55 protein-coding genes and 1 pseudogene (2 of these 56 running past the window's edge) are annotated in these 57,671 nt (G+C 41.8%); 45 read left to right on the top strand and 11 right to left on the bottom strand.

Annotated elements, in window-relative coordinates; translation table 11 throughout:
• The 16 genes and pseudogenes from pepF to K5Q22_RS02980 all read left to right on the top strand — a co-directional run.
• Positions 1 to 1,594, top strand: partial view of an oligoendopeptidase F gene (gene pepF, locus K5Q22_RS02905; RefSeq protein ID WP_205013511.1) — the 3' portion only. The gene continues 209 nt to the left of window position 1, outside the view; 1,594 of the gene's 1,803 nt are visible here — the last part of the coding sequence; its start codon lies beyond the left edge, outside the window; its stop codon occupies positions 1,592 to 1,594.
• Position 1,595: 1 nt separating this feature from the next.
• A pseudogene (locus tag K5Q22_RS02910) lies at positions 1,596 to 2,037 on the top strand (hypothetical protein).
• Between the two features lie 10 nt (positions 2,038 to 2,047).
• On the top strand, positions 2,048 to 2,596 hold the full coding sequence (locus K5Q22_RS02915; RefSeq protein WP_024384845.1) for a DUF6630 family protein: 549 nt from the start codon (positions 2,048 to 2,050) through the stop codon (positions 2,594 to 2,596).
• Between the two features lie 74 nt (positions 2,597 to 2,670).
• A complete protein-coding gene (locus K5Q22_RS02920) occupies positions 2,671 to 3,390 on the top strand; it encodes an O-methyltransferase (protein WP_043034995.1) in 720 nt (239 codons plus the stop codon).
• Between the two features lie 61 nt (positions 3,391 to 3,451).
• Complete coding sequence (prsA, locus tag K5Q22_RS02925) at positions 3,452 to 4,453, top strand: peptidylprolyl isomerase PrsA (protein ID WP_105116601.1); 1,002 nt, start codon at positions 3,452 to 3,454, stop codon at positions 4,451 to 4,453.
• Between the two features lie 209 nt (positions 4,454 to 4,662).
• Positions 4,663 to 5,148 (top strand): LURP-one-related/scramblase family protein, encoded by a 486-nt coding sequence (locus tag K5Q22_RS02930; RefSeq protein WP_029171358.1) that lies wholly within the window; start codon positions 4,663 to 4,665, stop codon positions 5,146 to 5,148.
• A gap of 482 nt (positions 5,149 to 5,630) precedes the next feature.
• On the top strand, positions 5,631 to 8,249 hold the full coding sequence (gene alaS, locus K5Q22_RS02935) for an alanine--tRNA ligase (protein WP_205013512.1): 2,619 nt from the start codon (positions 5,631 to 5,633) through the stop codon (positions 8,247 to 8,249).
• A 188-nt stretch (positions 8,250 to 8,437) separates the two neighbouring features.
• On the top strand, positions 8,438 to 8,635 hold the full coding sequence (locus tag K5Q22_RS02940; protein ID WP_105134197.1) for a hypothetical protein: 198 nt from the start codon (positions 8,438 to 8,440) through the stop codon (positions 8,633 to 8,635).
• A gap of 146 nt (positions 8,636 to 8,781) precedes the next feature.
• Entirely contained in the window at positions 8,782 to 9,348 is a 567-nt protein-coding gene (locus tag K5Q22_RS02945) for a DUF3267 domain-containing protein (RefSeq protein ID WP_105134198.1), read from the top strand.
• 12 nt (positions 9,349 to 9,360) lie between these two features.
• The gene (locus K5Q22_RS02950) at positions 9,361 to 9,576 is read left to right on the top strand and encodes a helix-turn-helix transcriptional regulator (RefSeq protein WP_105134199.1); all 216 of its coding nucleotides are present in this window, start codon (positions 9,361 to 9,363) and stop codon (positions 9,574 to 9,576) included.
• 35 nt (positions 9,577 to 9,611) lie between these two features.
• A complete protein-coding gene (locus K5Q22_RS02955; RefSeq protein WP_239514836.1) occupies positions 9,612 to 10,331 on the top strand; it encodes a DUF3169 family protein in 720 nt (239 codons plus the stop codon).
• A 31-nt stretch (positions 10,332 to 10,362) separates the two neighbouring features.
• Positions 10,363 to 10,872: a DUF3278 domain-containing protein gene (locus K5Q22_RS02960; protein WP_205013514.1), complete on the top strand. Its 510-nt coding sequence runs from the start codon at positions 10,363 to 10,365 to the stop codon at positions 10,870 to 10,872.
• Positions 10,873 to 10,890: 18 nt separating this feature from the next.
• On the top strand, positions 10,891 to 11,094 hold the full coding sequence (locus K5Q22_RS02965; protein WP_205013515.1) for a hypothetical protein: 204 nt from the start codon (positions 10,891 to 10,893) through the stop codon (positions 11,092 to 11,094).
• Positions 11,095 to 11,195: 101 nt separating this feature from the next.
• On the top strand, positions 11,196 to 11,885 hold the full coding sequence (locus K5Q22_RS02970; protein ID WP_205013516.1) for a CPBP family intramembrane glutamic endopeptidase: 690 nt from the start codon (positions 11,196 to 11,198) through the stop codon (positions 11,883 to 11,885).
• A gap of 9 nt (positions 11,886 to 11,894) precedes the next feature.
• On the top strand, positions 11,895 to 12,212 hold the full coding sequence (locus K5Q22_RS09840) for a hypothetical protein (RefSeq protein ID WP_205013517.1): 318 nt from the start codon (positions 11,895 to 11,897) through the stop codon (positions 12,210 to 12,212).
• Positions 12,213 to 12,221: 9 nt separating this feature from the next.
• Positions 12,222 to 12,896 (top strand): CPBP family intramembrane glutamic endopeptidase, encoded by a 675-nt coding sequence (locus K5Q22_RS02980; RefSeq protein WP_205013518.1) that lies wholly within the window; start codon positions 12,222 to 12,224, stop codon positions 12,894 to 12,896.
• A 35-nt stretch (positions 12,897 to 12,931) separates the two neighbouring features.
• On the opposite strand, the gene nrdF is transcribed toward K5Q22_RS02980, so the two are convergent.
• From nrdF to nrdH, 3 genes are all read right to left on the bottom strand, one after another.
• Positions 12,932 to 13,891, bottom strand: coding sequence for a class 1b ribonucleoside-diphosphate reductase subunit beta (gene nrdF / locus K5Q22_RS02985; protein ID WP_004299066.1), 960 nt, complete (start codon positions 13,889 to 13,891; stop codon positions 12,932 to 12,934).
• 724 nt (positions 13,892 to 14,615) lie between these two features.
• A complete protein-coding gene (gene nrdE / locus K5Q22_RS02990) occupies positions 14,616 to 16,775 on the bottom strand; it encodes a class 1b ribonucleoside-diphosphate reductase subunit alpha (RefSeq protein WP_024384832.1) in 2,160 nt (719 codons plus the stop codon).
• Positions 16,776 to 16,807: 32 nt separating this feature from the next.
• Positions 16,808 to 17,026, bottom strand: a complete 219-nt coding sequence (gene nrdH, locus K5Q22_RS02995; protein ID WP_004299071.1) for a glutaredoxin-like protein NrdH — start codon at positions 17,024 to 17,026, stop codon at positions 16,808 to 16,810.
• Between the two features lie 386 nt (positions 17,027 to 17,412).
• On the opposite strand from nrdH, the gene acnA reads away from it, so the two are divergent.
• The 5 genes from acnA to ptsP all read left to right on the top strand — a co-directional run bounded on the left by acnA (position 17,413) and on the right by ptsP (position 24,538).
• Complete coding sequence (acnA, locus tag K5Q22_RS03000; protein ID WP_205013519.1) at positions 17,413 to 20,082, top strand: aconitate hydratase AcnA; 2,670 nt, start codon at positions 17,413 to 17,415, stop codon at positions 20,080 to 20,082.
• The gene (locus tag K5Q22_RS03005) at positions 20,079 to 21,197 is read left to right on the top strand and encodes a citrate synthase (protein WP_105119642.1); all 1,119 of its coding nucleotides are present in this window, start codon (positions 20,079 to 20,081) and stop codon (positions 21,195 to 21,197) included. Before acnA ends, K5Q22_RS03005 begins: the two co-directional genes overlap by 4 nt.
• A 2-nt stretch (positions 21,198 to 21,199) precedes the next feature.
• Complete coding sequence (gene icd, locus K5Q22_RS03010) at positions 21,200 to 22,381, top strand: NADP-dependent isocitrate dehydrogenase (RefSeq protein ID WP_205013520.1); 1,182 nt, start codon at positions 21,200 to 21,202, stop codon at positions 22,379 to 22,381.
• A gap of 155 nt (positions 22,382 to 22,536) precedes the next feature.
• Positions 22,537 to 22,800 carry a phosphocarrier protein HPr gene (locus K5Q22_RS03015; protein ID WP_002936050.1) on the top strand — a complete coding sequence of 88 codons (264 nt, stop codon included), beginning with the start codon at positions 22,537 to 22,539 and terminating at the stop codon, positions 22,798 to 22,800.
• Between the two features lie 4 nt (positions 22,801 to 22,804).
• Complete coding sequence (ptsP, locus tag K5Q22_RS03020) at positions 22,805 to 24,538, top strand: phosphoenolpyruvate--protein phosphotransferase (RefSeq protein ID WP_014637790.1); 1,734 nt, start codon at positions 22,805 to 22,807, stop codon at positions 24,536 to 24,538.
• An 81-nt stretch (positions 24,539 to 24,619) separates the two neighbouring features.
• Here the strand turns inward: ptsP and K5Q22_RS03025 are convergent, their stop codons facing one another.
• The gene (locus K5Q22_RS03025; protein WP_205013521.1) at positions 24,620 to 26,107 is read right to left on the bottom strand and encodes a DUF1846 domain-containing protein; all 1,488 of its coding nucleotides are present in this window, start codon (positions 26,105 to 26,107) and stop codon (positions 24,620 to 24,622) included.
• A gap of 271 nt (positions 26,108 to 26,378) precedes the next feature.
• Here K5Q22_RS03025 and K5Q22_RS03030 point away from each other — a divergent pair, with 271 nt between their 5' ends.
• The 3 genes from K5Q22_RS03030 to K5Q22_RS03040 are packed head-to-tail and all read left to right on the top strand — an operon-like array spanning position 26,379 to position 30,002.
• On the top strand, positions 26,379 to 27,647 hold the full coding sequence (locus K5Q22_RS03030; RefSeq protein WP_205013522.1) for an MFS transporter: 1,269 nt from the start codon (positions 26,379 to 26,381) through the stop codon (positions 27,645 to 27,647).
• A 35-nt stretch (positions 27,648 to 27,682) separates the two neighbouring features.
• Positions 27,683 to 28,951: an MFS transporter gene (locus K5Q22_RS03035; RefSeq protein WP_205013523.1), complete on the top strand. Its 1,269-nt coding sequence runs from the start codon at positions 27,683 to 27,685 to the stop codon at positions 28,949 to 28,951.
• A gap of 10 nt (positions 28,952 to 28,961) precedes the next feature.
• A complete protein-coding gene (locus K5Q22_RS03040) occupies positions 28,962 to 30,002 on the top strand; it encodes a helix-turn-helix transcriptional regulator (RefSeq protein ID WP_205013524.1) in 1,041 nt (346 codons plus the stop codon).
• Positions 30,003 to 30,194: 192 nt separating this feature from the next.
• On the opposite strand, the gene K5Q22_RS03045 is transcribed toward K5Q22_RS03040, so the two are convergent.
• The gene (locus tag K5Q22_RS03045) at positions 30,195 to 31,184 is read right to left on the bottom strand and encodes an acyltransferase family protein (RefSeq protein WP_205013525.1); all 990 of its coding nucleotides are present in this window, start codon (positions 31,182 to 31,184) and stop codon (positions 30,195 to 30,197) included.
• Positions 31,185 to 31,372: 188 nt separating this feature from the next.
• Between K5Q22_RS03045 and rnc the strand changes: the two genes are divergently transcribed.
• The 5 genes from rnc to ftsY are packed head-to-tail and all read left to right on the top strand — an operon-like array spanning position 31,373 to position 38,479.
• The gene (rnc, locus tag K5Q22_RS03050; RefSeq protein WP_012028264.1) at positions 31,373 to 32,059 is read left to right on the top strand and encodes a ribonuclease III; all 687 of its coding nucleotides are present in this window, start codon (positions 31,373 to 31,375) and stop codon (positions 32,057 to 32,059) included.
• Positions 32,060 to 32,061: 2 nt separating this feature from the next.
• A complete protein-coding gene (gene smc / locus K5Q22_RS03055) occupies positions 32,062 to 35,595 on the top strand; it encodes a chromosome segregation protein SMC (RefSeq protein ID WP_205013526.1) in 3,534 nt (1,177 codons plus the stop codon).
• A complete protein-coding gene (locus K5Q22_RS03060; RefSeq protein WP_050572883.1) occupies positions 35,592 to 36,401 on the top strand; it encodes a Cof-type HAD-IIB family hydrolase in 810 nt (269 codons plus the stop codon). The genes smc and K5Q22_RS03060 overlap by 4 nt, the downstream gene beginning before the upstream one ends.
• Complete coding sequence (locus K5Q22_RS03065; RefSeq protein ID WP_024399453.1) at positions 36,391 to 37,203, top strand: Cof-type HAD-IIB family hydrolase; 813 nt, start codon at positions 36,391 to 36,393, stop codon at positions 37,201 to 37,203. Before K5Q22_RS03060 ends, K5Q22_RS03065 begins: the two co-directional genes overlap by 11 nt.
• Before the next feature lies 1 nt (position 37,204).
• Positions 37,205 to 38,479 carry a signal recognition particle-docking protein FtsY gene (ftsY, locus tag K5Q22_RS03070; protein WP_205013527.1) on the top strand — a complete coding sequence of 425 codons (1,275 nt, stop codon included), beginning with the start codon at positions 37,205 to 37,207 and terminating at the stop codon, positions 38,477 to 38,479.
• Between the two features lie 25 nt (positions 38,480 to 38,504).
• Here ftsY and K5Q22_RS03075 read toward each other — a convergent pair whose 3' ends face one another.
• From K5Q22_RS03075 to K5Q22_RS03100, 6 genes are all read right to left on the bottom strand, one after another.
• Positions 38,505 to 39,062, bottom strand: coding sequence for a GNAT family N-acetyltransferase (locus tag K5Q22_RS03075; protein ID WP_205013528.1), 558 nt, complete (start codon positions 39,060 to 39,062; stop codon positions 38,505 to 38,507).
• Between the two features lies 1 nt (position 39,063).
• Positions 39,064 to 39,738: a DNA alkylation repair protein gene (locus tag K5Q22_RS03080; RefSeq protein WP_205013529.1), complete on the bottom strand. Its 675-nt coding sequence runs from the start codon at positions 39,736 to 39,738 to the stop codon at positions 39,064 to 39,066.
• A 141-nt stretch (positions 39,739 to 39,879) separates the two neighbouring features.
• A complete protein-coding gene (gene zwf / locus K5Q22_RS03085) occupies positions 39,880 to 41,367 on the bottom strand; it encodes a glucose-6-phosphate dehydrogenase (RefSeq protein ID WP_044668739.1) in 1,488 nt (495 codons plus the stop codon).
• 78 nt (positions 41,368 to 41,445) lie between these two features.
• The gene (locus K5Q22_RS03090) at positions 41,446 to 42,261 is read right to left on the bottom strand and encodes a TIGR03943 family putative permease subunit (protein WP_044761575.1); all 816 of its coding nucleotides are present in this window, start codon (positions 42,259 to 42,261) and stop codon (positions 41,446 to 41,448) included.
• Positions 42,258 to 43,163 carry a permease gene (locus K5Q22_RS03095; RefSeq protein WP_136628367.1) on the bottom strand — a complete coding sequence of 302 codons (906 nt, stop codon included), beginning with the start codon at positions 43,161 to 43,163 and terminating at the stop codon, positions 42,258 to 42,260. The genes K5Q22_RS03090 and K5Q22_RS03095 overlap by 4 nt, the downstream gene beginning before the upstream one ends.
• A gap of 1 nt (position 43,164) precedes the next feature.
• The gene (locus tag K5Q22_RS03100; RefSeq protein ID WP_002936026.1) at positions 43,165 to 43,311 is read right to left on the bottom strand and encodes an SPJ_0845 family protein; all 147 of its coding nucleotides are present in this window, start codon (positions 43,309 to 43,311) and stop codon (positions 43,165 to 43,167) included.
• A 122-nt stretch (positions 43,312 to 43,433) separates the two neighbouring features.
• Between K5Q22_RS03100 and ligA the strand changes: the two genes are divergently transcribed.
• The 16 genes from ligA to K5Q22_RS03180 form a co-directional block, all read left to right on the top strand.
• Positions 43,434 to 45,392 carry an NAD-dependent DNA ligase LigA gene (gene ligA, locus K5Q22_RS03105; protein ID WP_105151818.1) on the top strand — a complete coding sequence of 653 codons (1,959 nt, stop codon included), beginning with the start codon at positions 43,434 to 43,436 and terminating at the stop codon, positions 45,390 to 45,392.
• Between the two features lie 10 nt (positions 45,393 to 45,402).
• Positions 45,403 to 46,446, top strand: coding sequence for a diacylglycerol kinase family lipid kinase (locus K5Q22_RS03110; protein WP_024407436.1), 1,044 nt, complete (start codon positions 45,403 to 45,405; stop codon positions 46,444 to 46,446).
• A 136-nt stretch (positions 46,447 to 46,582) separates the two neighbouring features.
• Complete coding sequence (locus K5Q22_RS03115) at positions 46,583 to 46,783, top strand: F0F1 ATP synthase subunit C (RefSeq protein ID WP_002936021.1); 201 nt, start codon at positions 46,583 to 46,585, stop codon at positions 46,781 to 46,783.
• 36 nt (positions 46,784 to 46,819) lie between these two features.
• Positions 46,820 to 47,536: a F0F1 ATP synthase subunit A gene (gene atpB, locus K5Q22_RS03120; protein ID WP_024407435.1), complete on the top strand. Its 717-nt coding sequence runs from the start codon at positions 46,820 to 46,822 to the stop codon at positions 47,534 to 47,536.
• A 17-nt stretch (positions 47,537 to 47,553) separates the two neighbouring features.
• Positions 47,554 to 48,060, top strand: a complete 507-nt coding sequence (gene atpF / locus K5Q22_RS03125; RefSeq protein ID WP_024407434.1) for a F0F1 ATP synthase subunit B — start codon at positions 47,554 to 47,556, stop codon at positions 48,058 to 48,060.
• A complete protein-coding gene (locus K5Q22_RS03130) occupies positions 48,061 to 48,594 on the top strand; it encodes a F0F1 ATP synthase subunit delta (protein WP_105134224.1) in 534 nt (177 codons plus the stop codon). It begins immediately after the preceding gene.
• Between the two features lie 3 nt (positions 48,595 to 48,597).
• Positions 48,598 to 50,118, top strand: a complete 1,521-nt coding sequence (atpA, locus tag K5Q22_RS03135) for a F0F1 ATP synthase subunit alpha (protein WP_044761584.1) — start codon at positions 48,598 to 48,600, stop codon at positions 50,116 to 50,118.
• A gap of 11 nt (positions 50,119 to 50,129) precedes the next feature.
• Positions 50,130 to 51,008: a F0F1 ATP synthase subunit gamma gene (locus tag K5Q22_RS03140; protein WP_002936012.1), complete on the top strand. Its 879-nt coding sequence runs from the start codon at positions 50,130 to 50,132 to the stop codon at positions 51,006 to 51,008.
• A gap of 19 nt (positions 51,009 to 51,027) precedes the next feature.
• Positions 51,028 to 52,434: a F0F1 ATP synthase subunit beta gene (gene atpD / locus K5Q22_RS03145; RefSeq protein WP_024384813.1), complete on the top strand. Its 1,407-nt coding sequence runs from the start codon at positions 51,028 to 51,030 to the stop codon at positions 52,432 to 52,434.
• Positions 52,435 to 52,443: 9 nt separating this feature from the next.
• Positions 52,444 to 52,860: a F0F1 ATP synthase subunit epsilon gene (locus K5Q22_RS03150; protein WP_002936007.1), complete on the top strand. Its 417-nt coding sequence runs from the start codon at positions 52,444 to 52,446 to the stop codon at positions 52,858 to 52,860.
• Positions 52,861 to 52,919: 59 nt separating this feature from the next.
• Entirely contained in the window at positions 52,920 to 53,144 is a 225-nt protein-coding gene (locus tag K5Q22_RS03155; RefSeq protein WP_012775178.1) for a DUF1146 family protein, read from the top strand.
• 23 nt (positions 53,145 to 53,167) lie between these two features.
• Positions 53,168 to 54,451: a UDP-N-acetylglucosamine 1-carboxyvinyltransferase gene (murA, locus tag K5Q22_RS03160; RefSeq protein ID WP_105212401.1), complete on the top strand. Its 1,284-nt coding sequence runs from the start codon at positions 53,168 to 53,170 to the stop codon at positions 54,449 to 54,451.
• Positions 54,444 to 54,635, top strand: coding sequence for a DNA-directed RNA polymerase subunit beta (locus tag K5Q22_RS03165; protein WP_012775177.1), 192 nt, complete (start codon positions 54,444 to 54,446; stop codon positions 54,633 to 54,635). Before murA ends, K5Q22_RS03165 begins: the two co-directional genes overlap by 8 nt.
• Before the next feature lie 29 nt (positions 54,636 to 54,664).
• Positions 54,665 to 55,504, top strand: a complete 840-nt coding sequence (locus K5Q22_RS03170) for a DNA/RNA non-specific endonuclease (RefSeq protein WP_136670375.1) — start codon at positions 54,665 to 54,667, stop codon at positions 55,502 to 55,504.
• 186 nt (positions 55,505 to 55,690) lie between these two features.
• Complete coding sequence (locus K5Q22_RS03175) at positions 55,691 to 57,244, top strand: MFS transporter (protein WP_024394643.1); 1,554 nt, start codon at positions 55,691 to 55,693, stop codon at positions 57,242 to 57,244.
• A 55-nt stretch (positions 57,245 to 57,299) separates the two neighbouring features.
• Positions 57,300 to 57,671: the 5' end (the start) of a sugar kinase gene (locus tag K5Q22_RS03180; RefSeq protein WP_172114606.1), read on the top strand. The gene runs 657 nt beyond the window's last position; the window shows 372 of its 1,029 coding nt (coding positions 1–372); it begins with the start codon at positions 57,300 to 57,302; the stop codon falls past the right edge of the window.

A 57,671-nucleotide genomic window follows, 5' to 3' on the forward strand; every position in this document is an offset into this window, starting at 1 on the left:
ACTCTATGTCTATGCGTCTATGAAGAACGACCAAGATACTCGTGAAGGCAAATACCAGGAATTTCAAGCTAAAGCCATGGGCTTGTATTCGGTCTTTTCACAGGCTTTTGCCTTCTATGAGCCTGAATTTATGGCCATTACTGAAGAGCAGTTGGAAGCCTTTAAAGCAGAGGAGCCAGCTCTTGTTCAGTACAGCCACCAATTTGAAAAACTTTTAGTGGCTAAGGACCATGTCCTGTCACAAGAGGTGGAAGAAGTATTGGCAGCGACCAGCGAGATTTTCGAATCACCTGCTGAAACTTTCTCAGTCTTGGACAATGCCAGCCTGCGTTTCCCAGAAATCGCAGATGAGGATGGTCACTTGGTGCCCCTTTCACACGGTAACTACATTCACTTTATGGAGTCTAAAAACCGTGACGTCCGCCAAGAAGCCTATGAGGCTATGTACGGTACCTACGAGCAGTTCCAGCATACCTATGCTAAGACTTTGCAGTCTAATGTCAAGGTCAATAACCTGAAAGCTCGTTTGCGGAAGTACGATTCAGCCCGTCACGCATCACTTGCAGCTAATTTCATTCCAGAATCCGTTTACGATACATTAGTGGCGGCAGTCAACAAGCACCTTCCGCTCTTGCACCGTTACATCAATTTGCGTAAGAAACTCCTGGGTATTGATGACTTGAAGATGTACGATATGTACACACCATTGTCAGATTTCAGTACCAAGATTTCTTATGAAGATGCTCTCAAAAAATGCCAAGAAACCTTGGAAATTTTCGGTGAGGAGTATTCGGCTATTGTGAAGGAAGCCTTCGAAAACCGCTGGATTGATGTCCATGTCAATGAAGGAAAACGCTCAGGAGCATACTCAGGAGGTGCCTACGACACCAACGCCTTCATGCTTCTCAACTGGCAGGATAACTTGGATAACATGTACACTCTTATCCATGAAACAGGCCACTCACTTCATTCTATGTTGACTCGTAAGACTCAACCTTATGTCTATGGTCATTATTCACTCTTCTTGGCTGAAATTGCTTCAACAACCAACGAAAATCTCTTAACAGAAAAACTCTTGTCAGAAGTAGAAGATGACAAGGAACGCTTTGCTATTCTCAACCATTACCTAGATGGTTTCCGTGGTACAGTCTTCCGCCAGACCCAATTTGCCGAGTTTGAGCAAGCGATTTACAAGGCAGACCAGGAAGGTCAAGTCTTGACGGCTGATTTCCTCAATGAATTGTACGGTCAGACAAATGAGAAGTACTACGGACTTTCTGCAGAAGAAAATCCAGAAATCCAGTTTGAGTGGGCTCGTATTCCACACTTCTATTACAATTTCTATGTCTATCAGTATGCGACAGGTTTCGCAGCAGCATCAGCTCTAGCAAACAAGATTGTCAATGGTAGTCCAGAAGATAAAGAAAACTATCTCAACTACTTGAAGGCTGGTAGCTCAGATTATTCCCTCAATGTCATTGCCAAAGCAGGTGTAGACATGACCAAGGAAGGCTATCTTAATGATGCTTTCAAAGTTTTTGAAGCACGCCTAACTGAGTTAGAGGAGCTTGTTGAAAAAGGGGTACATCTCTAAAATGATTTCCTATAAACGTTCGATTGTCATTCACAGTATGATTAGTCTTGTTTTAATCTTGATCGGTCTTGGTGGTCTGACCAGGCCTGAACCATCTGTAGGAAGTGTTGTCTATTTGATATTTTTACAACCTTTGCTGGTTTATATATATATTGAGAAAGCAAAAGGCTGTTTTTATCTTGACAAAACAGTACCTAGAATTTCAAGAACACTTTTGGAGTGAACGCCAGCGCTATTCGTTAGAAGAGATTGCGGAGATTCGATACATCGTTTCTCCCGTCTATCGTGGCTATCAATCGAAACGTTTGCGAATTGTAGGAAATAAGGGAGAACTGCTTGCAGTCGTCAATTTGAATAAGCTTGATGGTGCAGATTTTAATGATATTTACCATTTTGTAGAGCAAGTAGCACCGCATATAAGATGGGATTTTTCAAATTCATAATGGAGGTATTATGTTAACGGAAGAACAGCTACAGGACATTTTTGAACTGGCGGACCTCATGTCAAATGGGGACAGGGAGCTATTTCTCCAACTTAGAGATGTGGTTTTTGCTAGTGATCCGAATCAGATTCTAAACTCTATTGAACGCATCCTAGAACCAGATTCATTCGATGATTTCTTGGATCGTGTTGGGGAGTCTGAAAAGGAAAATCTTTGGTTAATCTTGATAAAATTACTAGAGCATTTGAACTATATTTGTGTGCGTGATTATAAGGATAATCTTGAAGATTTTATCTACTTTTTTGACCGTCTTCATCAAGTCCGCAATGCAGGGATTTCTCTCAAATTGGATTCAGATGGATTAAATCCAGCTGCCTCTATTTCAGAATGGGCAAGAGTCGTTGATAGCAAATATCTTGATGAAAACTTTTGTCTAGGGGCAGTAGATATGGACACGGATAGTTACTATCTCTTTTTCAGTAAGCAAGCGACTTTTGTTCGACTTCAAGAACTAGCTGGAAATTTAGGGTATCGAATTGATTACGCCAAAAATATGTAAAGAAAAGGTGGGGAAACCTGCCTTTTAGTGTGTTGAGGAAGAAAATCTTGTCGGCTTATGATATAATGGATTCTATGGTCGAATCATATAGTAAAAACGCAAATCACAATATGCGCCGTCCAGTTGTCAAGGAAGAAATTGTGGATTTTATGCGAACACGTCAGGCGCAAAATACAGGTTTTTTGAAAGAACTGGAAGAGTTTGCTCGTCAAGAAAATATTCCAGTCATCCCTCATGAAACGGTAGCCTATTTCCGCTTGCTGATGCAGACACTTCAACCTAAACGTATTTTAGAAATTGGAACTGCTATTGGCTTCTCTGCGTTACTGATGGCTGACAATAGTCCGCATTCGAAGATTACAACGATTGATCGAAATGAAGAAATGATTGGCTTTGCAAAGGAAAACTTTGCCAAATATGATCAGCGCCAGCAGATTGAATTGCTGGAAGGGGAAGCCATGGATATTCTTCCGACTTTACCAGATAACACATATGATTTTGTTTTCATGGATTCTGCTAAATCAAAATATATTGTATTTTTACCAGAAGTCTTGAAAAAGGTCAAAGTAGGCGGTTTAATCATTTTGGATGACATCTTCCAAGGAGGAGATGTTGCCAAGGACATCAAGGATGTCAGAAGAGGGCAGCGCACTATTTATAAGGGATTGCAACGTTTATTCGATGCGACTTTGGATAATCCGGATGTGACTGCTAGTCTTGTTTCCATGAGTGACGGTCTCCTTATGTTGAGAAAAAATAGGGAAAATGTTGACTTAAAACATACAGAAATTTAAGAAGTTTTTAAGCTTTTGTGTTATAATAAAAGGGTTAACGAAAAAAAGGAGAGAGTTTCTAATGAAACAAACTAAAAAAATTCTTGCAGGTGCAGTAACACTCTTTGCTGCAGTAACACTCGCTGCTTGTTCCAATGCAGCTGATAAAGATATCATTACGATGAAAGGTGACACAATCACTGTTTCTGAATTTTATGAGAAGGTAAAAACAAATTCACAAGCCCAACAGGTTTTGTTGTCAATGGTTATCAGTAACGTATTTGAAGAGCAGTATGGTGACAAAGTGACTGCGAAAGAAGTTGATGAGGCTTATGACAAAATGGCAAAGCAATATGGTGATTCATTTGCAACAGCTCTTTCTTCAGCTGGCTTGACTCAAGAAACTTACAAAGAACAAATCCGTACTAATAAATTAGTTGAGTATGCTGTAAAACAGGCTGCTGAGAAGGAATTGACCGATGAGAACTACAAGGCGGCTTACGAGGTCTATACCCCAGAAGTAACAGCACGTGTCATCAAATTGGCGGATGAAGCTAAGGCAAAAGAAGTTTTAGCTGCAGCACAAGCTGCAGGTGCAGATTTTGCTCAATTGGCGAAAGACAATTCTACGGATACTGCTACAAAAGACAATGGAGGCGAAGTTAAATTCGATTCAACTTCAACAACTGTTCCTACAGAAGTTCAAAAAGCGGTCTTTGCCTTGGATGCAGGTCAAGTAGGAGCTTCAATTGTTTCTGCAGTTGACTTAAAAACTTATACTACTAGCTACTATGTTGTAAAACTGGAAGCGAAGTCAGAAAAATCTGCCAAATGGGAAGACTACAAGGATAAGTTGAAAGAAATTATTTTGGCGCAAAAGCAAAGTGATTCATCGTTTGTTGCTACTGTGCTGAAAGAAGCGCTCCAAAAAGCAAACGTTAAGGTTAAAGACAGTGCCTTCCAAAATCTTCTTTCACAATATGTGACAACAGAAGAAAGCAGTTCTTCATCAACGGAAAGTAGCTCTTCGTCGACTGAAAGCTCTTCTTCAACAACAGAATCTTCTAGTTCTTCAGGTCAATAATTGACGCTTTACCTATTAAGAATAGATACTTGATTACTTAGTTCAGAAAATTGGCGGTTGTTGCGAGCCATCTAAGCCAAGTATCTTGCTACTTAATGGAACAATTGAATATAGGTTATGAAATGAGAATGACAAGTCATTGAATGAAGGTGGTACCGCGGTTTTTCGCCCTTCGTTTGGTTTCTTGTTATTTTTTTTTGGAGGTTATCATGAAGCAATTTCAGGTGAAACAACGCTTTACCTTTGGTGGTGAAAAATTTGATATTCGTGATAGTTTTGGGGATCTTGCTTATCAAGTGGAGGGATCTTTTCTCGAAATTCCAAAACGATTTATCGTGACCAATTCCAGAGGTGGGGAAGTTTGTCAGATTACCAAGAAGTTTTTGACCTTCCTGCCCCAGTTTACCATTGATATGGCAGATGGTCATTCTTTCTACTTGCAAAAGGAATTTACTTTTTTCAAGGATCGCTATACTGTGGAAAATCTAGGTTTAATCCTAGACGGAAATATCTGGGATTTGGATTTTCGCTTGAAAAGGCCAGATGGTATGCTCGTAGCCGAAATCTCCAAAGAACTCTTTCATTTAACTTCTCATTACTCCGTTACTGTATTGGAGGACTCCTATGCAGATTTGGTCATTTCCTTGGTGGTCGCAATTGACTACGTCGAAATGATGGAAGATGCATCAACTTAATCTTAAAATAATTGTTCAGTTTAACTGTTTCGTTAAATTGAATCCGCCTAACTATCACTTATGAAAGGAAAGGTTCAATTTAGATAATTTTCTGAATTGAACCCACCCGAAAGGCTGGCTTCTTTCTAATAATAGTTTCTCAAAATATCTAAACGAAAGGAAAGGGCATTGAGTTTATTCTGAAATGAACTCGGGCTACGGACTTTGTCAAAAAGAGAAAACCTTCCTAGACGCAAGCGTCTTCGTCAGGTTTCCTATTTTGACGGTGTCCGCTTAACGCCCTTAGTATCTTAGTTGAACTCGGGCTACGGACTTTCCCCTCAATTATTACTATATGAAAGGAAATGTTCAATTTGGATAATTTTCTGAATTGAACCCGAGCTAAAAGCGTCGAGAAAAAGATAGACCGCCTAGTGCGCTGGCGCACGGCGTTGGTCTCCTATTTTCTTCTCGCTTTCTTAATGCTCTTGGTATCTTAGTTTATGAAAAATCTATCTTCTGCTCAAATTCGTCAAATGTGGTTGGATTTCTGGAAATCAAAGGGTCACTCTGTTGAGCCTTCAGCAAACCTTGTCCCAGTTAACGATCCAACTCTTTTGTGGATCAACTCTGGTGTGGCAACTCTTAAAAAATATTTCGATGGCTCAGTCATCCCTGATAACCCACGGATTACAAACGCCCAAAAATCCATCCGTACCAACGATATTGAAAACGTTGGTAAGACAGCCCGCCACCACACCATGTTTGAAATGCTTGGCAACTTCTCTATTGGTGATTATTTCCGTGATGAAGCGATTGAGTGGGGCTTTGAGCTCTTGACAAGCCCAGAATGGTTTGCCTTTCCAAAAGACAAGCTCTACATGACTTACTATCCAGACGATGTGGATTCATACAATCGTTGGATTGCTCTTGGTGTTGAGCCAAGCCACTTGATTCCACTTGAAGATAACTTCTGGGAAATCGGTGCAGGTCCTTCTGGTCCAGATACGGAGATTTTCTTTGACCGTGGTACTGACTTTGACCCTGAAAACATTGGTATCCGTCTCTTGGAAGAAGATATTGAAAATGACCGTTACATCGAGATTTGGAATATCGTATTGTCCCAGTTCAACGCAGACCCAGCTGTTCCGCGTTCTGAGTACAAGGAATTGCCAAACAAAAACATTGATACAGGCGCAGGTTTGGAGCGTTTGGCAGCTATTTTCCAAGGGGCTAAGACCAACTTTGAAACGGACCTCTTCTTGCCAATCATTCGTGAAGTTGAAAAGATTTCTGGTAAGACCTATGACCAAGATGGCGACAACATGAGCTTCAAGGTTATCGCAGACCACATCCGTGCTCTTTCATTTGCTATTGGTGACGGTGCTCTTCCTGGAAATGAAGGCCGTGGTTATGTCCTTCGTCGTCTCCTTCGTCGTGCTTCTATGCATGGTCAACGTTTGGGCATTACAGAGCCATTCTTGTACAAATTGGTGGAGACAGTTGGCAATATCATGGAAAGCTACTATCCAGAAGTACTTGAAAAACGTGCCTTTATTGAGAAGATTGTTAAGAGTGAAGAAGAGTCATTTGCTCGTACTATCCATACAGGTTCACAATTTGCTGAGCAATTGATGGACAAATTGGCAGCAGAAGGTAAGTCTGAGATTGATGGTCGTGACATTTTCAAACTCTATGATACCTATGGTTTTCAAGTAGAATTGACAGAAGAATTGGCTGAGCACCGTGGTATGACCCTTGATATTGCTGGCTTTGAAGCGGCTATGAAAGAGCAACAAGACCGTGCACGTGCCTCAGTTGTCAAAGGTGGTTCAATGGGCATGCAAAATGAAACCCTGGCTGCTATCACAGAAGAGTCAACCTTTGTTTATGGTCAAACAGCTCTTGAAGCAAGCTTATCTGTCATTGTGGCTGATAATGCGCGTACAGAAGCAGTCTCAGAAGGTCAAGCCCTCCTTGTCTTTGATCAAACACCATTCTATGCAGAAATGGGTGGTCAGGTTGCAGACCATGGTTTTGTGAAAAATGCTGCTGGAGACATTGTTGCGACTGTCATCGATGTGCAGAAAGCACCAAATGGTCAACCATTGCACACAGTTGAACTGTCCGCAAGCATTTCAGTTGGTCAAACCTACACACTTGAAATCGAAACAAAACGCCGTAAGGGTGTTGAGAAGAACCACACAGCAACTCACTTGCTCCATGCAGCTCTTCACAATATTATCGGTGAGCATGCAACGCAGGCTGGTTCCTTGAATGAGCAAGACTTCCTCCGCTTTGACTTTACTCATTTTGAGGCAGTTACTGCGGAAGAACTTCGTCGTATCGAAGAAGAAGTCAATGAGCAAATTTGGAATGCCATTCCAGTTGTGACGGTTGAAACCGATATTGACACAGCTAAGGAAATGGGTGCCATGGCCCTCTTCGGTGAAAAATACGGTAAAGAAGTCCGTGTGGTGACAATTGGTGACTATTCTGTCGAACTCTGTGGTGGTACCCATGTTGGCAACACCGCTGAAATCGGTATCTTCAAGATCTTGAAAGAAGAAGGTATCGGTTCAGGTACTCGCCGTATCATCGCGGTAACAGGCCGTGAAGCCTTCCTTGCCTATCGTGATCAAGAAGATGCCCTCAAAGAAGTGGCAGCAACCATCAAGTCACCACAGATCAAGGAAGTACCAAACAAGGTTGAAAGTCTTGCTCAGCAAGTTCGTGACCTGCAAAAAGAAAATGCGGCTCTGAAAGAAAAAGCAGCGGCAGCCGCTGCTAGTGATGTCTTCAAAGATGTCAAAGATGCTAACGGCATTCGCTACATTGCCAGCCAAGTCCAAGTATCAGATGCAGGTGCCCTCCGTACCTTCGCTGACAACTGGAAACAAAAAGACTACTCAGATGTCTTGGTGCTAGTTGCTGCAATCGGTGACAAGGTCAATGTCCTTGTAGCCAGCAAATCAAGCGATGTTCATGCAGGGAACCTCATCAAAGTCCTAGCTCCAATCGTAGCAGGTCGTGGTGGTGGTAAGCCAGACATGGCTATGGCAGGTGGTAGCGATGCCTCTGCTATCCAAACCCTCTTGAACAGCGTAGCTGATAACTTGTAATCTATACTGAAAAACTCTTTTATCCATTGGATAGAAGAGTTTTTTGCGCGTTATTCTAGTCAATTTGACAAAAATTATTATTTTTTTGACAAAGATAGTTGTCAAAAAGAAAAAGAAGTGTTACAATGATATAAAGATAAAAATCAAAAAGGTTCATCTGATATGATGAACAGATAAGGAGCCACCAAATGAAACAACCTTTTATGATTACAGGAACAACCATTGCGCGTGCAGTCGAAATAGGGTCCATTCTATTATTGGTTTATATTCTCCTTTCTGATTTGCTGGGTTGGAGCGATATGGACACAGTTCTAATGACTACTCTAATTGCCTCAATTGCTTGTATCGAAGCAAGTTTACAAATGGAGAAAAAAGAAAATAAGTAAAAGGAGATAGATTGTGAAACGACACATTTCAGCAGATATGGCAGCAATTATGATTACAGGGGCAAATTATTATCGGCTTACTGATTGGAGTTGCTCTAGGACTATATAGTTTAGTCTAGCTTGAAGGAAAATGAAGGAGAAGAAATATGGAAGCGAAAAAGAAATTATATGAAGTCAATATTATGGAAAATAAGAAGTTTGTCTGGGGCTTGAACATTCTTGCCGTGGTACTCCTCTTTCCATTTGCCTTCGTATTTGGAATGATAGGCAGTTGGTTGATAGCTAACGGTTCGCAATACTCGGAACTGGCCGTGTCGGAGGTATGGTTGCTTTTCCCTCTCTATATTCTTTTAATAGTTGTACATGAGGCTATCCACGGTATCTTCTTCAAAGTTTTTTGTCCTGATAATCCTGTAAAATACGGGTTTAATTGGAAATCGGGCATGGCCTATGCGACCAGTCCAGGTTCACTCTACAATCGGATGCAAATGCTAGTAATCAGCTTGGCTCCCTTTGTTGTGATTAGTTTAGTCTTGATCATGTTAGTAGGATTTGGGATGATGAATACCACTCTTTACTTCATGCTGGCAACCATGCATGGGGCCACTTGTGCAGGCGATTTCTACTATGCCTATCTCTTATTGGTCAAGTTTGCCAAGGAAAATATAGCTGTCGAAGACACAGAAACTGGCTTGATTATCTACCAAGCCTAGAAAGGAAAACTCATGGAATATATCTTAAAAAATCGGCTCAAGGAATTGCGAGCCAGAGATGGTCTCAATCAAACGGAGTTAGCAAAGTTAGCAGAAGTATCACGGCAGACCATTAGCTTGATTGAGCGGGGCGAATATACGCCCTCGGTGGTCATTGCTATGCGTATAGCACAGATTTTTAATGAAAATGTGGAGAATGTCTTTCAATTAGTGGAGGTTGAAGAATGAAACAGGGGAAACAAATTACAACAAAACAAAGATGGATGAGGAACCTTACCTATTTGTTTTTAGGGGCAATTTTTGGAGCATTTTGTGGCTTTTTTGGAGTAATGATTGATAAGTTTGGATTGCCGTCTTTTGTCAATCTAGATAACTTTCTATTTTGTTTGCGTATCGTTACTTTTGTCATTTTCGCCGGAACTGTATATCTTGGGCTTAAGGCAAATCAATCGTATAAACTTTATCATTCGATTTCAGATGAGGATGAGGAACGGGCAGATGAACTAAATATGAAAATGTATCGTAACCTAGAATATGCGATTATAATGTTTAATATTGCTGCGTCATTGACTCTTTTAAATTTAGGATTAGGTTTTGGTGTTGCCTTCTTAGAAGAGAGTGCGATTATGTACGGATCAATATTTGATGCAGTTTTCTATGTTATTCTTCTCATTAGTCAGATTTTTATCATGAAATTAACTCAGAAAATTCGTGACTATCAGTTGTCTGCTTTTGCTACGGTAAAAGAAGTGAAGGATTTTATGGAGGCAATGGACGAGGGTGAGAAACAAGCAAACTACGAAATGAGTTTCCAAATCGTCTTCACATTGAATCAAATCGTGTTACCAGGTTTGTATCTATTCCTATTTGTACTTAGCATGCTATTGCAAGAGCGACAAATTACAGCCTTTCTAGTTGTTGCCTTTCTTCACGTTTACATCAATGTTATGCAGGTTCGCATGATCCGTCGTTACTTCAAATAAGAATGTTATGAAAGGTTTTTAGGTAATAGTTATGAAAAAGGAAAACGTACACATCAAAGCAATTCGTTATTTCTATGATATTGTTGGTGAGTTAGACGAGGTGTCTTATGCGACCTTGACGAATTTCGGCAACAATATGTATATGCTTTTTATGACAGTGACACTGGTGAGCTTTCTAGTTAGCTTTGCGCTGGGAGAAGATGTCATGGGAATCAGTCTCTTTTTGGCGTTGGTTTATTCTCAATTCAAACAGGACGCCATTATCAAACAGTTGGGACTGGATAAATTGTTTGTTGCAAAGGCTGATGTGAAATTGGCTCGGAAGAAAATGATGAAACGAACTCTGTTTCAAACCCTACAGATTGCTGTCTACGGTCTGTTAGTTAGTATTGGTCTCTGGCAGTTACAAATTCCACAGGAAAGCGGAACAAGTGCAGCCGAGTATTTCCAGTTTGTCACTCCCATGACAGTTGTCTTGATGACTCTTGTTGGATTCCTTAGTTTCTATATTGTTAACCGTAAGAAAATCAAGCTTATTTAGTTTAAATGGAGTTAGCTCATGAAAGTGTTTATGAAAATTTATCTTGTCCTATTAATCGGCCTTGGTATATACGCAGTTGGCTATATTTTTGGAGAGTGGCTGGCTACTGGGCAGATTGATTTGTCAACCTTGAATATCCTCTTGCCGATGGTTTTGGGCTTGCCTGCTCTGCTGTCGTCATTTAGTTTCTCTTTTATTACTTCGTTAACTCGCCTTGCCTAACTCCAGTTATGCCTGCGGCTCGTTGCCTCGTACTAAAAGTAAACTAAAAGACTTTATCTTTCAACAAACGAAAAATAATTATTTATATTAAGGAGATTGCTATGAATAGACTTGGAAATGTCAAAGATTGGAATGTGGTTAAAAATTGGAAGTTTCTCTTAGTGGGACTAGCTGTCGTTGCACTTAATGTATTGACCCAGATGGCTATGTTTACTCTACCAAATTTTGATGGGAATAACCTTCTGATTGCTGCTGCCTTCTTGTTGGTTGCTGTAGTGCTTGGTCTTATCTTGACTGGTAAATTAGGTCTGTGGAAAGGTGAGCAGAAGTGGGAGATGGGTGCGAATGTTGGTTTTGTAGCCCTCGCCTTTATCGTTATGTTTGGTTTGAAAATAATTGGTGGGCAATTGATTATGCTGGAAGAGGGATACGGTCAGACGACTGCCAATCAGGAAATTATCAACAATTCAGGCTTGCCAACCTTAGTTTTATTTCTCTTTGCAGTTTTCTTTGCTCCAGTTTTGGAGGAACTGCTTTTCAGAGGGATTCTTATGGGGAAAGTCTTTGGTAAGGATTCGATTGTGGGATTATTGCTATCGAGTTTTCTGTTTGGACTTATTCACAATCCGACCAATATCGGATCTTGGGTTGTCTATGGAGGTATGGGCCTGGTCCTAGGACTCGCCTATCGTATTTCTGGCAAATATACCAATGCACTTATTCTACACAGTCTGAATAATCTTCTTGGATTTTTGTTGATGCTACTGATGCAGAGTCTGGGCTTGATATAGGAGGATAGGATGGAACTATTTTTATGGATTCTAGTAGGATTTCTATTTTTCAATTCTTTATCAGATAGGAAAAAAGTGAGGCAGTTGCAAGCTAGGGTAAAAAAGTTGCAGAAAACTACAAAAGGAGAAAATCAGATGTCAGTTTTATTGAAAGAATTGGTCGGAAGTAAAGCCAAAATCCGCTTTGATGAGGAATTTTCTATCACTTATGAATACACCATTTTGGCAGTTGATGAGGAATGGGTTAAAATTTTTCGTGAATTAGAGAATGGGGAGCTTGAAACCAAGTTGGTTCGGGTCGATAATATTGTTGACTTGAGCTTGTAGGGAGGGGTTATGTTAAAATTTATCAAACACGCTGCATTACTATTTCTATACTTTGTTGCCTATCAGATTGCTTCAGGTTTTCTAATGGTAGGACCAACCTTACAAACGATTCCTGACATTCCTGCCCAGTTGATTGATAGTACAATTTGGATTTGTGCGATAATTGGTCTTGTTCTCTCCACTGCGCTCATTATTCTGTTATGGAAGTATATCTATCCACGTCATTCTGTTGACTATCGTGTGACAGTTTCATGGTTCCATAAGATTCAATGGCCGATATTACTCTATATTGCATTTTTTATTTTCCAATTTATTGTACCAGTCCCAGAAAGTGAAAATCAAAAGCTTGTGATCGAATTCGTATCAGCTTATCCCTTGATTGCATTTAGCTCAGTAGTGGTTTTTGCTCCCATTTTAGAAGAATTGATCTTCCGTGGATTTTTAGCGACCTATTTCTTCCCTAAAATGGCAGATATGAAGGCTGTTGGAATCTATCTTGTTGTAACGGGAGCTTTGTTTAGTCTGGTCCATATGCCAGCAACTCTTCCTCAATTTTTGATTTATTTCACGATGGGACTCAATCTAGGATGGCTCTATCTGATCAAACGCGATATTCGTTATCCGATTGCGCTACATATGCTTAATAACGGTATTTCTTATTTGATGATTGTATTTTTAGTATAAAAAATAAGCAGCTCAGATTGAACTGCTTTTTTTGATTACAAACCGTAAAGATAATCATCGTCCTGCATGGCTTCTACTTCACCGAGCAGATAGCCGTTACCAACTTGGGAGAAGAAGTCGTGGTTAGATGTACCGGTTGAGATACCGTTCATAATGATTGGGTTGACATCATCTGCTGAATCTGGGAAGAGTGGATCCTGTCCCAAGTTCATGAGGGCTTTGTTGGCATTGTAACGAAGGAAAGTCAAGACTTCCTCAGTCCAGCCAACTGCATCATAGAGAGAGCGTGTGTAGCCTTCTTCGTTTTCATAAAGTTGGTAGAGCAAGTCGTACATCCAGTCGCGGAGTTTGTCCTGTTCTTCCTCGGACAATTCATTGAAACCAAGTTGGAACTTGTAACCGATGTAGGTACCGTGCACAGACTCGTCACGGATGATCAGCTTGATGATTTCCGCAACGTTGGCCAATTTGTTGTTACCAAGGTAGTAGAGTGGCGTGAAGAAACCAGAGTAGAAGAGGAAGGTTTCTAGGAAAACGCTGGCTACTTTCTTTTCAAGTGGTGTACCTGTTTCGTAGATTTCGTTGATAATCTTTGCCTTGCGTTGCAAGTATTCATTGCTGTTGGTCCATTCAAAGATGTCTTCAATCTCAGACTTGGTGTTCAAGGTTGAGAAGATAGAAGAGTAAGACTTGGCATGGACTGACTCCATGAATTGGATGTTGTTGTAAACAGCTTCTTCGTGCGGTGTACGAATATCGTTGCGAAGAGCTTGGACACCTGTTTCAGATTGAAGGGTATCCAAGAGGGTCAATCCGCCAAAGACCTTACCAACCAGGTCTTTTTCTTCAGCAGTAAGTTTACGCCAGTCATCCAAGTCGTTTGATAATGGGATACGTGTATCGAGCCAGAATTGCTCGGTCAACTTTTCCCAAGTTGACTTGTCAATAACATCCTCAATGGCGTTCCAGTTTATGGCTTTGTAGTAGGTTTCCATCATATTCTCTTTCTTTTTCTTATACTTCAAATATTATATCACAAATAGATAGTAGCCTGTAAAAAAATCCCCTAAAAGGGATTTTTAATCGAGCGCTCATTAGTTGCTTCGCATCATGAACGACAGTGTCGTAAGGTAGTAAGCTAATCCGCCGATAGCGGTTAGCGTAGATTAGGTAGTTGATTTATCAACAGCTAATCCCTTGCAAGTTACGACTTGAGAAAAGTCGTTCGAACTTAACGACTTTTCGAGGTAGTAAGCCACTTAGGAGGGGCTGGGCAAAAAGCCCAGCTCCACTACCCAGAGTTCGTGTCAACATCTCAGCGCAGTGGTTGATTGGCAGATTTGTTCGCGTTTCACACTCCAAATCTGACCTAATCAACTGTGCGGGGGTGGGAAGACGAACTCTTTTTTAGACCAGTCGAGTTCTTTCCCACTCCCGTTCATTCATTAGATGCTTTAGCATTAGTGTCTTACGACACGCAGAAACTGAAGACGATATTTCTTCAGTTTCGGAGTTAGTGAGGTAGCTAGCTAATCCGCCGATAGCGGTTAGCGTAGATTAGGTAGTTGGTTTTCCAACAGCTAAACCCTTGCAAGTTACGACCTGAGAAAAGTCGTTCGAACTTAACGACTTTTCGAGGTAGTAAGCCACTTAGGTACTGACCAAATAGTCAGTACCGTGCATTCATTAGATGCTTTAGCATCAATGAATGTTAGTGTCTTAAATCACACAACTTTCACATTGGTTTGCGCCGACTTCTTCGCCGTCATCGGTAAAGGTACGGATGTAGTAGATAGACTTGATACCTTTGTTGAAGGCGTAGTTACGAAGGATAGAGAGGTCACGTGTAGTTTGTTTGTTCTCTTTTTTCCATTCATAGAGTTCTTTTGGAAGCTCGCTGCGAAGGAAAAGAGTGAGTGATAAACCTTGATCGACGTGTTCTGTTGCAGCAGCGTAGACATCAATGACCTTACGCATATCCATATCGTAGGCAGACTTGTAGAATGGAATAGTTTCTGTTGCCAAGCCAGCTGCTGGATAGTAGATTTTACCGATTTTCTTCTCTTGGCGTTCCTCAATCCGTTGTGTGATTGGATGAATAGAAGCAGAGACATCGTTGATGTAGCTGATAGAACCGTTTGGAGCAACAGCTAGTCGGTTTTGGTGGTAAAGACCATCTGCCATGACTTTTTCACGGAGGTCAGCCCAATCTTGTCCGCTTGGAATGAAAATCCCTTCAAAGAGTTCTTTGACACGCTCGGATTGTGGTTGGTAGTCACCAGTCACGTATTTATCGAAATAAGTACCGTCTGCGTATTTTGATTTGTCAAAATTATGGAAAGTTGCCTTGCGTTCGCGGGCAATGTTATTTGATTCTACCAAGGTCCAGTAGTTGAGGAGCATGAAGTAGATGTTGGTAAATTCTACGGCTGTTTTTGATCCGTAATCAATCAAGTTCTGAGCCAAGTAAGAATGAAGTCCCATGGCACCAAGACCGATTGAATGCGCCTGACTGTTTCCTGCTTCAATAGATGGTACAGCAGAAATGTGTGAATGATCTGTGACATAAGTCAAAGCGCGTGTCATTGTACGAACAGAACGTCCAAAATCAGGTGACTTCATCAGGTTGACGATATTGGTTGAACCGAGGTTACATGAAACGTCAGTACCCATGGTCAAGTATTCTTGCGAATCATTAAGAATGCTTGGTGTTTGAACTTGAAGGATTTCCGAACAGAGGTTTGACATGATAATCTTGCCGTCAACAGGGTTGCTGCGGTTAGCTGTATCGATGTTGATAACGTATGGATAGCCAGACTCTTGTTGGAGTTTGGAAATTTCTGTTTCCAAGTCACGTGCCTTGATTTTTGTCTTACGAATGCGAGGGTTTGCCACCAATTCATCGTATTTTTCTGTGATGTCAAGGTAGCTATAAGGGACACCGTATTCCAACTCAACTGAGTATGGGCTGAAGAGGTACATATCTTCGTTTTTACGTGCCAATTCGTAGAATTTATCAGGAACGGTGATACCGAGTGATAAGGTCTTCACACGAACTTTCTCATCGGCATTTTCTTTCTTAGTCGAAAGGAAGGAAATAATATCTGGGTGGAAAACATCTAGGTAAACAACCCCAGCCCCTTGGCGTTGCCCAAGCTGGTTAGAATAGGAGAAGCTGTCTTCGAAGAGTTTCATAACAGGAACAACCCCAGAAGCCGCCCCCTCATAGCCCTTGATTGGAGCACCTGCCTCACGCAAGTTGCTGAGGGAAATACCAACACCACCACCGATACGGGACAATTGCAGAGCAGAGTTGATAGAACGCCCGATCGAGTTCATATCGTCAGTGACTTGAATGAGGAAACACGATACCAACTCACCACGGCGGGCACGACCTGCGTTGAGGAAAGAAGGTGTTGCTGGCTGGTAACGAAGGTGAATCATTTCGTTAGCCAAGTTCAAGGCCAACTCTTCATTTCCTTCTGCAAAATACAAGGCGTTGAAGAGAACACGATCTTCCATACTTTCCAAATAGTAGGCACCGTCATTTGTTTTGAGGGCATACTGATTGTAGAACTTGTAAGCTGCCATGAAAGACTTGAAGCGGAAATTTTGGTCTTTCAAGAATTGATCAATTTTGATGATAAATTCTGGACTGTATTGGTCCAAAAACTCTTTTTCAAGGTAATTTTCTTCTAATAGATAAGCAATCTTGTCTAAAATACTATCAAATTGCTTGGTATTTGGGAGGACGTTTTCTTTAAAGAAGGCCTTAACCGCTTCTTGGTCCTTGTGGAGTGGGATTTGCCCATTAACAGGACGGTTGATTTCGTTATTTAAACGGAAGTAGGACACATCGCCTAGCTCTTTTAAACTCATAGTCGCAATCTCTTTCTATAAACAGTAGGGAGTTAAACCAAGGCTTTTAGTTTCCCTGGTTGAAAACCTGAGAAAACATCATTTTCAGTTTCGATAACAGGTGCAGCTGAGAAGCCGAGACCTTTTACGTGATCGATAAATTCAGGCTGTTCATCTAGATTGATTTCTTTATAATCTACACTATGTTGGTCCAAGAATTTCTTGGTCATTTTACACTGTACACAATCATTTTTTGAATAGATCGTTACCATTCAATTTCTCCTTTGTCCATGAGGGATTAATAAAAAATCCCAATTTTGTTACCAATCTAGGATACAAGATTTTAAGGTTAAAGTCAAGAAGGAAGTTTATTTAAAATCACAAAATATAGTGCACAATATTTTTATAAAACACCATATATTGTACCTCCGCTCATTGCCGCTAAGTCGAAAAATAGCGTTTACATAGCTGTTTCTATTTAGTTTGATAACCCTAACAATCTCTCAGTAAAATATAGATTAGCTTTTTTACAAATGTCATAATATTTTGAAGGAAACATACAGTGTCACAAAATATAACATTCATAGTTATACATGTATTGAATATATATTACATTTTGTACTATACTATTCAATAATGCTGAAAGAGGTTATAAAATATGGAAAAATTACATAGAAAAAGCTTGTTTCATAAAGGGAAAGAATATTCATATTATGCATTGGATTCGATTTCAACGGAAGAAAAAGTGGATATTCATTCACTTCCCTATACTATTCGTATTTTATTAGAAAGTCTTTTAAGAAAAGAAGATGGCGTAGACGTTACAAAAAATCACATAATGGAGTTGCTTCATTATCAGGCGGCATCTCCTAAAGGAGAAATCCCCTTTAAACCTAGTCGTGTTATTTTGCAAGATTTTACAGGTGTTCCTGTTGTGGTAGATTTAGCCTCCATGCGTGATGCGGTGGTGAAAGCAGGTGGAAACCCTGAATTGATTAACCCAGAAATTCCAGTGGATTTAGTCATCGACCACTCTGTTCAAGTTGATTTTTTTGGGACTGAAGATGCTCTGGAGAAAAATATTGCCTTAGAGTTCGAAAGAAATAATGAACGCTATGAATTTCTGAAATGGGCAGAGAATTCCTTTGAAAATTATCGTGCAGTGCCTCCAGCGACAGGAATTATCCATCAGGTAAACATTGAATTTCTAAGCGATGTTATTATCAACAAGGATGGCTTGCTTTATCCAGATTCTATGTTTGGTACAGACAGTCATACGACCATGATTAACGGTATTGGTGTACTTGGTTGGGGTGTAGGTGGTATTGAGGCGGAAGCTGCAATGTTGGGTGAAGCATCTTATTTTCCTATCCCTGAGGTGATTGGTGTTCGCCTAGCAGGGCAATTGCCTAAGGTTGCTACTGCAACGGATTTGGCTCTTAAGGTCACTCAACTTCTACGTCAGGAAAATGTAGTTGGGAAGTTTGTCGAATTCTTTGGACCAGGTTTATCTTCTCTTACATTAGCGGATCGAGCAACTGTTTCCAATATGGCTCCAGAATACGGTGCGACTTGTGGCTATTTCCCGATTGATGGAGAAACTTTACATTATATGAGATTGACCAACCGTTCGGAGGAGCACGTGGAGTTGACAGAAGCCTATGCTAAGGCTAATTATTTATTCTATGATGCTGAATATTTTCCGTCTTATAGCAAGGTTTTAGAATTGGATTTATCGACAGTAGTTCCATCTATTTCTGGTCCTAAAAGACCACAAGATTTGATCGAATTAACAGATGCAAAAGCAGAGTTTCAGGCTAGTTTAATACGTGAAGTAGGTGTGCGTGGATTTGGTTTGGAGGAAGCAGAGTTAGATAAAACGGCCATAGTTAAGTATGTCGAAGGAGAGGAGCAAATTCAAACAGGTCATGTTGCTATTGCGGCGATTACCTCATGTACAAATACCTCCAATCCGTATGTCCTTTTGGCGGCAGGATTACTGGCAAAAAATGCGGTGGAAAAAGGTTTGGCGGTTTCTAAGGCGGTCAAGACGTCATTGGCACCAGGCTCAAAAGTAGTGACTGGCTATTTGGAAAAATCAGGTTTACAGACCTATCTAGATGCCTTAGGGTTCAATTTGGTTGGTTATGGTTGTACAACTTGTATCGGTAACTCAGGTGATCTGCGTCCTGAAGTAGCGGAGGCGATTAAGGAAGAAGATTTATTGGTTTCTGCGGTATTATCTGGAAATCGTAACTTTGAAGGACGGATTAATCCATTGGTTAAAGCTAATTTCTTAGCGAGCCCACCGCTTGTTGTTGCCTATGCTATTGCGGGAAATATGAATGTAGATTTAACAAGGGATCCGCTGGGGTATGATGAGAAACAACAAGCTGTCTACCTCGCGGACATTATGCCAAGTCGTGAGGAGGTGGATGACTACATTGAGCGTTATGTGACTCGTGACCTTTATAAGGAAGAATACCAACAGGTATTTACAGATAGTCAGGCTTGGAATGCGATTGAAACAAAGACAGATAAGAATTACAATTGGAATTCCTCTTCTACCTATATTCAAAATCCGCCCTATTTTGACAATATGCAGGCAGATTTATCCATAAAACCACTGGAAAATTTATCTGTTTTGGCTAAATTTGGCGATTCTGTAACGACAGATCATATCTCCCCTGCAGGGAATATTGCACGATTGAGTCCAGCCGCTCGTTATCTCGAAGAGAATGGCATGGTTTATAAGGATTTTAATTCTTATGGAAGTCGTCGTGGAAATCACGAAGTCATGATGCGTGGGACTTTTGCAAATATCCGTATAAAGAATGAGCTGGCAGATGGAAAGATTGGTGGTTGGACAAGAGTTGGTGATGAGATTCTTTCAATCTATGATGCGGCTATGAGATATAAGGAAGCTGGTATCGGTAGTATTGTTATTGCTGGTAAAGACTATGGGATGGGGTCAAGCCGTGATTGGGCAGCCAAGGGTTCAAGTTTACTTGGTGTGAAGGCTGTTCTTGCTGAGTCATTTGAGCGGATTCACCGTTCAAACTTAGTGATGATGGGTGTTCTTCCTTTACAATTTTTAGAAGGTCAGTCGGCAGAAAGTCTTGGCTTGACTGGACATGAAAGCTATACAATCGACTTGCCAGAAGATGTCGGAGTTGGTCAAATTGTAACAGTCCATGCGCAAACAGACGATGTTACAAAGGAGTTTCAAGCTCTGGTGCGGTTTGATGCGGAGGCGGATATTCGTTATTATCGCCACGGAGGTATTTTACCTATGGTAGTAAGAAAGAAACTAGGAGGAAAGGTATGACAGAAACGAATGGGTTAAAAGATGCGATTGCCTGTGATACGCGAATCAGTGCAATTGAAAATGACCGCTTGTCCTATGCAGGATATGACATTGCTGAATTGATGGAGAATAACGCTTCTTTTGAGGAAGTCATCTATCTTCTGTGGAACCTGCATTTGCCAACTCAGATTGAATTAAATTATTTTGAGAAAAGCCTGCGAAAAGAATATGCGATTTCAGATGCGGTAGAGCAATGTATTCTGATTCAATCGCGGCGACATTTGCATCCTATGAGCGTGTTGCGTTCGACAGTATCTCTCCTTGGAGTATATAATGTACACGCTGAGGAGAATTCGTTAGAAGCTTTGTATGAACAATCTATTCAGATTATGGCCAAGGTTCCGACGATTATTGCAACATTTGCTCGTTTGAGACGCGGATTGGTTCCAATCGAACCGCGGGCTGATCTGGGTTTTGCGGCGAATTTTCTTTATATGCTGAACGGTGAGGAGCCGAGTGATTTGCAAATCAAAGCGTTTAATAAAGCTTTGGTGCTTCATGCTGATCATGAATTGAATGCGTCTACTTTTGCTGCGCGTGTCACGGCATCAACGTTAACGGATTTATATTCTTGTGTCACCACGGCAATTGGGACTCTGAAAGGCTCATTGCATGGTGGTGCAAATGAACGAGTGTTTGACATGTTGCGGGCTATTCGTGAGAGTGGTGATACCGAGAGATATTTGCAGAAGAAGCTGGATTCGAAGGAAAAAATTATGGGATTTGGCCATCGAGTCTACAAAACGGTTGATCCTCGTCAAGAGTACTTGAAGGAGATGGCGCGTGATTTGACATTCGGAACAGACGATGAAGCGTTTTATAGATTGTCAGAGGAAGTAGAGAGTTTTATTAAAAACAAAAAAGGTTTAATTCCAAACGTAGATTTTTATTCGGCGACAGTTTACCATGTGCTAGGTATTGATAGTGATATTTTTACATTGATTTTTGCAATGAGCCGTATGGCGGGGTGGATTGCACATGTCCAGGAACAACGGAAAAATAATAAATTGATTCGTCCGCGCTCTTCCTACTTAGGTGGTAGGAATTTGGTTTACATCCCGATTGGAAAGAGGTAAATATGGCAGAAAAAATCCTGATGAGAGAGGGACGGTTAATCGTCCCAGATTGTCCCGTTATTCCTTATATTGAAGGAGATGGTATTGGCAGGGATATTTGGTCAGTCAGTCAAAAAGTTATTGATGCTGCAGTGAAAAAAGCCTATGCAGGTCAACGTTCTATTCAGTGGAGGGAGGTTTTTGCAGGAGAAAAGGCTTATGGATTAACGGGAACTTCTTTGCCGAATGAGACATTGGCAATAATCCGTGAGTATTTAGTTGCAATCAAAGGTCCCTTGGGGACGCCGATTGGGAAAGGTCATCGTTCTCTTAATGTTGCACTTCGTCAAGAATTAGATTTGTATGCCTGTGTGCGTCCGATTCGCTATTTTAAGGGAGTGCCAAGTCCGCTGAAAGAGCCTGAAAAGACAGATATTACTATTTTTCGTGAAAATACAGAAGATATTTATGCAGGTATTGAATGGGAGGCTGGTTCAGATGAAGTTGCCAAAGTCATTTCTTTTCTGCAAGAAGAAATGGGAGTGGTAAATATTCGTTTTCCAGAATCTTCAAGTATTGGTATCAAACCGATTTCGGAAGAAGGGAGTAAACGCCTCATTCGCTCTGCAATAGAATATGCCTTAGAACATCAACTGAAGATAGTGACCTTAGTTCATAAGGGAAATATTCAAAAGTTTACAGAAGGCGGTTTCCGCAAGTGGGGTTATGAATTGGCGAAAGAAGAATTTGCTACAGAACTTGCAGAGGGGACTTTGGTAGTAAATGACATTATTGCGGATAACTTTCTGCAGCAGATTTTATTGGCGCCGGAAAACTTCCAAGTGGTTGCTCTTACAAATCTAAATGGAGATTATGCATCAGATGCTCTTGCGGCACAGGTCGGAGGAATAGGCATCTCACCAGGTGCTAACATTAATTATCAGACAGGTCATGCTATCTTTGAAGCGACACATGGAACTGCTCCTGATATTGCAGGGAAGGATCTGGCTAATCCATGTTCCCTCTTGCTTTCGGCTTGTATGATGTTGGAATATATAGGCTGGAAAGAAGCGGCTACTTTAATTATTCAGGCCTTGGAAGATGCTTTTATAAATAAAAATGTTACGCTTGATTTTGCTAAAATTTTGGACGTTGCTCATCTATCTACTAGTCAATTTTCAGAAGTTCTACTAGACTCTATTTAATGAAGAAAAAGTAAAATGAACCTCTTTTTGTATGACGGAAACATGAAAGAAAGGTAAAAAAATCTTGAAAATGATTTCAAAAAGTGGTATAATGTCCTTTGTAAGGGTTATCACAAATAACTCACAATTTTGTAAAAATAAAGGAGAATCCAAATATGGCTTCAAAAGACTTCCACATTGTGGCAGAAACAGGTATCCACGCACGTCCAGCAACTTTGCTTGTGCAAACAGCTAGTAAATTTGCTTCAGACATTACTTTGAACTACAAAGAAAAGTCTGTTAACCTTAAATCTATCATGGGTGTTATGAGTCTTGGTGTTGGTCAAGGCGCTGACGTAACAATCTCTGCTGAAGGTGCTGATGCTGACGACGCAATCGCAGCTATCACTGAAACAATGGAAAAAGAAGGATTGGCATAAGAATATGACAGAAATGCTTAAAGGAATCGCAGCATCAGATGGTGTTGCTGTTGCTAAGGCATATCTACTCGTTCAGCCAGATTTGTCCTTCGAAACTGTTACAGTTGAAGATACAAATGCAGAGGAAGCTCGTTTGGATGCTGCTCTAGAAGCATCTCAAAACGAGCTTTCTGTTATTCGTGAGAACGCAGTAGCTAGCCTAGGTGAAGAGGCCGCAGCCGTATTTGATGCACACTTGATGGTTCTTGCTGACCCAGAAATGATTGGTCAGATTAAGGAAACAATTCGTGCGAAGAAAACAAATGCTGAGACTGGTTTGAAAGAAGTTACGGATATGTTTATCGCTATCTTTGAAGGTATGGAAGATAACCCATACATGCAAGAGCGTGCTGCAGATATTCGTGACGTAGCAAAACGTGTATTGGCACACTTGCTTGGTGTTCGCTTGCCAAACCCAGCAACTATCGACGAAGAGTCAATCGTTATCGCGCATGACTTGACACCTTCAGATACAGCGCAATTAAACAAACAGTTTGTAAAAGCTTTTGTAACGAACATTGGTGGTCGTACAAGTCACTCAGCTATCATGGCTCGTACACTTGAAATTGCTGCTGTTTTGGGTACAAATAACATTACTGAAATCGTTAAAGACGGTGATGTATTGGCTGTTAACGGTATCACAGGTGATGTAGTGATTAACCCTTCTGAAGAAGTGATTGCAGAATTTAAAGCAGCTGGTGAAGCCTATGCTAAACAAAAAGCTGAATGGGCTCTTTTGAAAGATGCTCAAACAGTTACAGCTGACGGCAAACACTTTGAATTGGCAGCAAACATCGGTACACCAAAAGACGTTGAAGGTGTAAATGATAACGGTGCAGAAGCTGTTGGTCTTTACCGTACAGAATTCTTGTACATGGACTCACAAGACTTCCCAACAGAAGACGAGCAATACGAAGCTTACAAGGCTGTTCTTGAAGGTATGAACGGCAAGCCTGTTGTGGTTCGTACAATGGATATTGGTGGTGATAAGGAGCTTCCTTACTTCGACCTTCCACACGAAATGAACCCATTCCTTGGTTTCCGTGCCCTTCGTATCTCTATCTCTGAGACTGGTAACCAAATGTTCCGTACTCAGTTGCGTGCCCTTCTTCGTTCATCAGTACATGGTAAACTTCGTATCATGTTCCCAATGGTTGCCTTGTTGACTGAATTCCGTGCAGCAAAAGCAATCCTTGATGAAGAAAAAGCAAACTTGTTGGCTGAAGGTGTAGCAGTTGCAGATGATATCCAAGTAGGTATCATGATTGAAATCCCTGCAGCAGCAATGCTTGCAGATCAATTTGCCAAAGAAGTTGACTTCTTCTCAATCGGTACGAACGACCTTATCCAGTACACAATGGCTGCAGACCGTATGAACGAGCAAGTTTCATACCTCTACCAACCATACAACCCATCAATCCTTCGCTTGATCAACAACGTTATCAAGGCTGCGCATGCAGAAGGCAAATGGGCTGGTATGTGTGGTGAGATGGCTGGTGACCAACAAGCTGTTCCACTTCTTGTAGGTATGGGCTTGGATGAGTTCTCTATGAGTGCAACATCTGTACTTCGTACACGTAGCCTTATGAAGAAACTTGATACAGCTAAGATGGAAGAATATGCTCACCGTGCCTTGACAGAATGTGCAACGGCAGAAGAAGTTCTTGAACTTCAAAAAGAGTATGTTGATTTCGATTAATCATTGAAAAAAGCAGGGAATTGAATCCTTGCTTTTTTACTGTTCACAAAAAGACTTGTCGGAGCAAGTCTTTTTGAGTGCTTAGCTTTTCTGATAAAACTTGTTGTGTTGGTAGATAGGGTCAAAGGTAAGATTGATACCTAATTTACGAAGAACACTCTTATCTTCATCGGATAGGATAACAGTCGAATGGGCTTCGCTACCATTTAATTGCCCTAATTCTTTCATGGCACTTGCAGCAAGAGGACTGTCTTGTGCAGTGATGGCAAGGGCGTTGAGAATCTCACTTGCATCGAGTCGTGTATTGGTCTTATCCAAATAATCTGCCTTCAATTCTTGAATTGGGCGGATGTAATTTGGTTCGATGAGAAGTGTTTCATCATCGATTTGTGCGATTTGCTTGATGGCATTGAGAAGAACAGTTGCAGTTGGTTTGAGGAGGTCTGATGTTTTACCTGTTACAATCTCTCCAGTTGGCAACTGAATAGCAAGGGCAGGGCTAGTTGTCAGCTCTGCTTTTTCGCGCGCAGCGATAACAACCTTACGATCTGCTGGTGTCACACCGACTTCATTCATGAGGAGTTCAATCTTTTTAACTGCTTGCTCGCTCACCCGCTCTGCCTTGAAATCAACCAAGGTCTGGTAGTAGCGGCGGATGATTTCTTGCTTGGATGCTTCGATAGCCGCTTCCTCGTCTACGATGGAGTAGCCCACCATGTTAACGCCCATGTCTGTCGGTGAGGCGTATGGTGATTTGTTCAAAATACGTTCAAAGGTACGGTTGAGGACAGGAAAGACCTCGATGTCACGGTTGTAGTTGACCGCAGTTTTGCCGTAGGTTTGCAGGTGGAAGGGGTCGATCATGTTGAGGTCGTCCAGGTCGGCAGTTGCCGCCTCATAGGCCAGGTTGACTGGGTGGTGGAGAGGCAAGTTCCAGACAGGGAAGGTTTCAAACTTAGCATAGCCTGATGTTACGCCGTGCAGTTGGTCGTGGTAAAGTTGGGAGATACAAGTCGCCAATTTACCTGAACCAGGTCCAGGTGCGGTGACAACGACGAGATTGCGACTGGTTTCAATGTAGTCATTTTTGCCCATACCTTCTGGTGAGATGATGTGGTCAATATCAGAAGGATAGCCCTTGATTGGGTAGTGGAGATAAGACTTGATACCATGTTTTTCCAACTGCTTGCGGAAGGCGTCTGCGGCTGGTTGGTTGCGGTATTGGGTAATGACGACTGAACCAACATAAATATCAATATCATTGAAGGTGTCAATCAAGCGGAAGACTTCTTGGTCGTAAGAAATACCCAAGTCACCACGTGCCTTAGAATGTTCGATGTTGCTAGCATTGATGGCGATGACGATTTCTACTTGGTCTTTCAACTCTTGGAGGAGTTTGATTTTGTTATCTGGTTCATAGCCAGGCAAAACACGGGCTGCGTGGAAATCTTCCAGCATTTTTCCGCCAAATTCCATATAGAGCTTGCCCTCAAACTGAGCAATTCGTTCTAAAATATGGTCACGTTGCAAATTCAAATATTTATTTGAATCAAATGCGATTTTCTTCATCCAATAAGTCCTCCAAATGTGTAATTTTCTCTGGGAAAAACAAAAATAGCTCCCTAAAACTAGGGAGCCTTTTCTCTGACCTCTCAAAAGAGGTGCCCGAACAATACTATAACAAACTGTGCTAATCTTGTCAAGAAAAAGTCAGATGGAACAAAAATTAAACGAATGTTTAAAAAATATTTAATTTTTATAAAATTAAGTATTGACTTTATTTAAATAAAGTGTAAAATAATATTAAACAAATATTTAATCTACGTTTAAGGAGATGTTTATGAAAAAACTAGTCAACAATAAATTATTTCTATCTAGCTTTGTGGCAGACTTGATTTCTAACTTTGGAGATACGCTTTACTATCTGGCTTTGATGAACTATGTCCTGTTTCTACCAGATACCAAGTTTGCCTTGGCTATGATTACGGCTTCTGAAACTTTGCCGATTTTGGCAGGTCTCTTTATCGGGATTTGGGCAGATAAGACGAAAAATAAATTGGATACCATTCTTGCAACCCTGCTGGTTCGTGTTGGTCTCTATGCCCTTGTTGGTCTCTTAATGGGCTTTGCACCAGCCCTTTGGATTGTAGCGGTCGTATGTGTCATCAACTTCTTGTCTGATTTGGCAGGTCAATATGAAAATGGTCTTTATCTGCCTGTCAGCCTGCGGGTTGTGGCAGCAGAGGATCGCGAAACAGCCATGGCCTTCAAAATGACAGTCAAATCGCTCTTGCAAATTGCCTTTCAAGCTAGCGGTGCCATCCTGATTGGTTTTATGTCCTATCAACAACTTGCCTTCTTCAATGCAGGGACATTCTTGGTCAGTCTTGCTATCATGGCAATTCTTCGTCCAGCTTTTGCTAAATTACTGAAAGAAAATCCTATCCAGCAGGCCGAGCAAGTAGAAACTGAAGCTGGGATTGTCAAAGGAATTGGTCAGAGCCTCAAAGAATCCTACCAAGCTGTGCAGAATATTCCCGTACTTAAAGCGTCAATCATCACCATTGCTAGCTTGAATGCCATCTTTACAGCTCTCTCTCCCTTGGTGGTTTTAAATATGAAGGAGTTTTCAGATTTTGTAATTGTCAATGCGGGGACAACGGTGGCTTTGATTTCCATTCTCTTCTCAGTTGGTAGTATTTTGGGTTCAAGCGTGGGGATGGCAGCCTTTAAAAATGTCAGTCTAATCAACCTGCTCAAGTTCTCTACTCTTATGCCAGTCTTACTTTTTTCAGGGATTTTTCTTCACAATATCTATATGGTGCTAGCTGTTCTCTTCGTAACGGCAATGACTTTGGGAATTTTCAATCCGAAAATGGGTGCTCTGGTTATGAATGAATTGCCAGAGGATAAATTGGCGACAGTTGGTGGAGGGATTGATGCCTTCTGTCAGATTGGTATGGTAGCAGGTCAAGCCTTGGTGTCATTGATGGTAATGTTCTTGTCTCCGACCAGTATTTCCCTTATCTTCCTCTTGCTTTCTGTGGGATTGTTGGGATATAGCATTTTTACAGGAAAAAATCCTGAAAAGATTGTAGCTAGTGCATAGATAGAAAAATTTGACTACTAGAAGGAAAATCGCTTGTGAAAAAAATTATCTGTAATAAAATATTCTTGTTCAGTTACCTAGCAGATGTGATTTCCAACTTTGGAGATACGCTTTACTATCTAGCTCTGATGAACTATGTCCTGTTTCTACCAGATACCAAGTTTGCTCTGGCTATGATTACGGTTTCTGAAACTCTGCCAATCCTGTCGGGACTTTTTATGGGTATCTGGGCGGATAGAACTAAAAATAAATTGGATATTATTCTGGCTACTTTAGTTGTCCGTTTCGGTTTGTATGCCCTTGTTGGCTTACTGATGGGATTTACACCAGCTCTCTGGATTGTAGCAGTCGTTTGTATGGTAAATTTCCTGTCTGACTTGGCTGGCCAATATGAAAATGGTCTTTATATGCCACTTAGCCTGCGGGTTGTAGCGGCAGAGGACCGTGAAACAGCCATGGCTTTTAAGAACACCGTGGGCGGCATCTTGATGATTGTCTTTCGATCCAGCGGTGCTATTCTCATCGACTTCATGTCTTACCAGAATCTCGCCTTTTTCAATGCTGGGACCTTCTTGCTCAGTCTTGTGATTATGGCAGGTCTTCGTCCAGCTTTTGCCAAGTTGTTGAAAGAAAATCCTATCCAAGAAGTTGAACAAACTGAAACAGAAGCAGGACTTATCAAGGGAATTGGTCAGAGCCTCAAAGAATCTTATCAAGCCATTCAAAACATCCCTGTACTAAAGGTTTCGATTCTGACCATTGCGGGTATCAATACGGTTGTTAGTGCCGTATCTCCCTTGGTTATCCTGGCTATGAAGGAATTTCCAGACTTCGTGATTGTCAATTCTGGCATAACTCTTGCCTTGGTCTTTAATCTATTTTCTGTTGGTTACATCCTTGGCTCTAGTCTAGGTGTGGCTTTCTTCAAACATGTCAGCTTGACCAATCTTCTCAAGTTCTGCACAGGTTTGTCGGTCATCCTGTTTATCGGTTTTTATTTTCATAATATTTACATTGTAATGGCGGTTATCTTACTCAATACTATGACGACTGGTATTATCAATCCAAAATTGTATGCTCTGATAATGAATGAACTACCAGAGGATAAATTGGCGACAATTAATGCAGGAATGGGGACTATATTTAATGTAGGCATGCTTGCTGGTCAAGCCTTGGTAGCTCTGCTGGTGACTCTTCTTTCTGCGACCAGTATTTCCCTTATCTTCCTCTTGCTTTCTGTGGGGTTGTTGGGCTATACTGTTCTTACAGGATCTAAACCTGAAAAGTCATTAGTGAATGCTTAGAAAGAAAACTATGAAATTAGATTACCGAGATTATAGAAGCGAGATTGTCGAAAAGTTCTTTATTCCTTTAATTATCACAGAACGTGAAGAGCCGTTTGAGGCGGATTTGTCACAGAAAGAAAGAGAAATTCTCAAAGATGCTTTGGAAATTCGAGATGAAATAGAGGAAAAGCTGGCGGATTATCGTCAGGAAGTCAATGAGGTCTTTGTTTGGGGCCATATCTTTACAATCCTGCACACCCTGTATTTCTACCTCTTGGATCAAGGACAGGATCCTAAGACAGTCGAGGAAGCCTGTCAGTTGATTTTAAGGCTGTCCCAAGATGAAGTCGAAGAGGCTATGCGGACTATGTTGGCGTCTGAAAATGACGGACGTCGTGAGAAAGACCTTAGCCTCATGGAGCTCTTGGAGAATACGGGCAAAAAACCAGCGGATAAATGGTACTGGTCACTGGCTATTCGCAATCCTTTGGAAACTGTTGAGCGGTCTGTCGCTCTCTTAGACAAGCTGCTTCCTATCTATCAGCCTTACTTTGAAGAGGCAAGGGCGGAGCGTGAAGCCTTTGCACAAGAGTTTGATATTGAAAAACTCTATCGAGAATCCAAGCAATTAGCCATGACCAGCCTGGATACTCTGGGTGTTGAAAATGCCCCATTCTTCGTGCTCAGTCCATGGTGCTTTTGGTTTGCTTATTATGGAAACGAAGAATTTGACCATATGAAAGTCGCTCTTTTAGCTTCCTGTCGAATTGACCAGATTATGCTCTCAAATGACGAGCTGGATCTGGATGATTTGACAACGGCTCTTAAAGTCATCAGTGATAGCACGCGTTATCAGGTCTTGGTTGAGTTGACCAAGCCCCATGCCAAGAGCAAGGATATCGCAGAACGTCTGGCTATTACAGGGGCGGCAGTATCCTTCCACACCCAGAAACTGATTAACGGCGACCTGCTTCTCTTTAATGCCAAAGACAAGAATGTCAAATACAGTGTCAATCGGGATTTACTCCAACAGGTGATTGATAAGTTGAAAGAGGATTTTGATTTGTAAAAAAGCCTTGTAAGTTAAGTCTTACAAGGTTTTTTTGTGCTTATACTCTTCGAAAATCAAAATCAGACGTTGTTGACTTGATTTGATGAACTTCAGTTCTATCCGCATCTTACGGTCACGAACCAAGTTCGTCTAATTTCCGACCTCCAACAGTCTATTCCCAGACTGTTGGAGCTAGTCTGTTTTTGATTTTCATTGAGTATTAATGATGAACCAGCTGAGCAGTTGGCAAGTGATGATGGTGATAAGGAAGACTAACCAACCTTGCTGTATTTTGGTCAGGGCACTAGTTTCTAGGAAGAAAAAGCTGATTTCGACTGGGATAACATGGATAAAATAATAATAGCTGGCATATTCTTTGAGAAATTGGAATTTTTTCTGGCGGAAGAGGTCTGTCGTTAGGGTCCAGGCGACTAGATAGGCTATGAATGGAATCAGGCTAAATAGAAAGTTCTTGTCGTAGCCTTGATTGAGATAGATGATTGTAGCCTCAACAGTTAAAAGAGCTATGCAGACAAGTAGTTTGGTCTTTTGTCGGTATTGGAAAATGGGTTGATTGAGTTTGTCGGCTAGATAAAAGCCTGTCAGGACAAAAATCGGTGCGTAGAAGAGGCCGTTGCGGCTGGTGAAAAAGAAGGTTTTGTAGCTGTCAAATGCGGTCAGGAAAATCGATTCTGCCAGGTAGGAGGAGTAGGTTTCGACTGAGCCTAGGAGATAGAGAAGGCAGGCTAGACAACCTGTGATGCGCCAGCCCCATTTCTCCAAGGAAAAATGAACGAGGACAAGACCTAGAAAGAAAGCGGGCATGTACCAGAGTTGGTAGCTGGTTCCGGTGTAGGTCAGTCCGACTAGGAGTGCGAGGGGATAGTAGGGGAAGGGGATTTCTTGGAGTGTTAGGTAGATGAGGTAGAAGGGGAGGTAGAGGATGGACCAGGTCAGGTATTGTTTGCTGTAGCGGATCAGGTATTGTTTGGAGAGGCTGGGGTAGTTACGTCGGAGGAAGAAGCTGGCTGTGACCATGAAGTAGGGAACGACCATGCGGCTAAAGATGGATTTTTGGATGAAGTGGAGTGGGTCTGCTTCAAATAGTCTGCGACAATGGAGGGCGATGACTAAAATAGCTCCGATGAACTGGATGAGGGAGAGCAGGGATGTATTGAGTGGTTTTGTCTTATTTTGCATGTTAATATTTTTCTTTTTTCTTCCATTTTATCGAAATCTGATGAATATGTAAATGTTTGCAAAAAGATGTGGAGAGGTGCTGGCTGAAACTTAGTTGACAAGAGAAGTCCAGTGGAAAATATGGTATAATGTTAGGACGGAGTAAATGTAAACCATCTATTTCGTTTAAGTTAGAAAGGAGCATATAGATGAAAGATTTACATGCAAAATTATTGGCTGATTTTGGGATTGATTTTTCGGATTTGAATTTATTAGAAACGGCTTTTACCCATACTTCTTATGCCAATGAGCATCGCCTTCTAAAAATTTCACATAATGAGCGCTTGGAATTTTTAGGAGACGCTGTTCTCCAGTTGATGATCTCCAAATATCTCTATCAAAAATATCCTGATAGACCCGAAGGTGAGATGTCCAAGTTGCGTTCGACCTTTGTACGTGAGGAGTCTTTGGCTGGTTTTTCACGTGCTTGTGGTTTTGATCGGTTTCTTCGTCTTGGTAAGGGGGAAGAGAAGTCTGGAGGGCGAAATCGCGATACTATTTTAGGAGATGCTTTCGAGGCATTCTTAGGAGCTCTGCTATTGGACAAGGGTGAAAAGACCGTGGAGGAATTTATCCATAAGGTCATGATTCCTCGCTTGGAAAAAGGAAACTTTGAGCGCGTGACCGACTATAAGACTGCTTTGCAGGAAATTTTGCAGGTCAATGGTGAGATTGCTATTTCGTATCAAGTAATAGCTGAGTCTGGTCCTGCCCATGATAAGACCTTTGAAGTGGAGGTATCTGCTGATCAGCGTGTGATTGGTCGTGGTCGTGGTCGCTCTAAGAAATTAGCTGAACAAGCCGCCGCCAAAAATGCTGTGGAGGCTAGAGGATAGGTATGTATCTAAAATCAATTGAAATGCAGGGCTTTAAGTCCTTTGCGGATAAGACCAAAGTCGTCTTTGACCGTGGAGTGACTGCTGTTGTAGGGCCGAATGGTTCTGGCAAGTCCAATATTACAGAAAGTCTACGTTGGGCCTTGGGAGAGTCGTCTGCTAAAAGCCTACGTGGAGGCAAGATGCCCGATGTTATCTTTGCAGGAACGGAAAGCCGTAAGGCTCTTAACTATGCCTCGGTAGTGGTGACCTTGGATAATTCTAGCGGATTTATCGCAGATAAGGCTAAGGAAATTAAGGTTGAACGCCATATTTATCGATCTGGTGATAGTGAGTACCTGATTGATGGGAAAAAGGTTCGTCTACGGGATATTCATGATCTTTTCATGGATACTGGCTTGGGTCGGGATTCTTTCTCTATTATTTCTCAAGGGCGGGTTGAAGCCATTTTTAATTCCAAACCTGAGGAACGCCGTGCAATTTTTGAAGAGGCGGCAGGGGTCTTAAAATACAAGACCCGTAAGAAAGAAACAGAAAGTAAGCTGGCACAGGCCCAGGGCAACTTGGACCGCTTGGACGATATTATCTATGAACTGGATAATCAGGTCAAACCATTGGAGAAACAGGCACAAACTGCTAAGAAATTTCTAGAATTAGATGGTCAACGTAAGGAATTATACTTAGATGTTTTGGTGGCTCAGTTGTCGCTTGGTAAGGAAAAGTTATCGGAAAAAGAAGCCGAACTAGAGTCTGTCAAAACTGAATTGACTAGCTACTACAAACAGCGTTCTGAGCTGGAGCAAGAAAATCAGAACTTGAAAGAGAAGCGCCATCGCCTGTCAGAACAATTGGAGCGTGAACAGGCAGTTCTGTTGGATTTGACCAAGTTAATCAGTGATTTGGAGCGAAAAATTGAGGTCCATAAACTGGAATCTAGTCAAAACGAATCAAGTCGTCAAGAAGCGCAGGCGCGTTTGGAAAACTTGTTGACTAGACGAGAGCAGTTGGCAGAACAGATTGAGCAAAAGCAAGAAACACTTGCGCAATTAGATAGTTCCTTGTCTAGCTTAAAAGAAGATATTGCTGCGGTAGACAAGGAAATTTCCTACTTTTCAGAAGATCCTGATCAGGTTTTAGATCATCTGCGTGAACAGTATGTTGCTCTGATGCAGGAAGAGGCAGAAGCTTCAAACCGTCTGACCAAGATTCAGCAGGATATTGCCAATCAAATCAGTCTTTCTGAGAGTAAATCTGAAGACTTGGCACGCTTGCAGACGGAAAAACAAACAGCTCAAGAAGTACTTGATAAGAGTCGGAAAAGTTTAGAAGAAGCTGATCAGGTTTTACGCCAGTTACTTGAGAGTTATCAGACCCAAAAAACAGAATTAGATCAAGCCCAGACTGCTTATCAGGCTGAGCAAGGTCGCTTGTTTGATTTGCTGGATCAGTTGAAAGGCAAACAGGCTCGCCAGTCTAGTTTAGAAGCTATTTTAAAAAATCACTCCAATTTCTACGCGGGGGTTAAAGCTGTCTTACAGGCGGCACCAAGCTTAGGAGGAATTATTGGGGCAGTCAGTGAACAACTGACCTTCGATACTCGCTACCAGACAGCCCTGGAAATTGCTCTGGGCGGAGCAAGTCAAAACGTCATCGTTGAAGATGAAGCGACTGCTAAACGAGCTATCGCATTTCTGAAAGAAAAACGGCAAGGACGGGCAACCTTCTTACCTCTGACAACTATCAAACCACGTCAGCTTTCGGGACAGCAAGTCTCCTTACTAGAATCTTCCGATGGATTTTTGGGGCTTGCAAGTGATTTGGTGACTTATCAGCCAAATTTAGATGCGATTTTCCAAAATTTGCTAGGCACTATCGCAATTTTTGATACCATTGACCATGCCAATCAGGCAGCGCGGGCAACCAAGTTTCAAGTGCGTATGGTGACCATGGATGGAGCGGAAATCCGTCCTGGTGGAGCTTTTGCTGGTGGTAGCAATCGAAATAACAGCACGACCTTTATCAAACCAGAACTCGATGCTCTTTTAGGAGAAATAGCAGAGCTGTCTAGCCAGTTGCAGGAGCAAGAAAGCTTGGTTGCAGCTAAGAAAACTAGCTTAGACCAGACCAGAGAAACCTTGGAAACGATTAAGGCTGAGGGGGAAGAAGCTAGATTGAACCAGCAGAGCGCAAGGATTCATCAGGAACAGGCAGAAAATAGACTGGTTCAGCTATCAGCCCAGTATGACCTGCAAATGAGTCAGGTTAGTCCGACCATTTTGACTGAGCTAGAAGAGGTTGCTGCTAAGGAAGAAGTAAATGTCCAAGCCTTGAATGAGAAAAAACTAGCCTTGGATCAACAAATCAATCAAGTCCGTGATAATCGCGACAGTATTCAAGAAAGCTTGCAGAAACTACAGACTCAGAAGGGTCAACTAACTTTGGAACAAGCTGAACTAACTAGCCAACTTCGTTTTGAACAGACAGATCTGAGACGTTTGCAAGAAGAAAAAGTGGTTGCAGATAAGGAAATTTCTCTTCTAGAGGATATGATTGACCAGAAGCTAGAAGCTCTTGAAGATACTAGTATTGAGATTCTTGAAGAACAATTGCAGGCGGCATCTGATAAGCAAAACCAGACCAATCAGATTCTAATTCGCTTAAAGTTTGAATTGGAAGATATTGATGGGCAGTTTGAAGACTTGGAAGAAAGATTGCAACAAGCTCGGACTAAGAATGATGACTTGATTCGTAAGCAGGCTAAGTTAGAGGCGGATTGTGAGCAAGCGGGCGATAAATTACGGACTTTACTTGGTAATTTGACCGAGCATTTTAAATTGAGTTTTGAAGCTGCCCAGTCTCAGGCCAAGGAAGTTGAGAATCTTGCAGTTGCTGAACAAAGCCTCAAAGACCTAGAAAGAGCTATTCGTGCTTTGGGTCCAGTCAATTTGGATGCTATTGAGCAGTATGACGAGGTTAATAATCGCCTTACCTTCCTCAATGAGCAACGGACAGATATTTTGTCGGCACGTGATTTACTACTAGATACTATCCATGAGATGGATGATGAAGTCAAAGAGCGCTTCAAGGTTACTTTTGAAGCTATTCGTGAAAGCTTTAAGCAGACATTCAAACAAATGTTTGGCGGTGGTTCAGCGGATTTGATTTTGACAGAAGGTGACCTATTGACTGCGGGTGTGGAGATTTCAGTTCAACCTCCGGGTAAGAAAATTCAATCTCTCAATCTTATGTCAGGTGGCGAAAAAGCCCTTTCGGCCCTCGCTCTGCTATTTTCCATTATCCGTGTTAAGACCATTCCTTTTGTAATTCTCGATGAGGTGGAGGCAGCCTTGGATGAGGCAAATGTCAAACGTTTTGGTGATTACCTCAACCGTTTTGATAAGGAGAGTCAGTTTATCGTCGTGACCCACCGTAAAGGGACCATGGCGGCAGCGGATGCCATGTATGGGGTGACCATGCAGGAATCTGGCGTGTCCAAGATTGTTTCCGTTAAGCTGAAAGATGTGGAGAAATTATGATTAACAAAATTTACGCCAGTGATATGGATGGTACCTTTTTACGAGAAGACCATAGTTTTGATAAGGAACGGTTTCGTCGTATACTGAATCAGTTTAAAGAAAAAGGTTATTTATTTGTGGCAGCAAGTGGGCGATCTATGCAAAGCCTGAAACTTGTTTTTGAAGATTTTGTAGATGAAATCGGTTTTGTGGCAGAAAATGGGTCAATCGTTGAATATCAGGGGCAGACTATCTTTATGGATGATCCAATTAGTCCTGAAATCTATCTGCCGATTATCGCGGGTATTGATGCAGGTCCCTTTGGTAGCAGTCGGTCCATGGTGCTGTCTGGCCTCGAAAACTTTTATTTATTAAAAAATGCTGAGCCTCAGTTTTTAGAAGCGATGACGAATTATTACGCACACTTTCGATTGGTAGACACATTTGAAGAAGTTGGAGAAGAGATTATAAAAATCAATGCCAAATTTTCTCCTGAGGAAATGGACGATGCCAGACGATGGTTAAATGATACATTTGAAGGTGTAACAGCCATGACAACTGGTTTTGACAATATTGATATAATTCCAAATGGTTCAAATAAATCAGTTGGATTGAGTCATCTCTGTGCTCATTTTGGAATTACCCGTCAGGATGTAGTGGTATTTGGTGATAATCAAAATGATTTGGATATGTTTGACTTTGCAGGTCTGGCTCTTGCGACAGAAAATGCAAGAGAGGAAGTGAAAGCTCGGGCAGATTTGATGATTGGTCATTGCAATGATGGAGCAGTATTAGCCTATTTAGAGGAGGAAGTAAATGGCAATTAAGTTGATTGCATTGGATTTAGATGGAACACTTCTGACATCGGACAAACGGATTTCAGAAGCTAATAAAAAGGCCTTGCAGGCAGCGCGTGAGCGTGGAGTTTATGTAGTTCTGACAACAGGACGTCCTTTACAAGCTATCGGTACTTTTCTAGAAGAACTAGATCTGCTAGGGGAGAATCAATATTCGATTACATTTAACGGTGGTCTAGTCCAGGAAAATACAGGTCGGGTTTTGGATAAGGTTGGCTTCACTATTGAAGATGTGCGCACCATCCGTCGTGTGACAAATGATTTGGACCTGCCTCTGGATGTTCTCTATGGTGGTGATGTCTATTCTCTACCATCAGCCCATGAATCACTTTATCTAACTTGTAATCCATTGCTTAATAAAATTGTGGCAAGTGATGAGGAAATGCCAGAAGATTTTGTCTACAATAAGGCAGTCTCAGCTGTAGATGCAGCATTTCTAGATGGACAAATTCCAAAAATTCCTGCAGAACTTCACGAGCGCTTCGAGATTTTCAAATCGCGTGATATTCTGCTCGAATGGAGTCCAAAAGGTGTCCATAAGGCAAATGGTTTGGCTAAGTTGATTGGACATCTGGGGATTGACCAGTCAGAAGTTATGGCCTGTGGTGATGAAGGAAATGATCTTTCCATGATTGAATGGGCTGGTCTGGGCGTTGCCATGGCGAATGCGACTGATGAAATCAAGTCTGCGGCCAACCTTGTCCTGCCAAAAACCAATGATGAAGATGGCATTGCTTGGGCCATCGAGCACTATGTATTGAATGAGGACTAATATGGGATTATTTGATCGATTATTTGGACAAGAAAAACAAGAGGAGCAAGTTGCTCTTGTTGAAGAAGTAGAGACGGAGCAGTCGGCTTCAAGCGAAGATACTGTAACTACTGAAGTTGAGTCAGCTAGTCAAGAAAAGGAAGAGTTCCAGTCTGGAGCAGTAGAGTCTGAATTGACTGCTGAGCAAGAAGCCCAGAAACAACGGACCTTAGACATGATGGCTCAGTATTATGCAGCCAAAGAAGCTGCTGCGGCTCGAGTGAAGGAAGCGCAGGAACAAGGCTTTGACCCTGCTATTCAAACCAAGGTCAAGGAAGAGCCTGTTGAGGAAGTTGCTCCAGTAGAGCAAGAAAGTGAGCAGGACAAGTACCAGCGGACCTTGAAAAAGACCCGCACAGGCTTTGGGGCAAGGCTCAATGAATTCTTTGCCAACTTCCGCTCGGTCGATGAGGACTTTTTCGAGGAGTTGGAGGAGATGCTGATTTTGTCAGACGTGGGAGTGCAGGTTGCCTCAACTCTGACAGAGGAGCTCCGCTATGAAGCCAAGCTCCAAAATGCCAAGAAGACAGAGGAACTCCGTCGGGTTATCATCGAAAAACTAGTGGATATTTACGAGAAAGACGGTCAGTTCAGCGAGCAGATTAATTTCCAAGAGGATTTGACCGTCATGCTCTTTGTCGGTGTCAACGGCGTTGGGAAGACGACCTCTATCGGTAAGTTGGCCTACAAGTACAAGCAGGCTGGCAAGACGGTCATGCTGGTTGCGGCGGATACCTTCCGTGCGGGTGCGGTTGCCCAGTTGGTCGAATGGGGACGCCGAGTCGATGTGCCTGTGGTCACGGGTCCTGAAAAGTCAGACCCAGCCAGTGTGGTCTTTGACGGGGTCCAAGCTGCCGCGGCAGAAGGCGTGGATATTCTCATGATTGACACAGCAGGTCGCTTGCAGAATAAGGACAACCTCATGGCAGAGCTGGAAAAAATCGGTCGCATCATCAAACGGACTCTGCCTGATGCACCGCATGAAACCCTCTTAGCATTGGATGCCTCCACAGGTCAAAATGCCCTCAGTCAAGCCAAGGAATTTGCCAAAATTACCCCATTGACAGGTCTAGTCTTGACCAAGCTAGACGGGACTGCAAAAGGTGGTGTTGTCCTTGCTATCCGTCAGGAACTGGATATTCCAGTCAAGCTGATTGGTTTCGGTGAGAAAATCGATGACATCGGAGAATTCAAATCCGAAGAGTTCATGCGTGGGCTCTTGGAAGGATTGGTGTAGAAAAAAGTCGTTAGTTCAACTAGAACTAGCGACTTTTTCTATCTGTATGCAGCAGTGAGTAAATGGCAATATCCACAATACCACGATTATTTCGAGCAGCTTGTCGAAGGGTACCTTCATAGGTCATGCCAACTTTCTCCATGACACGACCAGAAGGACGATTTTCACTATCGTGGACAGCCGTAATCCGTAAACAACCAACTTCTTCCAGCAGAAAGTGAGTGACTGCTTCAAGGGCTTCGGGCATATAACTGTAGCCCCACCACTGGCTGCCCAACACCCAGCCCAATTCAGCAGCCTGTACTCGTTCATCCAGACTGACGACGGAAATATCGCCAATTGCTTGCTGACTTTCTTTGAGTTCAATAGCCCACCTGTACGTTTTTTCTTGTGAATAAGACTGGATACAGAACTGAATATAGTCTTCTGTATCTTGCAGCCTTTGATGAGTTGGCCAGGTCAGATAAGTGGTAATCTTGTCATCTGAGGTCCAGTTTTGGAAAACTGACTCAACATCTGTTGCTTGAAAGGGGCGTAAAACTAGACGTTCTGTTTCTAATACCTGAGTTCCTTTATGTTGCACCTCATTTCCTCCTCAACAATGCCTCAATCCAGTCTGGTGCGTAGGCAGAAGTACAGCCTTTTGGAACTTTCATGTCCACATAGACAGCTAACTCCTGACCGATTGCAAGGCCTTGTTCTAGATAGTCGGGGTAAGCAACGGCAATCTCCACCAAGCACTGGTTCATGGTCCATTGGATAAGTGGTTCTGCATTCTGTAAATGCTGGCGAATATGGTCTAGAGTTTCTTCAATTTCTTGATTTGTTGCTGTTTTTCCAGCAAAGTATTTGGCACGAAGGAACCAAGCTAGTCGCTGAAAAATAGCTTGGTCTTGAGTGAGTAAGTATTCTTCCCATTCTTTGCTATCCTTACGTTTGCTAAGAATGATGGAAGCCAGCTTATCGAGGACGTTGACCGAAACTTGTTCATTGAGGCAAGCCTCTAAAACAGCAGAAGTCAGCTGGTCAGGTTTTGTTTTGGCAATTTGAATAGCTAAATATTGTGCTTCAAGGATACCTGTTTGCCAGAGTGGAGCAAACAGGTCCAGTCGATTTTTATAGGCCTTGGCGATACCAGAAATAGCTCCCATCGGAACGCCGTAGTAGGGCTTAGTTTCGCCAATTTTTTCATAACGCTTGAGGGTGCCAGCATGGCTGGCTGCTTCAAGTTGGGTGAGAATAGTGTTTAATTCAGTCATAAATATCTCCGAAAAAAACTGGATTGCTCCAGTTTTCATATGTAGTCGTTTAGTTTGCTTTTAGTACAAGGCAACGAGCTGTAGGCGGTACTAAAGTACGGCAAAGCGAGTTAACGAAGTAATCAAAGATAAACTAAATGACTATTTCAATAAGCCACGTTCACGATACCAGACATCTGGTGTCCAGACCCACTTGCAACCGTAGCTTTCTAACAAATCAAAGGCAGCCTCAGGTCCCATAGTTCCAGCTGGATAGGTGTGGAGTGGGACTTGGTTGCTTGCCCACAAATCAACAATACGGTCAATTAAGCTCCAGCTTGCTTTCACTTCTTCCCAGTGGCTAAAGTTAGTAGAATCACCATTTAGGACATCGAAAAATAGTTTTTCGTAGGCTTCGGGTGAATTTCCAAGAGCAGTTGCATTGTGGCGGAAGTTGAGTTTGGCAGGAGTAAGTGCAAAGTGAGAACCAACTTCCTTACCGTTGATAGAGAGCATGAAGCCTTCAGTTGGTTGGATGAAAATGGTCAAGACATTGGCCTCAGAAGGTTGACCAAAAATATCTTCCGCATGCTTGAAGGTGATAGTCACGCGCGTGCCCTTTTCTGTCAGACGTTTACCTGTACGGAAGAAGAAAGGGACATCACGGAAACGGTCAGTATCAACGAAGAAGACACCTCCTGCAAAGGTTTCTGTCTGAGAAGCTTCGGCAATATTTGGTTCATCCAAGTAGCTAACGTAGTCTTTTCCGTCGATGGAACCTGCTGCATATTGACCACGGATGAAGTTGCGTTTGAGGTCCTCATCAGAAGGCTGACGAAGGTGTTGGAAGACCTTGATTTTTTCAGCGCGGACATCTTCCTCCTTGAAGCTGGCTGGCTTATCCATTGCTAGAAGGGAAAGAACTTGAAGGGCATGGTTTTGCACCATGTCTTTTAAGGCGCCAGAATGATCGTAGTAGCCCCCACGATCCTCAACACCAATCGCTTCAGCAAATGTAATTTGGACGTTATCAATGTAATCGCGGTTCCAAATATGCTCAAAAATGATATTGGCAAAGCGAACCGCAAAGATATTTTGCACCATTTCCTTGCCTAGGTAATGATCGATACGGTAGATTTGGTCTTCATTGAAGGCTGCCGCCAATTCATCATTGAGTTTGGTAGCTGTAGCAAGGCTAGTTCCAAAAGGTTTTTCAATAATCAAGCGTTCAAAACCTTGTCCGTCAACAATTTGCTCAGATTTGAGGTGTTTGGCAATGGTTCCAAAAAATTCAGGTGCCATGGAGAGGAAGAAGACCTTGTTGTGCTGGGTATCGTATTTTTCACACAAGTCGTCCTGCAATTTACGAAGAGCTACATAATGTTCCGTGTCATTGACATCGTGGCTTTGGTAGTAGAAATGACTAGCAAATTCATGAGCTTGACGTGGTGTGTCAGGCAGATCACCTAGTGATTCAATGACGGTTTGCTCAAAAAATTCCTTGGTCCAGGGTCTGCGAGCTGTACCAATTACTGCAAAGTTTTCCTTGATGTGTCCAGCCTTGTAGAGGCGAAATAAAGATGGGTAAAGTTTGCGTTTGGCAAGGTCGCCACTAGCACCAAAAATTGTAAACAATACATGTGATGACATAATTTCATTCCTATCTGTTGAGTATAGACACTATTATAGCATAAATTGTCAGAAAATTCACTTTTTGAATTGGAATTATTAGAAAACACGGTAGACATACGGGGAATCTGGCTGTTCAATCTGAACCATCGATTGTAATTCAAGTGTTGGGAGATTTTGTTTCAACGATGTATGGTAGGAAACCTTGATTGTTCCTCTGGCTTTTACCCAAGTATTGTTAGGAAATTCTGTGGTAGCTCCCGTAGAGAGTAAGCCATATACTCCAGAATCAGCAATGCAGTGAATAATACCAAAGCGGAAAAGGAAAAATTGCTGGCTATTGTCAGGGTCATTGTAGACAAATCCAATCATTTCAATCGTTTTTCCTGAAAATTCCGTAGGATAGTCGTAGATTGCTTCCATCACTTCCATATAGTTTTCATTAGTAACGACAATGGTTTCTTCAGCCAAGTACCGATCAGCAATTTCACGCATCTGGTTTTGATAGGCAGCTTTCGTAAAATAAATAGAAGTATCAGGCTTGAGATACTGAACAGTCGTCCCTTCTTGGTTTTGTGTATTAGCATCATTTTCTGCTGCTAGTGGGAAATGATAGCCCTTGGCAGCAACAGTTGTTGAATCCAGGCTTACCGTAGGAAAGAGCCAGGCTACAGCAAGAGGAATGAGCAATAGTCCAATGCTTGATAGTTTGGCAATTTTGCTTTTTAAATGGCTATGTACTCGAATTTCTTTTACCCAGACATACAATTGTACGATGGCAAGTATGAAAGATAAAACCATGGATAGATAGGCTAGATAGCTATAGTGCAGATTGATGTATTGGTCTAATTTTCCAGAGACATAAAGATACATGGTCATCTCAAAATAGCCTGCAAGAATTAAAAAACGAATCATACTACACCTCCAAGTATCAGACTATATCCCAAAATAACGAGAGTGATAGTAATGATAAAACCGACTATAAATTTCCCCTTGAAATAATGTTTCATCATGAGTAAGTTTTTAACATCCACCATGGGTCCGATAACTAAGAAAGCCATTACTGGGGCGAATCCGAAGCTGGATAGTAGTGATGCACCAATAAAGGCATCAGCTTCAGAACATAGGGAAAGAAGAAAGGCCAGCAACATCATCAGTAAAATAGCTGTTAATGGACTGTGACCGATGGTAGTCAGGACAGCAGTTGGAATATAGACTTGTACGAGACTGGCAAAGAGACAACCAAAGACTAGATAACGTCCCGTATCAAAAAATTCATCAATGGCATGAATAAGTGCGAAGCCAACTTTTTGCCAGCTGGTTTTATCTGAATAATCATGCTGGTGCTGGTCAAACTTGCTTCCTTTAAGAATGGGTCCTTTTACGAAAAAACCAAGAATGATTCCCAATGCTAGGGATACAATGATGGCTCCTAGGGCTCTATAGAAGGCGAAAAGTAGGGAATTGCCAAAAGCAGTAAAGGTTGCAAAAAGGACGATGGGATTAATCACAGGAGCCGTTACTAAAAAGGGAACAGCAGTATAACTAGGTACTTTTTTCTCTAATAGCCGATTGACAATAGGGACAATACCACATTCGCAAGACGGGAAAATGAAGCCGATAAAGGTTCCAAATAGAATGGCAAGAAACTTGTTCTTGGGAAGGAGTTTATGGACTTTTTCAGGGGTGATAAACACATCAATAAAGCCAGAAATCAATGCTCCAATCAACACAAAGGGCAAGGCTTCAATCATGATAGACAGGAAAATAGCCCCCGCCTGTAGGACGGAGGTAGGTAATTGATCAAGACCGAACATATTATTTTTTATCCTGATTCAAGTTGTTTTTCTCGGAATTTTCTTTTGATTTTGGATCAGGATACTCAATTTCTTCCAGTTTTTCAAATGAAGCAAATTCTTCCAGCATCTTTTCTAAATCATCTTGTCGTTTATAGGTTACAGCCATGGGGCACCTCCAAAAATTTTATATACACATTATACATTTTTTACTAAAAATTATCTAAAGGAATCTGTTTTTATTGAAGCGCAAATATAGTTCGCACCTTCAAATCATGATATAATATTCTTATGAAAACAAGAATATCAGAATTAGTTAGCGTGCTCAATCAATACGCTAAAGAGTATTATCAATTGGACAAACCTAGCGTATCAGATGCAGAATATGATACGCTTTATCGTGAATTAGTAGAACTGGAAACAGCTCATCCAGAACTGATTTTACCAGACAGTCCTACCCATCGGGTCGGGGGAAAGGTGCTAGACGGATTTGAAAAATATAGTCATGTTTATCCTCTTTTTAGTTTGCAGGATGCCTTTTCTCGTGAAGAATTAGAAGCTTTTGACCAGCGAGTTCGCAAGGAATTTCCTCAAGCAACTTATATCTGTGAATTGAAGATTGACGGTCTATCTATTTCCCTGACCTATGAAGCGGGTAATTTAGTCGTGGGTGCTACACGTGGTGACGGTAGTGTCGGTGAAAATATCACAGAAAATCTCAAACGAGTGGCTGATATTCCTTTGACCCTACCCGAAGCTGTGGACATCACTGTCCGAGGTGAGTGTTATATGCCAAAGGCTTCCTTTGACCGTGTTAACAAACAGCGTCAGGAGGCTGGTGAAGCTGAATTTGCTAATCCGCGTAACGCAGCGGCAGGAACTCTTCGCCAATTAGACACAGGTGTCGTGGCCCAGCGTGGACTTGCAACATTCCTTTACCAAGAGGCTAGTCCATCTGAAGCGACTAGTCAGTCCGATGTGCTTCGCAAGTTAGATGCTCTGGGATTTGTGACCAACCACGAATATTGCTTGGCGGAGTCGATTGATGACACGTGGGATTTTATTGAAAAAATAGCAGAGCGTAGAGATGATTTACCCTATGAGATAGATGGTGTTGTCATCAAGGTAAATGATTTAGCTATACAAGAAGAACTAGGATTTACAGTAAAAGCGCCACGATGGGCAGTAGCTTACAAGTTTCCAGCTGAGGAAAAAGAAGCAGAAATCTTATCGGTTGATTGGACTGTTGGCCGGACAGGTGTTGTGACACCAACTGCCAACCTTAGTCCTGTTCAACTGGCAGGAACGACTGTCAGTCGAGCGACCTTGCACAACGTAGACTATATCGCCGAAAAAGATATTCGTATTGGCGATACGGTCATTGTTTATAAGGCGGGAGATATTATTCCAGCAGTTCTGAAAGTGGTGGATAAATATCGAAAAGAGCAAGAAATCATGCCCATTCCTAGTCATTGTCCGTCTTGTCAGAGCGACCTACAACACTATGAGGACGAAGTTGCCCTCCGCTGTATCAACCCTATTTGTCCTAGCCAGCTGATGAGTAAGTTGGAACATTTTGCAAGTCGGGATGCCATGAACATCGCGGGACTGGGTAGTTCAATCGTTGAAAAACTCTTTGGAGCAGGCTTGGTACACGATGTTGCTGATATTTATAAATTAACTGTTGATGACCTATTGACTTTGGAAGGTTTCAAAGAAAAATCAGCTGACAAGCTCTATCAAGCCATTCAAACTTCTAAGAGCAACTCAGCAGAACGCCTCCTGTTTGGTCTAGGTATTCGCCATGTCGGCAGTAAGGCAAGTAAGATTTTAGTAGAAAAATTTGGCGATTTAGAAACCTTAGCATTTGCTGATCAAGAAGCAATTGCTTCGCTAGAAGGCCTTGGTCAGGTTATTGCTAAGTCCTTGACAACTTTTTTTGCTAGTGAGGGTGCGCAGCAACTTTTAGCTGAACTTAAGGAAGCTAAGGTAAACTTGACCTATCTCGGACAAGTAGTAGATGAAAATGCTGCGCTATCGGGTATGACAGTTGTACTGACTGGTAAATTGGAGCGAATGAAACGAAACGAAGCCAAGGCCAAATTAGAAGCTTTAGGGGCAAATGTAGCAGGATCAGTTTCTAAAAAAACTAATCTTGTGGTTGCTGGAACAGATGCTGGTAGTAAATTGACCAAAGCACAGGAACTAGGTATCGAAATAAAAGATGAGGCTTGGTTGGAGAGCTTGTAAAGGTAAAACGATGGAAGAAAGAAAACGTGCTAGACTAATATATAATCCGACCTCAGGTCAAGAAATCATGAAGAAAAATGTGGCCGAAGTATTGGACATTTTGGAAGGTTACGGTTATGAAACTTCAGCTTTCCAAACAACTGCTGAGAAAGACTCTGCAAAAAATGAGGCTACACGTGCGGCACTTGCGGGCTTTGACTTGATTATTGCGGCTGGTGGAGATGGAACGATCAATGAAGTCGTCAATGGAATTGCTCCGCTTGAAAAACGTCCGCAGATGGCCATCATACCGACTGGCACCACCAATGACTATGCGCGTGCATTAAAAGTGCCCAGGGGAAATCCTGTAGAAGCAGCTAAGGTTATTGGTAAGCAGCAGACCATTTTAATGGATATTGGTTTAGCCAAAAATCAAAAAAATGGTTTTTATCAAGAACATTATTTTATCAACATTGCTGCGGCAGGTACACTTACGGAATTGACCTACAGTGTTCCAAGTCAACTTAAGACCATGTTTGGCTATTTGGCCTATGTGGTAAAAGGAGCAGAACTCCTGCCACAAGTACAATTTACACCTGTTCGTGTAGAGCATGACGAGGGCGTGTTTGAAGGCTCGGTTTCAATGATTTTTGTTGCCTTAACTAATTCAATTGGAGGGTTTGAACAGATCGTTCCAGATGCTAAGTTAGATGATGGTAATTTTACCTTATTGATGGTTAAAACAGGGAATTTATTTGAAATTCTGCATCTGATTCGTCAAGTCTTAGACGGTGGCAAACACATTGATAGTGATTTAGTTGAATACATAAAAACCAAGAGCCTATCCATCGAAAATCTGAACCCAGATAACCGTCTACTGCTCAATCTAGATGGAGAGTTTGGTGGGGAAGCCCCTGTACGTCTGTACAACCTATCAAACCATATAGAGTTTTTCGCAGATACAGATCTGGTTTCTGACCATGCAATCACTCTTGATACTGATCAGATGAATCGAGAAGATATGGCCAAACGCTTCATTGAAGAAACAGACCATATTAATGAAACTATTAAATAGGAAGAAAAGATGAAACCGTCTTTTCTTTTTATTTTGTAAAAACGAATTAAACGCTTACAATGGCGGTATTTTCTTGACAAATAGATGTTTTAGGAGTATCCTTACATGGTATTAAATTTTAAAAGGAGAATTCGTTATGAGTTTAGGCGCATTGGCCCTTGGATTGGCCTGTCTTGGTGTAAGTATCGGTGAGGGACTGTTGGTGGCTTCATACCTTAGTTCGACTGCACGTCAACCAGAAATGCAAAGTAAATTGATGGCTGGTGTATTTTTGGGTGTTGCCTTTATCGAGGGAACTTTCTTCGTAACTTTGGCTATGACATTTGTCTTGAAATAGTAGAAAATAGAGAAATAGAAAAGGGGGGAACCTCCATTGGAAGAACATTTAAGTCCAACCCTTACCCTTGGTCCCGTAACCTTTGACCTGACCATGGTATTGGTTTCTGTCATTACCATTTCCATTATTTTCTTACTTGTTTTTTGGGCTAGTCGTCGGATGGAGCTCAAGCCAAAAGGAAAACAGAATGTTTTGGAGTACGTTTACGAATTGACCATCAATTTTACAAAAGGGAATCTTGGCGATGCGGAAGCAAAGCGGTATTCCTTGTTCTTCTTTACAGTCTTTACTTTTCTTTTGGTTGCCAATAATCTAGGTTTGATGACCAAATTGGAAACAGCAGAAGGACATAATTTGTGGACTTCTCCAACGGCCAATATGGCTTACGATTTCGGTTTGGCAACAATTGCAACAGTATTTTGTCATGTTGAAGGTATTCGTCGTCGCGGTTTCAAGGCGTACCTCAAATCTTTTGTGACACCCTGGGCTATGGCTCCAATGAACATTTTGGAAGAAGTGACCAACCTTGTGTCGCTTGCTCTTCGTCTGTACGGTAATATTTATGCTGGTGAAGTGCTTGTCTCTCTTCTTCTACAATTATCTCAACAAAGTGCACTTGCATATCCAATTGCCTTTGCTCTAAACGTTGTTTGGACAGCATTTTCTGTATTCATTTCATGCTTGCAGGGATATGTATTTATCATGTTGGTATCTATGTACTTAAATAAAAAAATTAGTGGTGAGAGTGAATAGGAAAGGGAAAGACAACTATGGCAACAACTATTACAATGCAATCTAGTACCATTCTTGGAAACTTTATCTTGGTAACAGCCTCATTTGCAATACTTATTATTCTTATTCGTGTTTTTGCATGGGATAAAATTACAGGTATTTTTGAAGAACGTGCCAATAAGATTGCAAATGATATTGATGCTGCAGAAGAAAAACTAACAGCAGCAGCGAACCTTGTTCAACAACGTGAAGATGAGTTGGTACAGGGACGTATTGAAAGTCAAAAGATTATTCAAGACGCGGTTGAACGCGCAAAACTAGAGAAAAAACGTATTCTTGAGCAAGCAGATGTTGAAATTCAAGGATTGAAGCAAAAAGCTCAGTTGGAAATTGAAGCTGAAAAACGTGAAGCACAAGAAAACTTGCGTGTTCAAGTTGCTGAATTGGCAGTTGATCTTGCAAGCAAAATTATTTTGGAAGATTTGGACCAACAAGCTCATAGTAACTTGATTGACCGTTATTTGGACAAACTAGGAGACAAGTAGATGAACGCTAGAGAAAATGCCATCGTGCAAAAATATGCTCTATCATTTGTTGAAAAAGTCAGTGATCATGCAGATATTTGGGATATGTATGACCAGATTTCTGACTTGATTTCCATCATTCATGATAGTAAGCTGAATCGAATCTTGCTGTCAGCGACAGTATCGAGAGAAGAAAAGGCTGACTTTGTAAGGACGGTACGTCAATCTAGTTTCTGGCAAATCAATGACTTGATTGAAGATGTTATTCGTGATGGTCATGCAGACTTGCTTCTTGAAACCCTTGAGCGTGTCCAATTACAAATCAGTAAATTTAAAAATGAATTTGAAGCCCATGTGGTTTCTGTTTACCCTTTGACTGAAGGACAAAAAGAGCGTCTTCGTCAAGTGGTTGAAGAACGATTTGCCCTACGTGTTCATAACATCTCTGAAGAATTGGACCCAAGTTTACTTGGCGGATTTATCGTTACTGTCAACCACAAGGTAATCGATGCAAGCGTTCGAACTCAGTTGAAGGACGTTAGAAAAAAACTTTAAGAAATAGAAAGTGGTGTTCTTTTGATTAATGCACAAGAAATTAGCGCTTTACTAAAACAACAAATTGAAGGCTTTCAGCCTGACTTTGACTACACAGAGACTGGTGTCGTAACCTATATCGGTGACGGTATCGCCCGTGCGCAAGGTCTTGACAATGCCATGAGTGGAGAGCTTTTGGTATTTGAAAATGGCACCATTGGTATGGCACAAAACTTAGAAACCAACGATGTTGGTATCATTATTCTCGGACAATTTACCGATATTCGTGAAGGGTCAGTTGTTCGTCGTACTGGTAAAATTATGGAAGTACCAGTTGGTTCGGCTTTGATTGGTCGTGTCATCAACCCACTAGGTCAACCTGTGGATGGTCTTGGTGAAATTCGTACTAGTAAGACTCGTCCGATTGAATATCCAGCACCAGGTGTTATGCAACGTAAGTCGGTTAATGAACCGCTTCAAACTGGTCTTAAGGCGATTGACGCTTTGGTTCCGATTGGTCGTGGTCAGCGTGAATTGATTATCGGTGACCGTCAGACAGGGAAGACATCTGTAGCTATTGATGCTATTCTCAACCAAAAAGGCCAAGACATGATTTGTATCTATGTGGCTATCGGTCAGAAAGAGTCAACTGTTCGTACTCAGGTTGAAACGCTTCGTCAATATGGTGCTTTGGATTACACAATCGTAGTAACTGCATCTGCTTCACAACCGTCTCCATTGCTTTTCTTGGCTCCTTATGCTGGTGTTGCAATGGCAGAAGAGTTCATGTACGAAGGCAAACACGTCTTGATTGTTTACGATGATTTGTCAAAACAAGCGGTAGCTTACCGTGAATTATCTCTCTTGCTTCGTCGTCCTCCGGGTCGTGAAGCCTATCCAGGGGATGTATTCTACTTGCACAGTCGTTTGCTAGAGCGTTCAGCCAAGGTTTCAGATGAATTGGGCGGTGGCTCCATTACAGCTCTACCATTTATCGAAACACAAGCGGGAGATATTTCAGCTTACATCGCTACCAACGTGATTTCTATCACGGATGGACAAATCTTCTTGAAGGACGATTTATTCAACTCTGGTATCCGTCCAGCCATTGATGCGGGTTCTTCTGTATCACGTGTAGGTGGTTCTGCACAGATTAAGGCCATGAAAAAGGTTGCAGGTACCCTTCGTATCGACTTAGCTTCTTATCGTGAATTAGAGGCCTTTACGCAGTTCGGTTCAGATTTGGATGCGGCAACTCAGGCAAAACTCAACCGCGGTCGTCGAACTGTGGAAGTCTTGAAGCAGCCATTGCATAAGCCACTCCCAGTTGAAAAACAAGTTTTGATTTTGTATGCTTTGACAAATGGCTATCTTGACTCAGTGCCGATTGATGATATCTTGGCATTTGAAGAAGAGTTGTATGCTTATTTTGATTTGCATTATGATAATCTTTTGGATGTCATTCGTACAACCAAAGATCTACCTGATACAGATGAGTTGAACGCTGCAATTCAAGCTTTCAAAGACCAGTCTGTCTTTAAGTAAAGGAGTGAATAATGGCAGGTTCTCTCAATGAAATCAAGTCAAAAATTGCATCAACTAAGAAAACCAGTCAAATCACCGGTGCCATGCAGATGGTTTCGGCTTCTAAATTAGCCAAATCAGAGCAATTAGCGCAATCCTTTCAGATCTACGCTAGTAAGGTTCGTCAGATTACAACGGATCTCTTGCGTGGAGAATTGATGGCTTCAGATACAAGCAATCCAATGCTGATTCGCCGTCCAGTTCAAAAATCGGGTTATATTGTCATTACCTCTGACAGTGGACTAAAAGGTTCTTATAATTCTAGTATCTTGAAGGCTGTGATGGGGATGATTGAACAGGATCATGACTCGAAAGATGAGTATGAGATTATTGCTATTGGTAGTATGGGAGCAGATTTTTTCCGTGCTCGTGGTATCAATCCTGTCTTTGAATTGCGCGGTTTAGCAGACAACCCAAGTTTTGAAGAGGTTCAAAAAATCATTTCTAAGTCTGTTGAGATGTACAAGAATGAACTCTTTGATGAGTTGTATGTTTGTTATAACCACCATGTCAATAGTTTGACCAGTCAGGTGCGTGTACAACAGATGCTTCCTGTAGAAGATTTGGACCACAATGAAGCAGATGGTTATACAGCTACCTTTGAGTTGGAACCAAACCGTGAGGTTATTTTGGAACAACTCTTGACTCAATATGCAGAATCAACTATTTATGGAGCGATTTTGGATGCTAAAACTGCTGAAAATGCAGCAGGTATGACAGCCATGCAGACAGCGACGGATAATGCTAAGAATGTCATTAACGATTTGACAATCCAATACAATAGGGCTCGTCAGGCAGCGATTACTCAGGAAATTACTGAGATTGTAGCTGGTGCCTCAGCCCTTGAGTAATAGAAATAGAGGAAATAGAATGAGTTCAGGCAAAATTACTCAGGTTGTCGGACCAGTTGTAGACGTTGCGTTTGCAGCAGAAGATAAACTTCCTGAGATTAACAACGCACTCGTTGTATATAAAAATGATGATTCCAAACAAAAAGTCGTGCTTGAAGTGGCTTTGGAACTTGGTGATGGCGTTGTACGGACCATTGCCATGGAATCAACGGATGGATTGACACGTGGGATGGAAGTTCTCGATACAGGTCGTCCTATCTCAGTTCCAGTCGGTAAAGAAACGCTGGGTCGTGTCTTCAATGTGTTGGGAGATACCATTGACCTTGAAGAGTCTTTTCCGGCAGATTTTGAACGTGAGCCTATCCATAAGAAAGCGCCAGCTTTTGACGAATTATCTACTTCAAGCGAAATTTTGGAAACAGGGATTAAGGTTATCGACCTCCTAGCACCTTATCTCAAAGGTGGTAAGGTTGGTCTCTTCGGTGGTGCCGGTGTTGGTAAAACCGTTCTTATCCAAGAATTGATTCACAATATTGCCCAAGAACACGGTGGTATCTCTGTGTTTACCGGAGTTGGCGAGCGTACCCGTGAAGGGAACGATCTTTACTGGGAAATGAAAGAATCAGGTGTTATTGAAAAAACGGCCATGGTATTTGGTCAGATGAATGAGCCACCAGGAGCCCGTATGCGTGTTGCTCTTACTGGTTTGACCATTGCGGAATACTTCCGTGATGTGGAAGGGCAGGATGTTCTTCTGTTCATCGATAATATCTTCCGCTTCACTCAGGCTGGTTCAGAAGTGTCTGCCCTCTTGGGTCGTATGCCATCAGCCGTTGGTTATCAGCCAACACTTGCAACTGAGATGGGACAATTGCAGGAGCGTATTACCTCAACCAAGAAGGGTTCTGTTACATCTATTCAGGCTATTTACGTACCTGCAGATGACTATACAGACCCAGCTCCAGCGACAGCTTTCGCTCACTTGGACTCGACTACCAACTTGGAACGTAAGTTGACTCAGCTTGGTATCTACCCTGCGGTGGATCCGTTGGCGTCATCATCTCGTGCGCTTTCTCCACAAATTGTTGGTGAAGAGCACTATACAGTGGCTATGGAAGTAAAACGTGTTCTTCAACGTTACCAAGAATTGCAAGATATTATTGCCATTCTCGGTATGGATGAATTATCAGATGAAGAGAAGACCTTGGTTGGTCGCGCTCGTCGTATCCAATTCTTCCTCTCTCAAAACTTCAACGTTGCGGAGCAATTTACAGGTATGCCAGGTTCTTATGTGCCAGTAGCAGAAACGGTGAAAGGCTTTAAGGAAATCTTGGACGGCAAACACGACCATCTACCAGAAGATGCCTTCCGAAATGTTGGTTCAATTGAGGATGTGGTCGCTAAAGCTGCTAAAATGAAATTCTAGAGGTGGCTTATGGGACAAATGACTGTACAAATCGTAACACCAGACGGTATCAAATATGACCATCATGCAGCATTTGTTTTGGTCAAAACGGTTGATGGTGAGATGGGTGTCTATTCTGGACATGAAGAACTGATTGCAGTTTTGGAAATCGGTGAAATGAAGGTGCGTCGTGTTGATGATGAAAACCATGTAGACTGGATTGCGGTCAATGGTGGAATCATTGAAGTCAACAAGGATATTATTACGGTCATTTCTGATTCCGCTGAGCGGGAACGGGATATTGATATTAGTCGTGCGGAACGTGCCAAATTGCGCGCGGAACGTGAATTGGAAGAAGCACAGACCGCTCGTAATATTGATATGGAGATGCGTGCAACAGTCGCCCTCCAACGTGCGATAAATCGTATTCGTGTTGGAAAACATTAATCTATATGGGATTGAACTTGGTTCAGTTCCATTTTTTAATTTCATGGTATAATGGAAACATGGTAATTTCAATTTTACAGTTTTTTAGTCATATATTGTTTATCTATCTGGCTCATCATCTCTTGGTTACAACAGTTGATTGGTCACGGTGGTTGAAGGTGACGGGGGACAATCAGCGTAAAATCAATTTGCTGATTCTCTTTCTGGCAATAGCACTAGGGTACTTGGTCTCGACTTTCTTTTTAGAATTGTTGATGATGGGACGCTCTTTTGCAAATATGTGATTTAAGTAAGAAAAGGATAAGAAATGGATACAATTATTGTTACAGGTAGTAAAAACGGTTTGAAAGGACAGGTTGAGATTGAGGGGGCGAAGAATGCCGTTCTGCCTTTATTGGCAGCAACAGTTCTAGCAAGTCAAGGGCAAACCAAATTGACTCAGGTTCCTATTTTGTCTGATGTCTATACAATGAATAATGTTGTACGTGGTCTGGGAGTTCGTGTGAAATTTGACGAGGAAACAAAGACTATCGATATTGACGCAACAGGTAAACTTGGTAGCGAAACTCCTTATAAGTATGTGAGTCAAATGCGTGCCTCTATTGTTATTCTTGGTCCGATTTTGGCACGCAATGGTTATGCAAAGGTTTCTATGCCAGGAGGTTGTACAATTGGTAGTCGTCCAATAGATTTGCACTTAAAAGGTTTGCAAGCTATGGGGGTTAAAATTAAACAGCGAGCTGGTTATATTGAAGCGAGTGCAGATAACTTGCAGGGAGCTCATATCTATCTGGATTTCCCAAGTGTTGGGGCAACGCAAAACTTGATGATGGCTGCAACTCTGGCGCAGGGCACAACGGTATTGGAAAATGCAGCGCGAGAACCTGAAATTGTTGACTTGGCTATTTTCCTAAACAAAATGGGGGCTAAAGTTAAGGGGGCAGGCACAGAGACGATTACGGTTACTGGTGTAGAAGAATTGACTGGCGCAGAACACCAAGTGGTGCAAGATCGTATCGAAGCGGGTACCTTTATGGTGGCAGCGGCAATGACTGGTGGCGATGTCTTGGTGAAGGATGCTGTCTGGGAGCACAACCGTCCACTCATTTCTAAGATGTTGGAAATGGGAGTTGAGGTGACGGAAGAAGCTGAAGGGATTCGAGTTCGTTCGCAAGTGGATAAGCTTAAACCTGTAACAGTAAAAACCTTGCCACACCCAGGCTTCCCAACGGATATGCAGGCTCAATTTACAGCCCTAATGGCAGTTGCAAAGGGTGAATCTACCATGATTGAAACGGTATTTGAGAATCGTTTCCAGCATTTGGAAGAAATGCGTCGGATGGATTTGCATTCGGAAATTTTACGAGATACAGCTATCATCACGGGAGGACAAGCTCTGCAAGGTGCTCAGGTTATGTCTACTGATTTACGAGCAAGTGCCGCTTTGATTCTGGCTGGTTTGGTTGCTGAAGGTGAGACGATTGTAGGTAAATTAACGCACTTAGACCGAGGTTACTATCGTTTTCATGAGAAATTAGCTGCTTTAGGTGCAACGATTGAACGTGTGAGTGGAGAAGATGAAAATGGATAAGGATAATCTTAGCTATGTTGGTAAAAATTTAATTTTAGTAGCAGTTGTTTTGTTGATTGCTATTTTGGTGTTTATTTTAGGATTAATGGTTGGTTACGGTGTCATAGGAGATGGAGACAATGTATTTGCGGTGTTGTCACCAGCTAAGTGGCAAGAACTAATCGGTAAATTTACAGGAAAGTAGGCTGGACCTGCTTTTTTGATGGAGAGAAAATGGCGAAGAAAAATGTAAAAAAACAAGCAATGAGTCTGCTCAGCTTATTGGCTACGATTGTTGTAGTAGCGGGGGGCTATCTTTTAAGTGATAACAAGAGCAGTAAGGTTGCTGATTATTCCTATTATGTCAATCAGTCTAAGGCAAGTGAGAGCACACCTAGTCAGGAACTGGCTAGTTCGGTATTGACAGAAGATGTAAAAAAACAACTGGGGAATTCGATTGAATGGAATGGTGCTGGAGCATTTATTATTAACGGGAATCAAACGGATTTAGATGCATCGGTTGCCAGTGTTCCTTATGGTGATAATAAGACAAAAACAGTCCAGGGAGAAACGGTTCCAACAGTAGCCAATGCGCTTTTAGCCAAATCTACACGTCAGTATAAGGACCGTGAAGAAACAGGAAATGGTCGGACTTCTTGGACACCTGCGGGATGGCACCAGGTCCATGATTTAACTGGAGAATATGACCATGCAGTGGACCGTGGTCACCTCCTAGGTTATGCTTTGATTGGTGGATTGTCTGGTTTCGATGCTTCAACCAGCAATCCTAAGAATATTGCAGTTCAAACAGCTTGGTCCAACCAAGCTAACGACCAAACTTCAACTGGGCAGAATTATTTTGAAAGTCAGATTCGGCGGGCCTTGGATAAAAATAAGCGTGTCCGCTATCGTGTGACCTTGGTGTATGCTGAGAGTGAAGACCTTGTTCCTGTCGGAAGCCATCTAGAGGCAAAAGCAGCAGATGGTAGCCTAGAGTTCAATGTGTTCGTTCCAAATGTGCAGAGTGGTCTCAGTATCAACTATCATAGTGGGGAAATTACGGTGAATCAATAAATAGTCAGACGAATTCTCTCTTGCCAAATCAAATATATCAGACGATTTTCACGTAAAATCGTCTTTTTTTGCGTATAATTAAAAATATTTATAAAAACAGTTGACAAATCATCTGATGAATATTAGAATATAGTTAAAGAAAACGCTTACGACTTTGTCGTAGAAAACATTTAGGAGGAATTTCCAATGGAAAAACATGTTGAGCAACGTGTCGAAGACGTTACTTATAACAAAGCCAAGTTATGGCAAATCATATTATTTGCGATGAACAATTCATCGACGAATATTTACTTGGTTGCCTTTACTTTTGTGACTTATTTATCGACAGGTGTGCTTGGTCTTGCAGCCCTGTTTGTTAGTCAACTCATGGGCTATATTCGTATCTTTGATGGTTTCATTGATCCTACAATCGGAGTTATCATTGATAAAACGGATACTAAGTTTGGTAAATATCGTCCTATCTTGGTTTTGGGGAATATCATTACAGCAGCTTCTCTTTTTATGATGTTAGGTTTAAGTGGAGTTAGTGAGAGTCTCCGTCTTCCTCTATTCATCCTTGTTTTGATTATCCATAAAATTGGTTATTCATTGCAACAGACCATTACAAAAGCAGGACAAGTTGCGCTTACCAATGATCCAAAGCAACGTCCAATCTTTAATATTGTTGATGGTATTGCCACAACTGTGTTGATGACTGGTAGTCAGGTTGTTGTGTCAGGGACATTGGTTCCGAAACATGGCGGTTTCACCCCAAGTTTCTTTCAAGAATTGTTCCTCGGTGTAGTAGTAATCTCAGCTGTTCTGGGTATTCTTGCTATTATCGGTATTTGGGAGAAAGACAATAAGAAATACTTTGGTCTTGGTGAGAAGACACAAGAAACTAAGTTGAAAGACTACTGGAAAGTTATCAAAGGAAACAAACCTTTGCAGGTTCTTTCAATCTCTGCAGCCTTTGTAAAATTTGTTGCCCAACTGTTTGGAGATTCCGTTATCGGAGTTATGCTGTATGGTATTATCTTCGGTGACTATGCTCTTTCTGGAAAAATGTCTATGCTTTTGATTTTGCCAGGTATTCTTGTAACAGTTGGTGCTGCGCAATTGGCTCGTCGTAAAGGTTTACGTTTTGCCTATATTACAGCGCTTCAACTTGGGATTGCTGGTCTTGTAACCTTGGCAGCAATGCTCTTTTCAGCTAAACCAGGTATGTTGGATTTGACAAATTGGAATCTCTACACAATCGGTTTCTTTGTTGTTTATATCATTGCTCGCTACGCATCTAGTGCTCCATCTGGTTTGGTATTGACCATGGGTGCGGATATTACAGACTATGAAACTTCAGTATCTGGTCGTTACTTGTCAGGTATGATTGGGACTATCTTCTCATTGACAGACTCAATTGCTTCTTCATTTGCCCCAATGGTTGTTGGATTTGTATTAGCAGGTATCGGTTTTGGTAAAGAGTACCCAACTGTTGAAACAGCATTCTCAACAGATTTGAGAATGGCACTGATTGTCCTGTTGACAGTGATTCCAGCAGCAGTATTGAGCGTATCCTTGTTCTTGATGAAATTCTACAAACTAGACCGTGAAGAAATGGCTCGTATTCAAGAGAAAATCCATGTTATGAAAGCGGCAAAAGATGAAGAACGTGTGCGTGCGATTGCGAAAAATGTTCCATTATCTGATATGGATTATGTTGATGTAACTCAATATAAGGTTGATCAATACGACGATAAATAATACATTAACGACCTAGTTGGAGGATACCAGCTGGGTCTTTCATCTAGGAGGCGGTATGAAAAAAATCTTAGCGTTTGGAGAAGTTTTGTTGCGGCTATCTCCTCCTCATTATCAGACCTTAACACAGGCCACGAGTTTAGATTGTCAATTTGGTGGTTCGGAGTTGAATGTTTTAGCCAGCTTGGCTCAGCTTGGTCACTCAGTCGAGTTGGTGACGGCACTGCCTAAGAATGAAGTGGGAAAAATGGCAGAACACTTTCTTTTTGCACGGCAGATTGGACAGAAATATGTGATTCGACAAGAGGGAAGGCTGGGGCTTTATTATTATCAAAAGGGTTTCTCTCTGAGACCTAGCCAGGTGACCTACGACCGTGATTATTCTGCTTTCAGCCTATCCAAGGGAGAAGACTATGATTTGGAAGGCATG

This window comes from Streptococcus sp. 2018162, from assembly GCF_019754175.1.
GTDB lineage: Bacteria > Bacillota > Bacilli > Lactobacillales > Streptococcaceae > Streptococcus > Streptococcus hashimotonensis.

What these genes read in the sequence shown, in the direction of transcription:
- K5Q22_RS03005 (WP_105119642.1), top strand. Translation starts at nt 20,079, where the DNA reads ATGACAGAAACGAATGGGTTAAAAGATGCGATTGCCTGTGATACGCGA.
- ligA (WP_105151818.1), top strand. Translation starts at nt 43,434, where the DNA reads ATGAAAACAAGAATATCAGAATTAGTTAGCGTGCTCAATCAATACGCT.
- prsA (WP_105116601.1), top strand. Translation starts at nt 3,452, where the DNA reads ATGAAACAAACTAAAAAAATTCTTGCAGGTGCAGTAACACTCTTTGCT.
- K5Q22_RS03015 (WP_002936050.1), top strand. Translation starts at nt 22,537, where the DNA reads ATGGCTTCAAAAGACTTCCACATTGTGGCAGAAACAGGTATCCACGCA.
- K5Q22_RS02955 (WP_239514836.1), top strand. Translation starts at nt 9,612, where the DNA reads ATGAGGAACCTTACCTATTTGTTTTTAGGGGCAATTTTTGGAGCATTT.
- K5Q22_RS03175 (WP_024394643.1), top strand. Translation starts at nt 55,691, where the DNA reads ATGGAAAAACATGTTGAGCAACGTGTCGAAGACGTTACTTATAACAAA.
- K5Q22_RS03095 (WP_136628367.1), bottom strand. Translation starts at nt 43,163, where the DNA reads ATGTTCGGTCTTGATCAATTACCTACCTCCGTCCTACAGGCGGGGGCT.
- K5Q22_RS02930 (WP_029171358.1), top strand. Translation starts at nt 4,663, where the DNA reads ATGAAGCAATTTCAGGTGAAACAACGCTTTACCTTTGGTGGTGAAAAA.
- K5Q22_RS02945 (WP_105134198.1), top strand. Translation starts at nt 8,782, where the DNA reads ATGGAAGCGAAAAAGAAATTATATGAAGTCAATATTATGGAAAATAAG.
- K5Q22_RS03040 (WP_205013524.1), top strand. Translation starts at nt 28,962, where the DNA reads ATGAAATTAGATTACCGAGATTATAGAAGCGAGATTGTCGAAAAGTTC.
- icd (WP_205013520.1), top strand. Translation starts at nt 21,200, where the DNA reads ATGGCAGAAAAAATCCTGATGAGAGAGGGACGGTTAATCGTCCCAGAT.
- murA (WP_105212401.1), top strand. Translation starts at nt 53,168, where the DNA reads ATGGATACAATTATTGTTACAGGTAGTAAAAACGGTTTGAAAGGACAG.
- K5Q22_RS03115 (WP_002936021.1), top strand. Translation starts at nt 46,583, where the DNA reads ATGAGTTTAGGCGCATTGGCCCTTGGATTGGCCTGTCTTGGTGTAAGT.
- K5Q22_RS03090 (WP_044761575.1), bottom strand. Translation starts at nt 42,261, where the DNA reads ATGATTCGTTTTTTAATTCTTGCAGGCTATTTTGAGATGACCATGTAT.
- nrdE (WP_024384832.1), bottom strand. Translation starts at nt 16,775, where the DNA reads ATGAGTTTAAAAGAGCTAGGCGATGTGTCCTACTTCCGTTTAAATAAC.
- K5Q22_RS02980 (WP_205013518.1), top strand. Translation starts at nt 12,222, where the DNA reads ATGTTAAAATTTATCAAACACGCTGCATTACTATTTCTATACTTTGTT.
- acnA (WP_205013519.1), top strand. Translation starts at nt 17,413, where the DNA reads ATGGAAAAATTACATAGAAAAAGCTTGTTTCATAAAGGGAAAGAATAT.
- nrdF (WP_004299066.1), bottom strand. Translation starts at nt 13,891, where the DNA reads ATGGAAACCTACTACAAAGCCATAAACTGGAACGCCATTGAGGATGTT.
- K5Q22_RS03155 (WP_012775178.1), top strand. Translation starts at nt 52,920, where the DNA reads ATGGTAATTTCAATTTTACAGTTTTTTAGTCATATATTGTTTATCTAT.
- K5Q22_RS03150 (WP_002936007.1), top strand. Translation starts at nt 52,444, where the DNA reads ATGGGACAAATGACTGTACAAATCGTAACACCAGACGGTATCAAATAT.
- K5Q22_RS03025 (WP_205013521.1), bottom strand. Translation starts at nt 26,107, where the DNA reads ATGAAGAAAATCGCATTTGATTCAAATAAATATTTGAATTTGCAACGT.
- K5Q22_RS03170 (WP_136670375.1), top strand. Translation starts at nt 54,665, where the DNA reads ATGGCGAAGAAAAATGTAAAAAAACAAGCAATGAGTCTGCTCAGCTTA.
- K5Q22_RS02940 (WP_105134197.1), top strand. Translation starts at nt 8,438, where the DNA reads ATGAAACAACCTTTTATGATTACAGGAACAACCATTGCGCGTGCAGTC.
- atpF (WP_024407434.1), top strand. Translation starts at nt 47,554, where the DNA reads ATGGCAACAACTATTACAATGCAATCTAGTACCATTCTTGGAAACTTT.
- K5Q22_RS03030 (WP_205013522.1), top strand. Translation starts at nt 26,379, where the DNA reads ATGAAAAAACTAGTCAACAATAAATTATTTCTATCTAGCTTTGTGGCA.
- smc (WP_205013526.1), top strand. Translation starts at nt 32,062, where the DNA reads ATGTATCTAAAATCAATTGAAATGCAGGGCTTTAAGTCCTTTGCGGAT.
- rnc (WP_012028264.1), top strand. Translation starts at nt 31,373, where the DNA reads ATGAAAGATTTACATGCAAAATTATTGGCTGATTTTGGGATTGATTTT.
- K5Q22_RS03045 (WP_205013525.1), bottom strand. Translation starts at nt 31,184, where the DNA reads ATGCAAAATAAGACAAAACCACTCAATACATCCCTGCTCTCCCTCATC.
- nrdH (WP_004299071.1), bottom strand. Translation starts at nt 17,026, where the DNA reads ATGGTAACGATCTATTCAAAAAATGATTGTGTACAGTGTAAAATGACC.
- K5Q22_RS03065 (WP_024399453.1), top strand. Translation starts at nt 36,391, where the DNA reads ATGGCAATTAAGTTGATTGCATTGGATTTAGATGGAACACTTCTGACA.
- ftsY (WP_205013527.1), top strand. Translation starts at nt 37,205, where the DNA reads ATGGGATTATTTGATCGATTATTTGGACAAGAAAAACAAGAGGAGCAA.
- zwf (WP_044668739.1), bottom strand. Translation starts at nt 41,367, where the DNA reads ATGTCATCACATGTATTGTTTACAATTTTTGGTGCTAGTGGCGACCTT.
- K5Q22_RS03110 (WP_024407436.1), top strand. Translation starts at nt 45,403, where the DNA reads ATGGAAGAAAGAAAACGTGCTAGACTAATATATAATCCGACCTCAGGT.
- K5Q22_RS02915 (WP_024384845.1), top strand. Translation starts at nt 2,048, where the DNA reads ATGTTAACGGAAGAACAGCTACAGGACATTTTTGAACTGGCGGACCTC.
- K5Q22_RS02950 (WP_105134199.1), top strand. Translation starts at nt 9,361, where the DNA reads ATGGAATATATCTTAAAAAATCGGCTCAAGGAATTGCGAGCCAGAGAT.
- K5Q22_RS03130 (WP_105134224.1), top strand. Translation starts at nt 48,061, where the DNA reads ATGAACGCTAGAGAAAATGCCATCGTGCAAAAATATGCTCTATCATTT.
- K5Q22_RS03140 (WP_002936012.1), top strand. Translation starts at nt 50,130, where the DNA reads ATGGCAGGTTCTCTCAATGAAATCAAGTCAAAAATTGCATCAACTAAG.
- K5Q22_RS02965 (WP_205013515.1), top strand. Translation starts at nt 10,891, where the DNA reads ATGAAAGTGTTTATGAAAATTTATCTTGTCCTATTAATCGGCCTTGGT.
- K5Q22_RS02960 (WP_205013514.1), top strand. Translation starts at nt 10,363, where the DNA reads ATGAAAAAGGAAAACGTACACATCAAAGCAATTCGTTATTTCTATGAT.
- atpD (WP_024384813.1), top strand. Translation starts at nt 51,028, where the DNA reads ATGAGTTCAGGCAAAATTACTCAGGTTGTCGGACCAGTTGTAGACGTT.
- K5Q22_RS02920 (WP_043034995.1), top strand. Translation starts at nt 2,671, where the DNA reads ATGGTCGAATCATATAGTAAAAACGCAAATCACAATATGCGCCGTCCA.
- K5Q22_RS02970 (WP_205013516.1), top strand. Translation starts at nt 11,196, where the DNA reads ATGAATAGACTTGGAAATGTCAAAGATTGGAATGTGGTTAAAAATTGG.
- ptsP (WP_014637790.1), top strand. Translation starts at nt 22,805, where the DNA reads ATGACAGAAATGCTTAAAGGAATCGCAGCATCAGATGGTGTTGCTGTT.
- K5Q22_RS09840 (WP_205013517.1), top strand. Translation starts at nt 11,895, where the DNA reads ATGGAACTATTTTTATGGATTCTAGTAGGATTTCTATTTTTCAATTCT.
- K5Q22_RS03165 (WP_012775177.1), top strand. Translation starts at nt 54,444, where the DNA reads ATGGATAAGGATAATCTTAGCTATGTTGGTAAAAATTTAATTTTAGTA.
- K5Q22_RS03080 (WP_205013529.1), bottom strand. Translation starts at nt 39,738, where the DNA reads ATGACTGAATTAAACACTATTCTCACCCAACTTGAAGCAGCCAGCCAT.
- K5Q22_RS03100 (WP_002936026.1), bottom strand. Translation starts at nt 43,311, where the DNA reads ATGGCTGTAACCTATAAACGACAAGATGATTTAGAAAAGATGCTGGAA.
- alaS (WP_205013512.1), top strand. Translation starts at nt 5,631, where the DNA reads ATGAAAAATCTATCTTCTGCTCAAATTCGTCAAATGTGGTTGGATTTC.
- K5Q22_RS03060 (WP_050572883.1), top strand. Translation starts at nt 35,592, where the DNA reads ATGATTAACAAAATTTACGCCAGTGATATGGATGGTACCTTTTTACGA.